Raw genomic sequence first — 57,671 nt, forward strand, 5'->3', positions numbered from 1 at the left:
GTGGTCCGGCCAACCCGCCTCGGCCGCCCCGGCCGCCGCCCCGCCCGGCGACGCGGCCGCGGCCCGCGGGGTGGCGTTCGCCGCCCGGCGCGCGGCGCAGCGCGGTATCACCTTCCGCCACTGCCCCCGCGCCGAGGCGCTGGCCGCCCCCATCACCTGCGGAAAGGTCTCCGTACCGCTCGACTACGCCCACCCCCGGGGCAAGCACATCTCCCTCACCGTCAGCCGGATCCGGGCCACCGGCCCGAAGGCGCGGCGTCAGGGCGCGCTGGTCTACAACCCCGGCGGACCGGGCGCCTCCAGCATGGCGTTCCCCGAGTACGCGGCCGAGGACACCTTCCGCCGGGTGGCCGCCGCCTATGACTTCGTCGGCTACGCCCCACGGGGTGTGGGCCGTTCCGCCCCGCTGTCCTGCCAGCGGCCGTCGGCCTACGCCAAGGCGCCGACCAGCTCCCCGCCGCACCCCACGGCCGCCTTCAAACGGCGGCTGGTGGCGCGGGCGCACGCCTACGTGCGGGGCTGTGTGCGCCGCTCGGGCCGCGCGCTCGCGCACTACACCACGCTGAACAACGCCCGCGACCTGGAGGTGCTGCGCGCCGCGCTGGGCGAGCGGCGGCTCACCTTCGTGGGCGCCTCGTACGGCACGTACTACGGGGCCGTGTACGCCACGCTCTTCCCGGGGCGGGTGCGCCGGATGGTGTTCGACAGCGTGGTCAACCCCGCCCCCGGACGGATCTGGTACCGCGACAACCTCGATCAGTCGCTGGCCTTCGAGCGGCGCTGGCGGGACTGGCGCCGCTGGGTCGCCCGGCACCACGCCGTCTACCACCTGGGCGCCACCGCGGACCGGGTGCTCGCCTCGTACGACACGGCACGGCGGCGGCTGGCGCGCAAGCCGGCGGGCGGGGTCGTCGGCACCGCCCAGCTCCAGAGCGCGTTCCTGAGAACTGGCTACAACGACGCCTACTGGGACCCGGCCGCCCGTGCGCTGGCCGCGTATCTGCGCGGCGACCCCGAGCCGCTGATCGAGCTGGCCGCGCCCGATCCGGCGGAGGCGGCCGACGACGAGAACGGCAACGCCGTCTACACCGCCGTGGAGTGCAACGACGCGCCCTGGCCGCGCGCCTGGGCCACCTGGGACCGCGACAACAGCGCCCTCGCCCGCCGCGCGCCCTTCGAGACCTGGGACAACGTGGCGATGAACCTGCCGTGCGCCTTCTGGCCGCTGAAGCCCGGCCGCCCCCTCGACGTGGGGAACCTGGAGGCGGTGGGCCCCCGGAGGACGGGCCGGGTCGCACTGCCGCCGGTGTTGCTGCTGTCAGCGGAGCGGGACGCGGCCACGCCGTACGCGGGGGCGAAGGAGCTGTGGCACCGGCTGCCCGGCTCCTCGCTGGTGACCGAGCGGAAGGCGGGCACCCATGGTCTGTGGGGCGGTCCGAACGACTGCGTCAACCGCCATGTGGACACCTATCTGCTGACCGGGAAGACCCCGGGCCGGTCCGCCTTCTGCGCCCCGCGCCCGGAGCCCGCACCGCTGCCGGAACCGGCCCCGCTGCCCGAGTCGGGCAAGCAGCCGGCGATCCCGGGCACGCCGTAAGGGCGTCAGGCAAAGCCCGCGGCCGTCAGGCCAAGCCGGCGACCAGCTCGGAGACCGCCTTGCGCCGCCCGGTGTAGAACGGGACCTCCTCGCGGACGTGGCGGCGCGCCTCGGAGCCGCGCAGATGGCGCATCAGGTCCACGATCCGGTGCAGCTCGTCGGCTTCGAAGGCCAGGATCCACTCGTAGTCGCCGAGCGAGAAGGACGCGACCGTGTTGGCCCGCACATCGGGGTAGCCGCGGGCCATCTTGCCGTGGTCGGCGAGCATCCGGCGGCGGTCCTCGTCGGGCAGCAGGTACCAGTCGTACGAGCGGACGAAGGGGTACACGCTCACGTACTCGCGCGCGTTCTCGTCCGCGAGGAACGCCGGGATGTGGGACTTGTTGAACTCGGCCGGGCGGTGCAGGGCCATGTTGGACCACACCGGCTCGAGGTGCCGCCCCAGCCGGGTGCGGCGGAACAGGTTGTACGCCTCCTGGAGGGCGTCGGAGGTCTCCGAGTGCCACCAGATCATGACGTCGGCGTCGGCGCGCAGCCCGGACACGTCGTAGGTGCCGCGCACGGTGACGTCCTTGGCGGCGAGCTGGGAGAAGAGCTCCTCGACCTCGTCGGCGTAGCCGGTGCGGTCCTCCGGCAGCACATCGCGCAGCCGGAACACCGACCACAGGGTGTAGCGGATGACCTCGTTGAGGTCCTTGGCCTTCTTACCGGCGTTGGGAGTCTTCTCAGGTGCAGCAGTCATGGCCCTATTCTCGCTCTCCGGCTCCGGCGCCCGGCCGCAGGGTGGCCGTCAGGGCGCCGAGCAGCTCATCGGCCGCCTTACGGGCGCTGCCGACGCACGCGGGGATGCCCACTCCGTCGTAGAGCGCGCCGCACACCGCCAGCCCGGGCACCTTGGCGACCTCGGCGCGGATGCGGGCGACCCGGTCGAGATGGCCCACCGGGTACTGGGGCAGTCCGCCGTCCCAGCGGTCCACCCGGCTCGCGACGGGCTTCGCCGCCAGGCCGACGGCCTCGCCGAGGTCGGCGAGCGACACCCTTACCAGATCGGCGTCGTCCCGCTTCAGATCCGCCTCGTCGTCAAACCGCCCGATCGAGGTACGCAGCACGAAGAGATCGGGACCGGCGTCGCGCAGCCAGCCCCACTTGCGGCTGGAGAAGGTCGCCGCCTTGATCGTCCGGCCGTCGACCGGCGGCACCAGGAAGCCGCTGCCCTCGGCGAGCGAGGCCATATCGGTGCGCCGGAAGGCCATGGTGACCAGTGCCATCGAGGCGTAGTCCACGGTGGCCAGCTCGGCGGAGGCGGCCGGGACCCCGGCGGCCAGCAGCCGGGCGGCGGCGGGCGCGGGGACCGCCAGCACCACGGCGTCGGCCGCCAGCACCCGCGGGCCGTCCATACCGTCCACGCCGTCCTTACCGTCAATGCCGTCCACGCCGCCCGTACCGCCCGCGCCGTCCACCGCGACGGTCCAGCCGTCGGCGGTGCGCCGCAGCTCCCGTACGGGCGCCCCGGTGCGGATCTCGCCGCCCGCGGCCCGTACGGCATCGGCGACCGCGAGCGGCAGCCGCCCGATCCCGCCGTCGATGCCCATGAACACGGGGCCGTCCTGCCGTCGTGCGGAACGCTCGGCCAGTTCCCGGACGCCCTCGGTCAGCGGGCGGCCGGACTGGGCCACCTCGAAGAGGGTGGGGACCGAGGCGCGCATCGAGGTGCGGTACACATCGCCCGCGTACACCCCGCCCAGCAGCGGTTCGACCAGCCGGTCCACGACCTCGCGGCCGAGCCGCTCCGCCAGATACCCGCCGAGCGCCACGTCCTCGCCCACCGGTGTGGGCGGCAGCTCGCGCTCGCGGGCGATCCGGGCCAGCCCCTCCTCCGAGATCACGCCGGACGCGGCCAGCGGCTCCAGATCGCCGGGGACGCCCATCACATGGCCCTTGGGCATCGGGCGCAGCCCGCCGCGCGTCCAGAGCGAGGCGGTCGCGGTCGCGGGCGGCCCCAGCCGGTCGCCGAGGCCCACGGCGTGCGCCAGCTCGACCGCCTCCGGGCGGCGGGCGAGCATCGACTCGGCGCCCAGGTCCACCGGTACGCCCTCGATCTCGCCGGAGCGCAGCTTGCCGCCGAGCCGCCCCGACGCCTCCAGGACCGTCACCCGCGCCCCGCCGTCCAGCAGCCGGTGGGCCGCCGCGAGGCCCGCGATTCCGCCGCCGATGACCACGACATGGCCGGTGCGCCCCGCCCCCGGGGTGTTCGCCGCTCTCATGCCCCCACTCTCTCACCCGCCCCGAGGGCGTGATGCGCCGAGGCCGTTGCCAGGTCGGCCTCGATACGGGCCGCGGTGGCGCGCAGCGCCGGGAGTAGCTCGCCGCGGGCGCTCTCGGCGGTGCCGCGACCGGCGTGGGTCGCCACGTTGAGCCCGGCCACCACGCGTCCGCGCGCGTCCCGCACCGGCACGGCGAGCGACCGCAGCCCCTCCTCCAGCTCCTGGTCGACCAGGGCGTGCCCCTCCGCCGCCGCGCGCTCCACGACGCGCGCCAGCTCGGCCACGTCGGTCACGGTGTGCCGGGTCAGCGGCTCCGGCCGCACCCCGGCGAGGTGGGCGGCGCGGGCGTCGGCGTCCAGACCCGCGAGCAGCACCCGGCCCATGGAGGTCGCGTAGGCGGGGAAGCGGGTGCCGATGGTGATGTTGACGCTCATGATGCGGACGGTGGGAACGCGCGCGATATAGCGGATGTCGCCGCCGTCGAGGACGGCCAGGGACGCCGACTCATGGACGGTACGGACCAGTTCGCGCATATGCGGCTGGGCGATGTCGGTGAAGCCGCGCTCCGCGAGGGGGGCGTAGCCGAGCTCCAGCACGCGCGGCAGCGGCCGGAAGGCCCGGCCGTCGGCCTCGGCGTACCCCAGCTCGACCAGGGTGAGCAGCGAGCGCCGGGCGGTGGCCCGCGCCAGCCCGGTGGCCTCCGCGACGGCGCTGAGCGTCATCCCCCCGCCCCGGCCGCCGCCCGGCCCCGCGCCGACGAGGCCATGCGCCAGGGCCCCGGCGGCGCCGGGCGCCGCGTCCTCCACCGCGCGGGCCTCGCCCTGGCCCGAGCCCTGTGCCCCGCCCGGGGCCGCCACGCCGGGGGCCGCCCCGCCCAGGGCCCGCAGTACGGCCAGCCCGCGCGCGAGGGACTGCAGAAAGCCCGCTCCCAGCTCCCGCTTGGCCATCCGCGCGGGATCCTCACCCACGGCCCCCGCACCCGAGGCGACCGAAGCACCCGAGGCGACCGATGCGGCGGACGCGATCGAAGCGGCGGACGTGACCGATGCGGCGGACGCGATCGAAGCGGCGGAAGCGACCGAAGCGGCGGAACCAGCCAAGGCGGCGAGCCGTGGCCGCCGCGCCGTCAAAGCCGCCTCCATCGCCGGGAGTTCCGCGCCCAGCGGCCCCAGCACCGCCGCCCGCAGCGAGTCCACGTCATGGCGGCTGGTGTGGCTGACCACGTTGACCGCGCAGACGATGCGGCCCGAGGCGTCCCGTACCGGAACGGACACCGCCACCAGGCCCGGTTCGATCAGCTGGTCGTCGACGGCCCAGCCGTCCCGGGCGGCCTCCTTGACGCGGGCCTCGAAGTCCTCGCCACAGGCGGGGCGGTGGCGGGGCGGGACGGCCGGGAACGCGGTGTCCAGGGGGTCCTCGGCGCGGCGGGCGCGCCAGGCGGCCCAGTCGGCCCCGGACCACTCGGCGGCGAAGAGCGCGCCGGGCGAGCAGCGCTCGGCGGGGAGCAGATCGCCGATCCGGAAGGCGAGGGACATGGTGCGGCGGCGGGTGACCTGGACGACGAAGCGCACCCCGCCGCCGTCGGGGACGGCGACCGAGACCGACTCGTCGAGCCCGTCCGCGAGCCGCTCGGCGAACGGGCCGAGCGCGGCGGGCAGTCCGCTCGCGGCCAGATACGCGTTGCCGAGTTCCATCAGCCGGACCGCCAGGCCGATGTCCCGGCCGTCGAGCGTCACGTAACCGAGCTGCTCGAGCGTGCCCACGACGCGGTCGACCACGGACCGGGCGAGCCCCGTGCCGCGCACGAGATCGCCGGGCCGGACCGTGGTCCGTCCCTCGTGCGCGGCCAGCCGGGTCAGTTCGCGCAGCACGGCGAGGCCGCGCTCGAGAGGCCCGACGGGGCCATTGACAGGTGGTGGCACCGGGCTGAAACTCATCACCAGCCGATTATGAACGAAGTTTCACTCAGCGAACAAGTGGTGAAGACATAGAAGACACAGCGGACCGCGGGGCCGAGGAAACAGCGGGCCGCACGGACCACCACGCCGCCATGGACCACCACAGCAAGGGGACGATGTGATGCGCACGACCGTCGGCATCATCGGCGGCGGGCCCGCCGGGCTGCTGCTCGCCCGGCTGCTGCACCGCGCCGGGATCGACTGCGTGGTGCTGGAGAGCCGGGACCGGGCGTATGTCGAGCGGCGGCAGCGGGCCGGGATCCTGGAGCAGGGCACCGTGGATGTGCTGCGGGAGTGCGGCGCCGGCGGGCGGCTGGACCGCGAGGGGCTGCCCCACCAGGGCATCGAGCTGCGCTTCGAGGGCCGCGGCCACCGTGTGGACTTCCCCTCCGCCACCGGCGGCAAGTCGGTGACGGTCTACGCCCAGACCGAGATCGTCAAGGATCTGATCGCGCTCCAGCTGGAGGAGCCGGGCGGTCCCCCGCTGCTGTTCGAGGCCGAGGCGCTGGCCATCGAGAAGCCGGACTCCGCCGCGCCCGTGATCCGCTTCCGCCACGAGGGCCGCGAACAGACCCTGAGCTGCGACTACGTGGCGGGCTGCGACGGCTTCCACGGCATCGCCCGGCGTACGATCCCCGCCGACCGGGTGCGCGCCTTCGAGCACGCCTACCCCTACTCCTGGCTCGGCGTGCTGGCCGATGTGGCGCCGTCCTGCGAGGAGCTCATCTACGCCCGCCACCAGCGCGGTTTCGCCCTGCACAGCATGCGCTCACCGCATGTCTCCCGGCTCTACCTCCAGGTGCCCAACGGCACCGATCCCGACGACTGGTCCCATGAGCGGATCTGGGACGAGCTGTCGGCCCGCTTCGCGCTCGACGGGGACTGGACGCTGGAGCGCGGCCCGATCACCGCCACCTCCGTCACCCCGATGCGCAGCTTCGTCCGGGAGCCGATGCGCCACGGCCGGCTGTTCCTGGCGGGCGACGCGGCACACATCGTGCCGCCCACCGGCGCCAAGGGGCTCAATCTGGCCGTCACCGATGTGATCACGCTGGCCAGGGCGCTGATCCAGCACCAGGGGACCGGCTCGCCCGAGCTGCTGGACGGCTACTCGCGGACCTGTCTGCGCCGGGTGTGGCAGGCCGAGCGGTTCTCGTACTTCATGACGGACACGCTGCACCGGCGCCCGGACGAGAGCCCGTTCGAGGACCGGGAGCGGATCGCGCGGCTGGAGCGGATCGCCTCCTCCCCCACCGCCTCCGCCGAGCTCGCCGAGAACTACGTCGGCCTCCCGCTGTCATGACCGCGTCCGGCCCCCTCATCCCCATCAGCCCACCGGGCACCCGCGCCACCGGCGACCGGGACGGCGGCCGCTCGGTCGCCGCCCGGATGCTGGCGGTCCTCGACGCGTTCGACGCCTCGCACCGCTCGCTGTCCCTCACCGCCCTCGCCCGGCGCGCCGGGCTGCCGCTGGCCACCGCGCACCGGCTGGTCGCCGCGCTCACCCGCTGGGGCGCCCTGGAGCGGGACGCCACCGGGGCGTACCACATCGGGCTGCGGCTGTGGGAGGTGGCGACGCTCTCCCCGCGCGGGGTCGGGGTGCGCGAGGCGGCCCTGCCGTTCATGGAGGACCTGTACGAGGCCACTCACGAGAACGTCCAGCTCGCGGTGCGGGACGGTCTTGAGGTGGTCTATGTCGAGCTGATCTCGGGTCACTCGGCGGTCCAGGTGCGCACCCGGGTCGGCAGCCGCTGGCCGCTGCACGCGACCGGCGTCGGTCTGGTGCTGCTCGCGTACGGGCCGCCACGGCTGTACGAGCGGGTGTGCGCCCGCCCGCTGCGCCGCTACACCGAGCTGACGATCCAGGACCCGCACCGGCTGCGGACCGCCCTGGCCGAGGTGCGGCGCACCGGGATCGCGGTCAGCGACCGGCAGATCACCATGGACGGGCTGTCCATCGCCGCCCCGGTGCGCGGCCCCGGCGGGGAGGTGGTGGCCTCGCTGTCGGTGGTGGTGCCGGCCGCGGAGGGGCGGGCCCCGGGGCTGGTCCCGGCCGTACGGGTCGCCGCGCACGGCATCTCCCGTACCCTCGCCGCCGCTCTGGGGCAAGACCCCGTCGCGGAGACTTCCGGCCGGTGAAAGACCCGCGAACGCGCCTTGCCGCGCCCGGTGTCCGGCCACATTCTGTGTGGCACCGACCGAGCCGACACGCCCAGGCCCGAGAGGGGACATGGAGACATGCCCGAAGTGACCGCAGAGCCCACCGCGCGGGGCCGGGAGGCGCCCCGCGGCGGCTGGCAGCCGTACCACACCCTCTGGGCCATGCTGCTGGGCGGCTGGCTCTTCTCGTACGCCGACCGCACCATCACCGGCCCGGTCGTCACCTGGCTGATCGAGCACGACCACGGCATGCTCGGCTCCGCCAGCCATCCGCACGCGCTCGGCGGTCTGATCGGCAGCCTCTTCTTCGCGGGCTACATGCTCACCCAGTTCCCCGGCGGCTATCTCGGCGACCGCTTCGGGCACCGCACCATGCTCGCGGTCTCGCTGCTGTGGGCGGGGGTCGCGACGCTGGCCAGCGGGCTGATGAGCGGGCTGATCGCGTTCGTGGTGCTACGGGTGCTGACCGGGCTCGGCGAGGGCGTCTTCTACTCCAACGACCGCTCGCTGATCGCCCAGCGCACCCCGCCCGCCAAGGCAGGTCTGGGCATGGGCGTCGCCATCACCGGACTGTCCATCGGGCTGACGATCGCGACCATCAGCGCGCCGTACCTGATCGACTGGGGCGGGGAGGTGTTCGGCGAGGAGGACGCCTGGCGGATGCCGTTCCTGGTGCTGGGCGCCGCGACGCTCGCGTTCGGCTGGGCCACGGCGATCTATATGCGCCGCATCGGCGGCCCGCTCAGGGCCACCGGTTCCACGCTGCGGCTGCTGGGGATCTCGGCGGTGCTGTGCGCCGCGGTCATGGCGGTCTATCTGATCGCCGACGGGGCGGGGATGCCCAGCTGGGGCGTGGCCATCCTCGAGTGCGTGCTGGCCTTCCTGCTCATCGGGGTGATCTTCGCCCGGCGCGGCGGCCGGCTGGGCGCGGTCTCGCGGAACCGCAATGTGCTGCTGCTCAGCTTCGCCTTCATCGCGGTCATGTGGAATCTGTGGTTCTTCAGCTTCTGGTCGGTGTCGATCGTCGCGGACGCCGCCCACAGCTCGTTCCAGAACGCCGCGCTGGTGGCCACCTTCAACGCGGGCGCGGGCATCCTCGGCTTCCCGGCCGGGGGCCGGCTCTCGGACCGGGCGAAGGCCCGGGGGTGGGGGCGGCGGCCGCTGCTGATCGCGTTCACCGTGGTCCAGGGGGTGCTGGTGCTGGTGTTCGCCGCGTATCTGCAGACCCATGAGAAGCCCTCCCTCTGGGTGATGTCCGTTCTGCTCTTCGTCTCCAGCCTGTTCTTCAACGCGCTCCAGCCGATGGCGCACGCGCTGCTGAACGATGTGGTCGACGCGGCCGAACGCGGCGCGGCCTTCGGGCTGTTCAACCTGGTCGGGGAGATCGGCGCGGTGGTCAGCCCGGCGCTCAGCGGCACCCTCTTCGACCACTACGGCAGCTGGACGAACGCGGTCTACATCGACGGCGGGCTGATGCTCGTCAGCGCGCTGCTCTACGTGCTGATCCGGGAGCAGACCTCGCGCGCTTAACTTGGTGCCCTAAAGCCGGACATCAATGGCGGAGGGGCATACATGACGGCGGCACGGCGCATGGTGGTCATCGGAGGCGACGCGGCGGGCATGTCCGCCGCGTCGCGGGCGCGCAGGCTCAAGAGCCGGAGCGAGCTGGACATCCTCGCCTTCGAGCGCGGCCAGTTCACCTCGTACTCGGCCTGCGGCATCCCGTACTGGGTCGGCGGGGTGGTGAACGGCCCCGACGAGCTGGTCGCCCGGACGCCGGAGACCCACCGGGGCCGTGGGATCGACGTACGGACCCACACCGAGGTCGTCGAGATCGACCTCGCCGGGCAGCGGGTCCTGGCGCGGGACCTCGATCCGCGCGGCGAGGGCGACCAGTGGTACGGCTTCGACGACCTGGTCATCGCGACCGGCGCCCGGCCGCGCCGCCCCGGGATGCCCGGGATCGACGCCCCCGGCGTCCACGGGGTGCAGACCCTGGAGGACGGGCGGGCGCTGCTGGAGTCCCTGGAGGCCACCCCGGTCGAGCGGGCGGTGGTGATCGGCGCCGGGTACATCGGGGTGGAGATGGCCGAGGCGCTCATGCGGCGCGGCTCCCGGGTGACCGTCCTGGAGCGCGGCGAGCAGCCGATGTCCACGCTCGACCCCGACATGGGACGGCTGGTGCGCGACGCGATGTCGGGGCTCGGGATCGACACCGTGACCGGCGCGGAGGTCACCGAGGTGGTCACGGGCGAGGACGGCCGGGTGCGGGCGGTGGCCACCAAGATGAGCGAATACCCCGCCGACCTGGTGATCCTGGGCCTCGGGGTGGCCCCGGAGACCGGGCTCGCGCAGGAGGCGGGGCTACCGGTGGGCGAGTACGGCGGGCTGCTGACCGATCAGGCGATGCGGGTGCGCGGTTACGACAACATCTGGGCGGGCGGTGACTGTGTCGAGGTCCTCGACCTGGTGTCCGGCCGCACCCGGCACATTCCGCTGGGCACCCACGCCAACAAGCACGGGCAGGTCATCGGCTCCAATGTGGGCGGCGACTACGCGACCTTCCCCGGTGTCGTCGGCACGGCGGTCAGCAAGGTCTGCGATCTGGAGATCGCCCGCACCGGGCTGCTGGAGGCCGAAGCGGCGGCCGTGGGGCTGCAGTTCGAGGCGGTCACGATCGAGGCGACCAGCCGGGCCGGGTACTACCCGGAGACCCGGCCGATGACGGTGAAGATGCTCGCCGAGCGGCGTACGGGACGGCTGCTCGGCACGCAGATCGTCGGCCGTGAGGGCGCGGGCAAGCGGGTCGACGTCGCGGCCGTCGCGCTCACCGCCGGAATGACGGTGGAGCAGATGACGGCGCTGGACCTGGGCTACGCCCCGCCGTTCTCACCGGTATGGGACCCGGTCCTGGTAGCGGCGCGCAGGGCGGCGGCGACCGTAAGGGCGACGGAGCGCCGCTGAGCGCGCCATGCGCTCTTTCCGGGGTGTCCGGCGGACCACGCTGGAGCCGCGAATGGCTGCCTTCCCCGCCCCGGGGGTGTCCGGCCGATCGTGACGCCTGCGGCGGGCTTTCCCCTACCCGCCCCTTCCCGAACCATGGGGCTCCGTCCCCTGGACCCCGGACGCCCTTCGGGCGTGTCCTCAAACGCCGGACGGGCTGATTTCAGCCCCTCCGGCGCTTGAGGAGCGGGGTCCGGGGCGGAGCCCCGGTTGAGGGAAGGGGCGGGGTAGGGGAGAAGCCCGCCGCAGGCGGCAAGCCCCCCGCCGCCGGTCAGTGCGCGCCGTCGATGATCCGCAGGGCGAGCGCGACCCGCTCTGCCACATGGCGGGGGCAGCTCCACGCCTCGAGGGCGAAGGGCGGCTCGGGCGTGGCGTACTCCTCCGGCGCGTACAGATGGTTGAGATGGGCGCCGTAAGGGTCCTCGTGGAAGCCGAAGTGCCGGCGGCCCGCCAGCTCGGCCAGCACCTCCCAGGGGTGTCCCTCCCCGTGCGGGCAGGCCCCGGCCGCCGGATCGGTCCGCACCGCGCCGAGGATCGCCCGCAGATCCCGGTGGACGGCCTCCGGCGGGGCCTCCTCGCCCGAGGCCACCGACCAGCAGGCCACCAGCAGCAGCACCAGCCGCTCACGCGGATCGGCCGGGCCCGCCGCGAACCGGCGCGCGGCCCACAGCCCGGCGTCCTCCGCGGCCTGCCCGTCCCGGCAGCGGAACCGCACGGCGTGGGTGAGCCGCTCGACGTCGAGCCGGCCGTCGGGGCGCAGCAGCGCCTCGTCCAGGTGGGCGGTGTCCCGGAGGCCGAAGAGCCGCTCACGGCCGGTGCGCAGATGGTCCAGCGCCTCGCGGGCGATCGCGGCGAGGAAGGCGGGGCACAGCCATGCCTCCAGCGGCGCCGTCTCCAGCTCCTCGCGGTGCCAGTGGCGGTAGACGCCCCGGCCGCCGGGGCTGAGCAGATGGATGCCCACGGTGGCCTGCTCCGCGGTGTCCCGGCCGACCTCGGGGTGCTCGCCCTCGCCGTGCGCGCAGGAGGCGCCGCCCAGGCCGGGCAGCACCGCCTCCAGGGCGTCCACCATGGTGTCCAGGACCCGCCGGTCGCGGATCCGGCCGCTGGCCGCGTACCAGCAGGCGGCGTGCAGTACGACCACGAGCCCGGCGCGGTGGTAGCCCAGGGGGTTGGCGACCAGGTTCCTGGCGTAGGCGGACAGCTCCTGGGCGGGGTCCACGGCCGCGCTCGGGTAGTCCCAGACGATCGAGCGCAGATCCTCGGCGCGGCGCGCGTCGCGGACCGGCAGCCGGGGCGGGATGCCGCCCACGCTGCCGGGGGCGATGATGTCGATGGCGACCCGCGCGTACCCGGCGATGTCGCGCGGGCACAGCCACTGCTCCTTGGTGGCGTCGTCCTCCCAGTCCGGGTCCCGCTCCTCGGTCAACCCGTTGGTGAGCAGCGGCAGATCGTCCACGAAGTGGTCGATCCGGTCGTCCAGGTCGCCCTCGTACGGATGCGTCCGGTGGGCGCAGGGGGCCTCGCGCAGCCGCCGGTCGGTGGCGTGGAGCGCCTCCAGGGCCGCCGCCGCGACGTCCTTACGGGAGAACCGGCCGATGTGCGCGGCCATCATGACCAGCCCGAGCGTCCAGCCGTACGCCTCCTCGCCCGCGGGATCGGCCAGCAGCCGCCCGGCACAGTCCAGCACGACCCGGTCCGAGTCGCCGCCGTAGGTCTCGTGGAGGATGCCGTGCCAGTCGTCGACGAAGTGGACACACTCCGGCGACTCCTGCGGGTCTGACAGCGCGGTGGCGGGCATGTCGGTCATGCCCCTCACGACGCCACGGGAGGCACGCGGGTTCCCGCTTGGTTCAGACCTTCACAGAAGGTGCGCGCGATGCGCTCTGCGTGTGCACATACTCGACGAGTCGGGTGAGCGCGTCCGGATCGGTGCTGGGCAGCACCCCGTGGCCGAGGTTGAAGATATGCCCCTCAAGACCCCGGGCCGCCTCCAGCACCTCGTCCGCCTTGGCCTCGACGGCGGTACGCGGGGCGAAGAGCACCGCGGGGTCGAGATTGCCCTGGAGCGCCTTGCCGGGGCCGACCCGCCGGGCGGCCTCGTCCAGCGGCACCCGCCAGTCGACGCCGACGACGTCCGCGCCCGCCTCGCCGAGCAGCCCGAGCAACTCGCCGGTGCCCACGCCGAAGTGGATGCGCGGCACACCGTATCCGGCGACGGCGGCGAAGACCTTCGAGGACGCGGGCAGCACGCTGCGGCGGTAGTCGACGGGGGCCAGGGCGCCCACCCAGGAGTCGAAGAGCTGGACGGCCGAGGCGCCCGCCTCGATCTGCACCTTCAGGAAGGCGGCGGTGATGTCGGCGAGCCGGTCCAGCAGCGCGGCCCAGAGCGCCGGGTCGCCGTACATGAGCGCCTTGGTGTGCTCGTGGTTGCGCGAGGGGCCGCCCTCCACCAGATAGCTGGCGAGCGTGAAGGGGGCGCCCGCGAAGCCGATGAGCGGGGTCGCGCCGAGCTCGCCGACGAGCGCCCCGATGGCCTCGGTGACGTACTTCACATCGTCCGGATCGAGCGGACGCAGCCGCTCCAGATCGGCGCGGGTGCGGATCGGCCGCTCGATGACCGGCCCGACACCGGGCTTGATGTCGAGGTCGATGCCGATGGCCATGAGCGGTACGACGATGTCGCTGTAGTAGACGGCGGCGTCCACCCGGTGGCGGCGCACCGGCTGCAGCGTGATCTCGGTGACCAGATCGGGCCGCATGCAGGACTCCAGCATCGCGGTGCCCTCGCGCAACTTGCGGTACTCCGGAAGCGAGCGCCCCGCCTGCCGCATGAACCACACGGGCGTATGCGGCACCGGCTCCCGGCGGCAGGCCCGCAGAAAGGCCGAATCGGCTGTGGCACTGGCTGCGGCACGGTCGGTCTGCTGCTGGCCCGAGGGCCGCTCGTTGGTGCTCATGCCCCAGATTTTCGCACGGGCCGAACGAGTGACCCGCCAACCCGGGTGTTCCTCCCCGGTTAGGGCCCTCAGTGCGCCTAGTCTTCCGGGCATGGCAGCGGTTCAAGGACACCTCTCGAACGGTGCTGACGGCCCTGACGGCACGGACGCGGGCGGTGAGGACACCCCTCCCGCGTTCCGGCATGCCGTCGCCGCGCTGCGCGGTGTGCGGGTGCGGCCCGAGGTGGAGCTCGACCCGACCCCACCCCCACGTCGGCTCGCACCCTACTCGTACGCGCTGGAGGCGGTGGTCACCGGCGCGGCGGGCGATGACGAGGAACTGGCCGAGGGGCGGCTGATCCTGCTGCACGACCCGGCCGGGCACGACTCCTGGCGCGGCACCTTCCGCCTGGTCACGCTGGTCCACGCGGACCTGGAGCCGGAGATCGCGGCGGATCCGCTGCTGCCCGAGGTGTGCTGGTCCTGGCTCACCGGCGCGCTGGAGGCACGCGGTCTGCCCTACGGGGAGCCCAGCGGCACGGTCACCCGGGCGAGCTCGCACTACTTCGGCGCGATGGGCGACCGGGAGCCGTCCACCCGGATCGAGATCCGCGCGTCCTGGACCCCGTCCGACCACCCACCCCCGGAATCGGCCCACCCCGGCCCACGCCGCCCGGAGCCGGCGGAAGAGGGGGCCGCGGAACGGCTGGGCGTGCCGGACACCGCGGGACACCTGGCCGCGTGGTGCGACCTCCTGTGCCAGATCGCGGGCCTGCCTCCGGCGGGCACCGCGGAAGCCGGGGTCGTCTCGCTGCCGCAGCGGAGGGGCCCCCAGGCGCGCTGAGCTCCGGATGTTTCGGGATGTTCGGGAGGTCGGGAGGTATGGAAAAGATACCGAGCTTCCGGATGTCCCGAAAAAGATCGACCCCGATCGATCAGTCGTCCTAATTGCCCGAATTGTTACTCACCAAATCGTGATCATTCTCTAAAGCCCGGCCGTATCGGTGCCGAAGGACGTGGTGACCCGTCCCACCACTTCCCCAGGAGGACCTGGTGTCTGTTCTCCTCGAGCAACCGTCCAGCCTGGTCGCCTACCGCCCCAACAAGCCGACGGCCATGGTGGTCGTCGCCGACCCCCGCGTTCGTTCCACCGTCACCCGCCATCTCTGGGCCCTCGGGGTGCGCGACGTCATCGAGGCGTCGTCCATCGCCGAGGCCCGTCCCCGCATCGGGAATCCACGCGACATCTGCGTGGCCGATGTCCATCTCCCCGACGGCTCCGGCCTCACGCTGCTGTCCGAGACCCGCGCCGCGGGCTGGCCCAACGGGCTGGCCCTGTCCGCCGCCGATGACATCGGCGCCGTACGGAACGCACTGGCCGGCGGCGTCAAGGGCTATGTCGTCACCGGCACCCGCACCAACCTCGGCATCCCGGGCCGCCCCGGCGCCGCCCCGCTCGGCGCCGCCGCCCGGATGCACCGCCGCCCGCCGGGCGCCCCCGGCCACCCGGGCGGTTACCGGGAGCTGTCGGGCCGCGAGGTCGAGGTGCTGAGGCTGGTTGCGGAGGGCCAGTCCAACAAGGCCATCGGCGTCTCGATGGGCCTGTCCGCGCTCACCGTCAAGAGTCACCTCGCCCGGATCGCCCGCAAGCTGGGCACCGGGGACCGGGCGGGAATGGTCGCGGTCGCACTGCGGACCGGAATCATCCACTGAGCCGTACCGCCCACCCGGCCACCACGCCGCCGCCCACCACCCCCCGCGCCCGTCGACGGAACGTTCCGTCGACGGGCGCCCTGCTTACTCCCCGCACACAGCTACCCTTGACAGGTGACCGACGCCCAAGAGACCGCAGCAGAGACGACACTGCGAACCACCGGGGGCGCTCCTCCGGACGACCTCCCCCCGGCGCCGGTCCCCTTGCTGGAACCGCGCGAGGGCATTCCGCCCGTCACCGCCGACGCGGAGACGCTGGCCGAGGTCATCGCGACCTTCGCCGCGGGCCACGGCCCGGTGGCCGTCGATGCCGAGCGCGCCTCCGGCTACCGCTACGGGCAGCGGGCCTATCTGGTCCAGCTGCGCCGGGCCGGAGCGGGGACCGCACTGATCGACCCCGTCGGCTGCCCCGACCTCTCGGGTCTGGGCGCCGCGATCGCCGACGCCGAATGGGTCCTGCACGCCGCGACCCAGGATTTGCCCTGTCTGCGGGACATAGGCATGGTCCCGGCCCGGATCTTCGACACCGAACTCGCGGGCCGGCTGGCCGGATTCGCCCGGGTGGGGCTCGGCGCCATGGTCGAGAACATCCTCGGCTACGCCCTGGAGAAGGGCCACTCCGCGGTGGACTGGTCCACCCGCCCGCTGCCCGAGCCCTGGCTGCACTACGCCGCGCTCGACGTCGAGCTGCTGGTGGACCTGCGCAACGCGCTGGAGGACGAGCTGGAGCGGCAGGAAAAGCTGGAGTGGGCGCACCAGGAGTTCGCGGCCATCGCCGCGGCCCCGCCCGCCCCGCCGCGCAAGGACCCCTGGCGGCGGACGTCGGGGATGCACAAGGTCCGGCGGCGCCGGCAGATGGCCGTGGTGCGCGAGCTGTGGACGGCCCGGGACCGGATCGCCCAGCGCCGCGATGTCTCACCGGGCAAGGTGCTGGGCGACGCGGCCATCGTCGAGGCCGCGCTGGCCCTGCCGGGAGACGTCCGGGCGCTGTCCGCGCTGAACGGTTTCGGCCACCGGATGAACCGGCGCCAGCTGGAGCAGTGGCAGGCCGCGGTGGACCGGGCGCGGGCGCTGCCGGAGGCGGATCTGCCCCAGCCGGGCCAGCCGGTGGCCGGTCCGCCCCCGCCGCGGGCGTGGGCCGACAAGGACCCGGCGGCCGCGGCGCGGCTCTCCGCGGCGCGTGCGGCCGTCACCCAACTGGCCGAACAGCTGAATCTTCCGCAGGAGAACCTGATCGCCCCGGACACCGTCCGGCGGCTGTGCTGGGAGCCGCCCGCCGAGCCGACCACGGATGCGATCGCGTCCGTTCTCGCAGGTCATGGCGCCCGCCCCTGGCAGATCGACCAGGTGACCCCGGTGCTGACGGCCGCCTTGCTGACGCCCCCGGCGTGATGTGACGCGCGTGGACCGGCGGCCCCGCCGCCGGCCCGCGGCTGTGACCTTCAACCCTCCGGTGGTGGGGACTGGGCAGCTTGGTTACTCATAAGTAGCATGAGGGTGTGACGGCGCGCCCCCGGCGTGCCCGCAGCAGTGCCATCCCGCACCTGGAGGAGAGCCAACGTGCCTCGTACCGCTAGGGACGTCGTCTTCGTCGACGGCGTCCGGACCCCATTCGGCAAGGCGGGCCCGAAGGGCATCTACCACGAGACCCGCGCCGACGACCTGGTCGTCAAGTGCATCCGGGAGCTGCTGCGCCGCAACCCGGATCTGCCGCCGGAGCGCATCGACGAGGTGGCCATCGCCGCGACGACGCAGATCGGCGACCAGGGCCTGACCATCGGCCGCACCGCGGGCATCCTGGCCGGGCTGCCCCAGTCGGTCCCCGGCTACGCCATCGACCGGATGTGTGCCGGCGCGATGACGGCCGTGACCACCACCGCGGGTTCCATCTCCTTCGGCGCCTACGACGCCGTGGTCGCGGGCGGTGTCGAGCACATGGGCCGCCACCCCATGGGCGAATCCGTCGACCCCAACCCGCGCTTCGTCTCGGAGAAGCTGGTCGACGAGTCGGCCCTGTTCATGGGCATGACGGCGGAGAACCTGCACGACCGGCTGCCGCACATCTCCAAGCAGCGCGCCGACGAGTTCGCGGTGCGCAGCCAGGAGAAGGCCGCCAAGGCGTACGCCAACGGCAAGATCCAGCAGGACCTGGTGCCGATCTCGGTGCGCCGCACCTCCCCGGAGGGCGGGGAGCTGGGCTGGGGCCTGGCCACCGCCGACGAGCCGATGCGCCCGGGCACCACGCTGGAGGGCCTGGCCACGCTGAAGACCCCGTTCCGCCCGCACGGCCGGATCACGGCCGGTAACTCCGCGGGGCTCAACGACGGCGCCACCGCCTCGCTGATCGCCGCCGAGGACTTCGCCCGGGAGCTGGGCCTGCCGGTCAAGATGCGCCTGGTCTCGTTCGCCTTCGCGGGCGTCGAGCCCGAGGTGATGGGCTACGGCCCGGTCCCGGCCACCGAGAAGGCCCTGGCGAAGGCCGGTCTGTCCATCGAGGACATCGGCCTGTTCGAGATCAACGAGGCGTTCGCCGTCCAGGTCCTGTCGTTCCTGGACCACTACGGCATCGCGGACGACGACGAGCGCGTCAACCAGTACGGCGGCGCGATCGCCTTCGGCCATCCGCTGGCCTCCTCCGGTGTCCGGCTGATGACGCAGCTGGCACGGCAGTTCGAGGAGCGCCCCGAGGTCCGCTACGGCATCACGACGATGTGCGTCGGCTTCGGCATGGGTGGCACCGTGATCTGGGAGAACCCGCACTTCGAGGGGAACAAGTGACCAACACCGCAGAGCTTCTCAAGGGAGCGGCAGAGCTCTTCCCGGGCGAGGTCGTGACGCAGGCGCACGTCCGCCACCTCGACCTCCCCCAGGACGCGGGCCGCTTCGCGCTCATCACGCTGGACAACGGCCTGGACCACACCAAGCCCACCACCTTCGGCCCGGCCTCGCTCGCCAACCTCAACGCGGCGCTCGACCAGGTCGAGAAGGAGGCCGCGGACGGCGAGATCACCGGTGTCGGCATCACCGGCAAGCCCTTCATCTTCGCCGTCGGCGCCGACCTCAAGGGCGTGGAGCTGCTCAAGCGCCACGAGGACGCGCTGGCCATCGGCAAGGGCGGCCATGACGTCTTCAAGCGGCTGTCCTCGCTCGCCGTCCCCACCTTCGCGTACTACAACGGCGCGGCGATGGGCGGCGGGGTCGAGGTCGGGCTGCACTGCGCCTACCGCACCGTCTCCGCGGCGCTGCCCGCCTTCTCGCTGCCCGAGGTGTTCCTCGGCCTGGTGCCCGGCTGGGGCGGCTGCACCCTGCTGCCGAACCTGATCGGCGCCGACCGCGCGGTCTCGGTCATCATCGAGAACTCGCTCAACCAGAACAAGCAGCTCAAGGGCGAGCAGGTCTACGAGCTCGGGATCGCGGACGCGATCTTCGAGGGCGCGGACTTCCTGGAGCAGTCGCTGATCTGGACCGCCGCCGTCCTCAAGGGCGAGATCGAGGTCGTACGGCCCGAGATCGACCGCGGCGACGCCTGGCACGAGGCCGTGGTGCGCGGCCGCGCCATCGCCGACGGCAAGGTGCACGGGGCGGCCCCGGCCGCCTACCGCGCGCTGGAGATCATCGACGCCGCGCGCAACGGCGACCTCGCCCGGGGCTACGAGGCCGAGGAGAAGGCGCTCGCCGACCTCATCATGGGCAGCGAGCTGCGCAGCGGCATCTACGCCTTCAACCTGGTGCAGAAGCGCGGCAAGCGCCCGGCCGGCGCCCCGGACAAGTCGCTGGCGCGCCCGGTCTCCAAAGTGGGGGTCGTGGGCGCGGGCCTGATGGCCTCCCAGCTGGCGCTGCTGTTCGCGCGGCGTCTCGAGGTGCCGGTCGTACTGACCGACATCGACCAGGAGCGGATCGACAAGGGCGTGGGCTATGTCCACGGCGAGATCGACAAGCTGCTGCTCAAGGGCCGGATCAACCAGGACAAGGCCAACCGCCTCAAGGCCGCGGTGACCGGTTCGCTGGACAAGGCCGCCGCGTTCTCCGACGCCGACTTCGTCATCGAGGCCGTCTTCGAGGAGATGGGCGTCAAGCAGCAGGTGTTCGCCGAGGTCGAGGCGGTCGTGCCGGAGCACGCCATCCTCGCCACCAACACCTCCTCGCTGTCGGTCTCCGAGATGGCCGCCCAGCTCAAGCACCCCGAACGGGTCGTGGGCTTCCACTTCTTCAACCCGGTCGCGATCCTGCCGCTGCTGGAGATCGTCCGCGGTGCGAAGACCGATGACGCGTCGCTGGCCACGGCCTTCGGCGTGGCCAAGAAGCTGAAGAAGACCGCCGTCCTGGTCAAGGACGCCCCGGCGTTCGTGGTCAACCGGATCCTGACCCGCTTCATGGGCGAGATCCAGAACGTGATCGACGAGGGCACCCCGGTGGACGTCGCCGAGCGCGCCATCGAGCCGCTGGGCCTGCCGATGTCCCCGCTGGTGCTGCTGGAACTGGTCGGCCCGGCGATCGGTCTGCACGTCTCCGAGACGCTGCACGGCGCGTTCCCGGACCGCTTCACGGTCTCCGAGAACCTCAAGCGCGTGGTCGAGGCGGGCAAGCGGGGCTTCTACGTCTATGCCGACGGCGATTCAGCCAAGCCGGAGCTGGACCCGGAGGTCGCCGCGCTGCTCCAGCAGGGCGACACCGTCCTCACCGAGGAGCAGGTGCGCGCCCGGGTGCTGGACGCGGTCGCGCAGGAGATCGGGCTGATGCTCGAGGAGGGCGTCGTCGCCGAGGCGCAGGACATCGACCTGTGCCTGATCACCGGCGCGGGCTGGCCCTTCCACCTGGGCGGCATCACGCCGTACCTGGACCGCGAGGGCGTCTCGGAGCGGGTGAACGGGAAGACGTTCCTGGCGCAGGGCGTGGCGAGCGTTCCCGCGTAGCGTCGGCGGCGCGTGGCATACCCGGGTGCCGGGCGGGCGAAGGCCCGTCCGGCACTTGGGCGTTCCTTGGGCGTTCCGGGGCTCGCCCACCGGCGCCGCCGCCCCCGCGCCCCGGCGAAGGGCGGTCCGCCCGCGCCACCCGCCACGGCCGGACCCCCGCCCGGCGGCGAGCACCCGCCACGCGTATCCGGGTCGGGTCACGCCCGGGGGTCTGGTCACGCCCGGGGCGGGAAACGGACCGGCGGCACCTTCCCGGACGCCGGGCCACCGCGCCGAACCGGCTCTCAGCCGCGCTACGGCGCCACTCAACCATCCGGGCCACCGCGCCAAACGGGCTCTCAGCGGGGCTGGGGCGCCGCTCAGCCACCCGGGCCACCGCGCCCAACGGCCTCTCAGCCGCGCTACGACGCCACTCAGCCACCCCGGCCACCGCGCCAAACGGGCTCTCAGCGAGGCTACAGCGCCACTCAACCACCCGGGCCACCACACCCGAACCGGCTCTCAGCCACCCAAGCCACCGCGCCAAACGGGCTCTCGGCGGGGCTACAGCGCCGCTCAGCCGCCTCCCACGCGGGTCCAGGCCCGGAGTGCCAGCCCGCGCTCGTCCGTCTTCTGACGGGCCACCAGGAGCTTTCCGTCCAGCGCCAGCGCGGCCAGCACCACCCGGCCCTGACCGTCCAGCGCCAGCGCCGGGGTGTGGGCGCCCTGTTCGCCCGAGGGCGTCCACCACACCCCCGCCGCCTCGTCCTCGCAGGGGTGGGCGGCGACGGCCAGCCCGCCGGCCGCGCTGTCCTGGTGGGCCAGGACGGTGCAGTCGTGACCGTCCACCATGGCGCGCACCGCGGCGACCGGGCCGGTGCCCGTGGCCCCGCCCAGCGGCGCGGGGGCCGGGGCGTCCGGCCGCCAGGCCATGACCTCACCGCTGCCGGCGTCGCGCCAGTAGTGGGTGAGGGTGCCGGGGCTGCTCTCCACCATGGACGCCGAATCCGGTCGGGCGTCGGCGGGGACGTCCTCGCCCCGCTTGGGGGCGGCGCCGGGCTTGGGCTGGTACCAGCGCAGCGCGGCGCCCTTCCCGGCCGGTGCGAGCAGTTCGAGACGGCCGTCGGCGGTCGCGGCCGCCGACATGCCGCCCAGGACGTGCGCGCCCTTCCAGTCGGTCCACCGCTCCCAGGTGCCCTTGGGGTCCTGCCGCCGCGCGCTCACTCCGCCCCCGGCGTTGCGCACGAAGACGCGGAGGGCTCCGGAGGAGTCCACGGCCGCGGCCGGCGGGCCGGTCCGCTCGGCCTTGCGGGCATCCTTCGGATGCGGGGTGCCCAGCGAATGCCAGGCCGTCAGCGGGCGGCCGGACTGGAACTGGGTGGCGTGGACGATATCCACGCGCGCCGGTTCCCCGGCGCCGCCCGGCCGGTGCCGAAGCCCCACCAGATGGGCATAGCCCTCGGGACTCTGAACGACGGTCAGCCCGGCCAGTCGGCCGGACACCTCGATCAACCACGGCCCCGACCACTCCGCCCCTCCGGGGCGGTCCTCGGTCCAGCGGGCGACACCGCCCGTCACCGGTGCGTAGGCCGTGAGCCTGCCGTCCTTGCCGCGGAGCAACCGCAACGCCATGGCCCGCCGCCAACCCTTCCCCGAGCCCTGCCACCTGATCGAACGATGTCCATAGTAATTTGCGTGGACTATGGATGGGGTTGTGGTCGTGGACGCCGCCAATGTGGTCGGGTCGGTTCCGGATGGCTGGTGGCGTGACCGGCGCGGCGCCGCCGAGCGGCTCCGCGACCGGCTGGCCCTCCTCGCCGGGGCCGGGCTCCCCGACCGTCCGGGCGTGCCCGGCTGGGCCACCGGCCCTCCGGTGGACATCGTGATGGTGGTCGAGGGCGCGGCGCGGGGCGTCGAGCCGGTGGCGGGCGTACGGGTGGAGAGCGCGCCGGGCAGTGGCGACGACCACATCGTGGCCGTGGTGGCGGCCCGTGAGGAGGGCCGCCCCTGCCTGGTGGTGACGGCGGACCAGGGGCTACGGGCGCGGGTCACGGCGCTGGGCGCGGAGACGACGGGCCCCCGGTCGGTCCGCCCGAGCGGCTCGTCCTAGGGCCTGTCTGGGGTTGTGATCTGGGCTCGCCAGATCACAACCCCAGACAGGCCCTGGGCCCCGCCAGGGCCCAGGAGGTGTCCGACGGACCGTGCCGCCCGCGGCGGGCCGTTCCCCTCCCCGCCCCTTCCCACAACCGGGGCTCCGCCCCAGCCCCCGGCCGGTGAGCTGATCGCGACGACGGTCGGCTCCTCGCCCCCGGGATCCGGGGACGAAGCAACACCGGCCCTCCGCCCCGGACCCCCGCCGGCCGACCCGGATATACGCGGTCATCCGCCCGATCGTCCACCGCGCCCGCGCGCGGAGGCCCGTGCGGTCGGAACACCGGAGCGGCGAGGGGCCGCTCCTCGCGCCCGGGGTCCAGGGGCGGAGCCCCTGGTAGCGGGAAGGGGCGGGGAGGGGAAAGCAACGACATGCGGCTCCGCCGCGTGATCCGCCGCACGCCCCGCGGGCCGCTACCCCGTACGCGTCCCCGCCTCGCTCACCCGGCTGTGGCGGCGCCCGTAGAAGAAGTACACGAGGAGGCCGATGACCATCCACGCCCCGAACCGCACCCAGGTCTCCGCGGGCAGATTGAGCATCAGCCACAGCGACGCGGCCACCGACAGGATCGGCAGCACCGGCACCCAGGGGGTGCGGAAGGCGCGGGGCAGGTCGGGACGGGTGCGGCGGAGGATGATGACGCCCAGCGCGACCACGACGAAGGCGAAGAGCGTGCCGATGTTCACCAGGGCCGCCAGCTCGGAGATGGAGGTGAACCCGGCGACCACCGCGATGACCACGCCCAGCACGATCGTCGAGCGGTAGGGCGTGCCGAAGCGCGGATGCACCCGGGAGAAGACCCTGGGCAGCAGCCCGTCCCGGCTCATCGCGAAGAACACCCGGCTCTGGCCGAGGAGCAGGATCATGGACACGGTGGTGAGCCCGACGGCGGCGCCGAAGCTGATGAGGCCCGCGTAGAACGGATGGCCGGTCGCCTTGAAGGCGTCGGCGAGCGGGGCGTCCACCGACAGCTTGGTGTACTTCTGCATGCCGGTGACCACGATGGACACCGCGACGTACAGCACCGTGCAGATGAGCAGCGAGCCCAGGATGCCGCGGGGCATGTCCCGCTGTGGATTCCGGGTCTCCTCGGCCGCGGTCGCCACGATGTCGAAGCCGATGAAGGCGAAGAAGACCACGGCGGCGCCGGTGAAGATGCCCTCGACGCCGAAGGTCGTCGGTTGGTAACCGAACATCAGCTGGATCAGCGGCGCCTTCAGCCCCGAGCCGGAGACCGAGCCCCGGGCCTCGGGGATGAAGGGGTGGTAGTTCTCCGCGTGGATGAAGAAGGCGCCCGCGATGATGACGAGCAGCACCACGGCCACCTTGATCGCGACCACCACGGAGGTGACCCGCGCGGACAGCTTCATGCCGAAGACCAGGATCGCGGTGATCATCAGGACGAGCAGGAAGGCCAGCAGGTCGAAGGAGAAGCCGTGTCCGACATCGGGCCCGGCCAGGGCGTCGGGCAGCCGCCATCCGGCGTTGTCCAGCAGCGCGCGGATGTACCCCGACCAGCCCACCGAGACCACGGCACAGGCCAGCGCGAACTCCAGCACCAGGTCCCAGCCGATGATCCAGGCGGGCAGCTCGCCGAGCGAGGCGTAGGAGAAGGTGTACGCGGACCCCGCGACCGGAACCGTCGAGGCGAACTCGGCGTAGCACAGCGCGGCGAGGGCGCAGGCGATACCGGCGGCCACGAAGGAGAGCGCGGTGGCGGGCCCCGCCTGCTGCTTGGCGACCGCGCCGGTGAGCACGAAGATGCCGGTGCCGATGATGACGCCGACGCCGAAGACCGTGAGGTCCAGGGCGGACAGGGACCTGGTGAGGGTGTGGTCGGGCTCCTCGGTGTCCCGGATGGACTGCTCGATGCTCTTCGTCCGCAGGTAGCGCGGCCGGACTCTGCCTCCGATGCCTCCGCCTGGTTCCGATCCGCTCACCGGTGCCACCTCCACGCCCGCCGTGCGGCTCATGCTTCTGGTTACCGATCGGCGGCGGGGTATGCACGCTCAGGACCGCCCCCGATTCACCCGATGGGGGCGGGCGGCGCCACGCACACTGGGCCGGTCGGAGCAGGAGGCGCTCCGGCCGGCCCGGGTGGAAGGGGACGGTGGGTCAGTCGCGCACCGGCTCGGCCGTCGGCCGGGTCACATCGGCGCCCTGGGAGCCCGCGTCCGCGGACTCGTGTCCGTAACGGCCGCCGATCCTGGAGACCAGCCCGGTGACCTGCCGTGCGATGTCCGGCGCGGTCAGCCCGATCTCCGCCATGACCTCCTTACGGGAGGCATGGTCGAGGAAGCGGGGCGGGATGCCGAAGTCGCGCACCGGCATGTCGACGCCCGAGTCGCGCAGCGCCTGGGCGATGGCGGAGCCCACACCGCCGACCCGGCTGTTGTCCTCGACGGTGACGACGACGCGGTGCCGCTCGGCGAGGGCCGGCAGCTCCTCGTCGACCGGCTTGACCCAGCGGGGGTCGACCACCGTGGCGGAAATGCCCTGTTTGTCGAGAAGGTCGGCGACCTCCAGGCACATCGGGGCCAGCGCGCCCACCGAGACCAGCAGCACATCGGGCCGCTCACGGTCGGCCGCCGCGGGCTCCCGCAGTACGTCCATGCCGCCGATCCGGCCGACGGCCGCGACCGCCGGGCCCACCGCGCCCTTGGAGTAGCGCACCACGGTCGGCGCGTCCTCCACCGCCACGGCCTCGCGCAGTTGGGCGCGGACCTGGTCGGCGTCGCGCGGGGCGGCGATCCGCAGACCGGGGACGACCTGGAGAAGCGACATGTCCCACATGCCGTTGTGGGAGGCCCCGTCGGTGCCGGTGATACCCGCGCGGTCCAGGACGAAGGTGACGCCGCACTTGTGCAGCGCCACATCCATCAGGACCTGGTCGAAGGCGCGGTTGAGGAAGGTGGCGTAGACCGCGAAGACCGGGTGGACGCCGCCGGTGGCCAGGCCGGCCGCCGAGACGGCCGCGTGCTGCTCGGCGATGCCCACGTCGTAGACCCGGTCCGGGAAGCGCTTGGCGAACTCGGTGAGCCCCACCGGGTGCAGCATGGCCGCGGTGATCGCGACGATGTCCTCACGCTCCTCGCCGAGCTTGACCATCTCCTCGCCGAAGACCGAGGTCCAGTCGGCGCCGGAGGCCGAGATCGGCAGCCCGGTGTCCGGGTGGATCTTGCCGACGGCGTGGAAGCGGTCCGCCTCGTCCTGGAGGGCGGGCTGGTAGCCGCGGCCCTTCTCGGTGAGGCAGTGCACGATGACCGGGCCGCCGAAACGCTTCGCCCGCTGCAGCGCCGACTCCAGCGCCTCGAGGTCATGGCCGTCGATCGGACCGACGTACTTCAGCCCCAGGTCCTCGAACATGCCCTGCGGGGTGATGAAGTCCTTCAGCCCCTTCTTGGCCCCGTGCAGCGTCTCGTACAGCGGCCTGCCGACGACCGGGGTGCGCTCCAGCAGGTCCTTGCCGCGGGCCAGGAAGCGCTCGTAGCCGTCGGTGGTGCGCAGAGTGGCGAGGTGGTTGGCCAGGCCGCCGATGGTCGGGCCGTAGGAGCGCTCGTTGTCGTTGACGACGATGACCAGCGGGCGGTTCTTGGCGGCGGCGATGTTGTTGAGCGCCTCCCAGGCCATACCGCCGGTGAGCGCCCCGTCGCCGATCACGGCGACCACGTGGTCCTGCTTGCCGAGCAGCTCATTGGCCTTGGCGAGGCCCTCGGCCCAGCCGAGGACGGTCGAGGCGTGGCTGTTCTCGATGACGTCGTGCTCGGACTCGGCGCGCGAGGGATAACCGGACAAACCGCCCTTGCTCTTGAGCTTGGAGAAGTCCTGGCGGCCGGTGAGCAGCTTGTGGACGTAGGACTGGTGGCCGGTGTCCAGCAGCACCTTGTCCCGGGGCGAGTCGAAGACCCGGTGCAGGGCGATGGTCAGCTCCACCACGCCGAGATTGGGGCCGAGATGGCCACCGGTCTTGGAGACGGCGTCGACGAGGAAGGAGCGGATCTCCGCAGCCAGCTGGTCCAGCTCCTCCGGAGTGAGCCGGTCCAGATCGCGCGGTCCCGTGATGCGGGTCAGCAGCACCCGTGCCTCCTTGCTTCGAGCGTCTCCATGGAGCTTGCCGTCCGCCTGAGTCTAATGTTCCGCCCTCCGGCGCAGACCTCCCCCCATGCGATCTCCGTCACGCGTGTTCTTTTCAGACAGTTGCCCGGTGCCTTCCACGAAGGCACCGGGCAGCCGGGTTGAGCGGGTACGGCGTCGGGGGTCAGCCGCGGCCCGCGGACCGCTGTGTCCTGCGCGACACCGAGTCGATGACGACGGCGGCCAGCAGCACCCCACCGGTGATCATGTACTGGACGGAGTTCGCGACGCCCAGCAGGTTCATCCCGGACGAGATCGAGCCGATGACCAGCATGCCGAGCAGCGCCGACCAGACCGAGCCCCGGCCACCGAACAGGCTGGTGCCGCCGATGACCGCGGCCGCGATGGCCTCCATCAGCAGGTTGCCGGTACCGGCCTGCTGGCTGGCGGAGCCGATCCGGGAGGCGATCATGATGCCGCCGAAGGCGGCCATCAGCCCGGCCAGCGAGTAGACCGAGATCCGGATGGCGACGACGTTGATGCCCGCGCGGCGGGCGGCCTCGACGCTGCCGCCCAGGGCGATCACCTTGCGCCCGTAGGAGGTGCGGCGGACCACGAAGTCCAGGATCACCAGGACCGCCACGAAGATCACCAGGGCGAGCGGCAGACCCTTGTACTCGTTGAGCCGCCAGGCCGCGGCGTAGACGATCACCGCGAGCACGCCCGTACGGACCAGGATCTCGCTCAGCGGCCGCGAGGGTATGCCGACCGCCTTACGGCGCCTGCTGTCCAGGAACTGGGCGAGGAAGAAGCCCGCCGTCGCCACCGTGGCCGCCCCGTACGCGGCGATGAGCTGGCTGAAGTAGTGCGCGGTGAGATCGCGCACGAAGCTGTCGTCCGCGATGCTGATGGTGCCGGTGGTGCCGAGCACCTGGAGCATCAGACCGTTCCAGGCCAGCAGACCGGCCAGGGTCACCACGAACGCCGGGACGCCGATCTTGGCGAAGAAGAACCCGTGCACCGCGCCCAGGGCCGCGCCGCTGGCGAGCGCCGCGATCACCGCGATCCCCTCGGGCACCCCGTGGTTGACGTTGAGCACCGCCAGGGTCGCCGCGGCCAGACCGCTGACCGAGCCGACGGACAGGTCGATCTCACCGAGCAGCAGCACGAAGACGATCCCGACCGAGATCATGCCGGTGCCGCCGAGCAGGATCGAGAGGTCGGAGAGGTTCTTGGGCGAGAGGAAGGCGCTGTCCTTCGCCTGGAAGACCGCCCAGATGATGGCGATGCCGACGATGACCGGGACCACGCCCAGATCACCGCTGCGCATCTTGCGGCCGAACTCCGTCAGATAGCCCTTGAAGCCCTCCTGACGGACCAGCAGCCGGGGGTCGACGACGGTGACCGCGTCCTTGGCGACGGGGTTGGCGTCGGCCGGGCCGCTCGCCTTGTTGGCGCCGTTGGACGGGCCGCCGTTGGTCTTGTCGACGTTCGTGGTCACTTCGCGACCTCCCCGCTACGCGCCTTGCGGCGGGTCACGGCGTTGTCCGTGGCGCCGGTGATGGCGGAAATGATCTCTTCCTGAGAGGTGGTCTTCACATCGAAGATGCCGTTGTTGCGGCCCAGCCGCAGCACCGCGACCCGGTCCGCGACGGCCTTCACATCGGCCATGTTGTGGCTGATGAGGATGACGGCGAGGCCGCGGTCGCGCAGCCGCTCGACCAGGTCCAGGACCTGCGCGGTCTGCTCGACGCCGAGGGCGGCGGTCGGCTCGTCCAGGATCACCAGCTTGGGCTCGCCGAGCATCGAACGGGCGATGGCGACGGTCTGCCGCTGGCCACCCGAGAGCGAGGCGATCGGGATCCGCACACTGGGGATGCGGATCGACAGGGTCTGCAGCAACTCACGGGAGCGCCGCTCCATTTCGACCTCGTCGAGCACCCCGGCGCGCAGGATCTCGCGGCCGAGGAAGAGGTTGCCGACGACGTCGATGTTGTCGCAGAGTGCGAGGTCCTGGTAGACGGTCGCGATGCCCAGCTCCTGGGCGTCGTGCGGCCGGGTGACCTGGACGGGCTTGCCCTGCCACTCGATGACGCCTTCGTCGGCGGGGCCGACTCCGGCAATGCTTTTGACGAGGGTCGACTTGCCTGCGCCGTTGTCGCCCACCAGGGCGACGACTTCACCGGCGTGGACCTCCAGATGGATGTCGGTGAGCGCCTGGACGGCGCCGAACCGCTTGGAGATCCCGCGCAACGCCAACACGGGTCCGTTCGGCACGATGGCCATCTCCGTTCCGGGCAGGGTGGTCCCTGCTGTGTGACGGAGGGGAGAGTGTGCTCTCCCCTCGGTTGGGGGGTGAGTCAGGGATGCGGGCCGTCCGTGGTACGGACGGCCCTGCTCCGCGATGTGCCGGAGACCGGCCGTTACTTCAGACCGGCCGCCGCGCACGCCGCCTTGACCTTGCCGGCGCAGATCTGGTCGATCTTGTAGATGCCGTCCTTGATGACGGTGTCCTTGATGTTCTCCTTGGTCAGCGAGACCGGGGTGATCAGCGTCGCCGGGATGTCCTTGGTGGTCGGGCTGTCGACCGTGTTGGACTCGTTGACCTTCTCACCGCGGCCGAGCGCGACGGCCATGTCCGCGGCGGCGGTGGCCTCGTCCAGGTAGGACTTGTAGACGCTCATGTACTGCTCACCGGTGACGACCCGGCGGACACCCTCGAGTTCGGCGTCCTGCCCGGTGACCGGGGGCAGCGGGTTGAAGCCGCCGCTCTTGAGCGCGGTGATCGCGCCGCCGGCCATGCTGTCGTTGGCCGAGTAGACGCCGACGATGTTGCTCTTGCCGAGCGAGGAGATGGCACCCGTCATGGCCTCGTTGGCCTTGTCCGCCAGCCAGCGGTCGATGTCGTAGGACTTGCCGATGTCCACCTTGCCCTTGAGGACGGACATCGCGCCCTTCTTGAACATGGCGGCGTTGGGGTCGGCCTCCCAGCCGTTGAGCATGACGACCTTGCCGCTCTTGGCCTTGTTGCCCAGCGCCTTGAGCAGGGCTTGGCCCTGGACCTTGCCGACCGTCTCGTTGTCGAACGAGGTGTACGCGGAGACCGGGCCCTCGGCGAGCCGGTCGTAGGCGATGACCGGGATACCGTCCTCGTCGGCCTTCTTGACCGAGCTGGCGATGGACTTGGAGTCCACCGAGTCAAGGATGATCGCGTCGACCTTCTTGGTGATCATCGAGTCGACCTGCTGCTGCTGGACCGAGGGGTCCGACTTGGCGTTGACGTAGAGGACCTTGCAATCGGCACAGAGCGCCTTGATCTTCTTGGTGACGAAGGGCCGGTCGAAGTTCTCGTATCTGGCCGTCTGGTCCTCGGGCAGCAGTAGGCCGATCGTGAGCGGACCAGTCTTCTTCTTGTCGTCCTTCTTGTTGCTGTCGGCTTCCTTCGCCGAGCCACAGGCGGCGAGGGCTACCGTCATCGACACGACAGAAGCGGCAAGAGCGACGCGACGCATCGTTGCGTTCATTTGGGGGTGACCTCCCTGACGAGGCCGCGTCATTGCGGCCGAGGTGGCTGGAAGTCAACTCGGCTGCCCGCATGGCGTCAAGAAGTAAATCCTTAACGAGATGGCAACGGTGCCATTCGTTATCTGAGTGAACGCAGCCGGACAGGCCGGATAGACGGAGCGTGACCGGACAAAGCCGCTCAGGCACGCCCATGACCCAACTGCCGCCGCCCGGTGGTCAGGTGAGGGCCGGGGTCCCCGCCGAGAGCGCGCCGTCCAGCAGTGTCGAATCGCCCATCTCGCTGAGCACCAGCGCGAGCGCGCCCAGCACCTCGGCCCGGCCGCCGAGGGCCCCCGGCATCACCGACAGCTGCTGGGCCGCGCTCGGGATCGCGTACCGCGCGACCGACTCCCGGATCGGGCCCAGCACCAGCTCCCCCGCCTCGGCGAGCTGGCCGCCCAGCACCATCCGGCTCGGGTTGATCAGATTGCAGAGGTTGGCCACCCCGCTGCCGATGTGCCGGCCGACGTCCCCGATCACCCGCCGGCAGCCCGGGTCGCCCTCGCGGGCGAGCTGCACCATGCGCTCCACGGTGAGGTCCGCCCCATGGCTGGAATGCAGCAGTGGCAGCACATAGCGGGCCGCGGTGAAGGTCTCCAGACAGCCGCGATTGCCGCAGCGGCACACCGGGCCCGACTCGTCCAGGGTGATGTGGCCGATCTCGCCCGCCGTACCGCCGGGGCCGCGGTAGATCTTCCCGCTGATCACCAGCCCGGCCCCGACACCGTCGGCCACCTTGATGTACGCGAGGTCACCGACCCCGCGGCCGGAGCCCCAGACCAGCTCGCCGAGGGCGCCGAGGTTGGCGTCGTTGTCCACGTGCACCGGCACCCCGAGCCGCTGGGCCAGGTCGTCGCGCGGATTGGTGCCCGCCCAGCCCGGCAGGATCGCGGTCGAGCCCAGCGTGCCGGTCTCCACGTCGATCGGCGCGGGCACGCCGAGGCCGACGCCGACCACCTTGTCCTGGCTCAGCCCGCTGGCCGTGATCAGCCTGCTGACCAGCTGCTCGGCCCGGTCCAGCCCCTGGGAGGAGGAGGCGTCCACATCCAGCGGCTCGGCCTCCTCGGCCAGCACCTGATGGGCGAGGTTGCCGATGGCGACGCGTAGATGCGTATGGCCGAAATCCACCCCTACGACGATGCCCGCGTCACCGCTGAGCGAGACGCTGCGCGCCCGGCGGCCGCCCGCCGAGGTGGGCGTGACCTCGACCGTTCCGCCGTCCTTGAGCTCGCGCACGATGTTGGAGACGGTGGCGGCGGACAGCCCGGTGGACCGGGCGATCTCCGCCTGGGTCAGCGAGCCCGCCATGCGCACCGCACGGACCACCCGCTCGAGATTGGCCCGGTGCAGCGACGACTGCGATCCCGGAGTCTCCACGCCCATCCACTCCCGCCTTCGCGGGCGGCACGACGGCCGCTCCGCCGACCGGACCGCAGCAATGAGGCCCGGCTGTGTCTCCAACATGTGAACTCTAAGCTGAGCCGCCACGGTTGTCCCACGTCAAGTCCCCGACCGCCCCGGGACCGCTCGCGGTACCCTTCGCCGCCCACAGCGGAGCGGCCCCGTCCTTTCCGCGGAACGGAAAGGACGGGGCCGCGAAAAGCGCTCCGGCGGGATCCCCTATTTGAGCGCGCCCGCGGTCAGGCCCGTCTGGACCTGCCGCTGGAAGACGATATAGGCGGCGAGCACGGGAAGCATCGCCAGCACCAGCCCGGCGAAAAGCGCCGACCAGTCGCCCTTGTACTGCTGGCTGGCCGCGAGCTGCACAAGACCCTGGGTGAGCACCCGCTTGTCCTCATCGGTGTTGAGCACCGTGGGCAGCATGTACTGATTCCACTGCCCGAGGAAGTTGAAGATCCCCACGCTGATCAGTCCCGGCTTCGCCATCGGCAGCATGACCTGGAAGAACGTCCGAGTATGGGATGCCCCGTCGATCAGGGCCGCCTCCGCGACCGAGGACGGCAGCGTCTTGAAGAACGAGGTGAGGAAGAAGACCGTGAACGGCAGCGAATAGGCGATATAGACCAGAATGAGCCCATGAAAGGTGTTGAGCAGGCTCATGTTCTTCATCACGAAGAACAGCGGCACCAGCGCCAGGATGATCGGAAAACTCATCCCGCCGACGAACATGAAATAGATGAGCCGCTTTCCCGGGAATTCAAAGCGGGCCAGGATGTACGCCGCCATCGAGCCCAGCAGCATCGTCCCGATCAGCGAGCAGCCCACCACCAGGATCGTATTCAGGAAGAAGTCGCCGATGTTCGACTTGCTCCAGGCCCTGGTCCAGTTGTCGAAGTGGAGCGCCGAGGGCAGCCCCCAGGGCGAGGTGAAGATCTGCTTGTCGGTCTTGAGGGAGCTCATCACCGCCCACAGCAGCGGCAGCGTGACCAGGAGTCCCCAGACCACCAGGATGCCGTGCGAGAAGACGTTGAGGACCTTGCCCTCGCTGCCGATCCGGCCCTCCGGGGTGAGGCCCGGCGGCGGCTGCTTGGCGACGGGCCCGGTGGCCGGTGCCTCGTCCTCCTTGGTGACGCCCGGGAGCTCCGAGGGCTCTGCGTGCGAGGTCACTGTGGTACCCCCAGATCGGCGGTCGGGCGGCGGTGGCCGGGCGCGGTCGGTGTGATCGGCATCAGTACTCCAGCCGTTCGCGCCGGCCGAGCCTGGTCACGATGACCGCGAAGATCAGGGTGACGATGAGCATCGCGACGCCGATCGTGGTGGCCCGTCCGGCCTGCCCGTCGTGGAAGGTCTTGGTGTAGACGTAGTAGCCCATGACCTGGGTGGAGTCGGCGGGACCGCCCGGCCCCACGGTCATGATCTGCACCACGGCGAACGCGTCGAGCGCGATGATGCCCATATAGATCCAGCCGGTCTGGACCGTGTCCCACAGCAGCGGCAGGGTGATCTTGAAGAAGGTCTTGACCCGGTTGGCCCCGTCGAGCAGCGCCGCCTCGTAGAAGTCCCTCGGGATGGAGCTCATCCCGGCGGAGAAGAGAACGACGTAGAACCCGACGTTGCTCCAGACCATCACCGCCATCAGGCACCACAGCGCCAGCTTCGGATCGGCCAGCCACTCCTGCTGGAGCGAGTCCAGGCCGACTCCGTCGAGGAAGGAGTTGATCGCGCCGTTGCGCGGGTTGTAGGTGAACTGGAACAGCAGGGCGACGATCGCGATCGACAGCACCTGCGGGAAGAAATAGATCACCTTGTACAGGCTCGATCCGCGCACCCCGGAGACCGCCGCGTTCTTACGGCCCCGGCCGCCCACATTGAGCATGAAGGCGAAGAACAGCCCGAGGCCGAGCGTCACCAGCGGCACCACCAGCAGCAGCAGGACATTGTGCCCGACCGCTTTCCAGAAGAGGTCATCGTGCAGCAGCCAGTTGTAGTTCTTGAACCCGACCATCTGGAAGTCGGAGCTCAGACCCGTCCAGTCCGTGAAGGAGTAGTAGATGGCCTGGACGAACGGCGAGATCACGAAGACCGCGTAAAGGATCACCGGCAGGGCCAGGAACCCCGCGATGAACCGGTACTTCCCATGCTGCATTTCTACCGACCTCGGTCTTCCCCTACGGATAATGCCGCCGGCGACGCGTGGACCCGCATCAGACGTGCTTGTACTTCTTGACGGCGTCGTCCTTGGCCGTGTCATCGGCGAACTTCTGGCACTTCTTGATCGTCTCGGCGGGGGTCATCCGGCCGGCCATCATCTCGCCGAGCGCGCCGACGCCGATCTGCTGCTTCTGCAGCGTCACGTACCAGTCCTGGAGCCGCGGGTTGACCACGTTCTTGCCCGCCTTGGTCAGCGCCTCCTGCGCGGACGCCAGGCCGGGCGGCAGGGTGAGACCGTCGGTGCCGCCGTTGAGGGAGGAGAGCGAGGAGACCTGCTTGACGAAGTTCTTGGTGGACTTCTCACCGAGCATGATCCGCAGCAGTTCCATGCCGCCCTCGGGGTTCTTCGCCGACTTCGGGACGATGAAGGGCTCACCGCCGGAGGCCCACAGGGTGCCGAACGGCATCTTGTCGCTCTTGTCCAGGCTGGACGGCGCGGCCACCGCCATCTGGAAGTCGTCCGGGGTGGTCTTCTTCGCCTCGTTCTCCACCCAGGAGCCGTTCGGGATGAACAGCGCCTTGCCCTGGTTCCACGCGGTCTGGGACTCGATGTGGGTCAGGCCCGGGGTGCCCTTGAGGATGTAGCCCTTCTTGTAGAGCTCGTAGTACGCCTCGAAGGCGGCCTTGACGGCCGGGTGCTTCCAGGCGTTCGGCTCCAGGTTGTCGATCGAGTCCAGGACCTCCCGGCCGCCGATCTTGGCGATGAAGGGGTAGAGGCTGAACGGCAGGTAGTAGGGGAACTTGCCGGGGTAGGTCCAGCCCGCGATGCCCTTCTTCTTGGCCTTCTCGCAGACCTTGAGCATGTCGTCCCAGGTCTCGGGGTACTCCGCGTCGAGCTTGGCGAGGTTGGACTTGGAATACCAGACGCCGTAGACGGTGTAGGCGTAGTAGAGGATCCACACCGGCTTGCCGTCGAACTGGCCCATCTCCACGACACCCGGGCGCAGCGTCTCGCGCACCGTCTTGTTCGGGTCGTCGAGGGAGGGCGCGTCCAGCAGCGGGGTGAGGTCGGTCAGCTGGTTCTTGGCGACCAGGGTGCCCATGTCCATCTGCTCGGCGCCGGAGTTGTCGACGAGGTCCGGCGGGGTGCCGCCGTTGAACCGCGGCTGGAGCACGGTCTGGATCTTCTGGGTGGCGGCGTGCTTGACCTTGCCCTTGGTCTTCGGGAAGGCCGCGGCGTACTCCGCCTCGGCGTCCTTGGCGTACTGCTGGCCGAAGCCGCCGTCGAAGATGACGACGTCGAGCGCGGCGCTCTCGTTGACCGCGAGCGGGTTCTTGGCGCTCTTCTTGCCCTTGTCGACCTTCTTGGAGTCGTCGTCACCGCCACTGGCACAGGCGGACAGCGCGCTCATCGCCGGCACGGTGATCAATCCGAGCGCCGCCGAGCGCTTGATCAGATCGCGACGGCCGACATCTGAGGTGGATCCCATGCTCAAGTCCTCGCCTTCGTCAGGACTCAGGCGGTGTAACGGTCTCCCGTACATACTCGCCTCCGGCGAGGGGCCCGACACCGCGGGTCAGTTGAAGCGTCAAGCGGAGTATTGCTGGGTGTACGCCGGGGAGAGCGGATGACCCGCCGAGGTCCTCCGATATGGGCCGTGGTGCGGCCTTCCCCCTGGGGCGACAGGTATAGTCCACTGGGCCTCATATGGGCAAGATCGAGAGGTCATCGGGCACCAGTCTTTCCCGAGTTGAGACCTGCCCGACATACCGTAAGGGGAGACATGCCGCGCGGCACGCCGCCGTGCGCGCTCCCCGAAAGGCGGTTCCCGTGTCCCGGAAGCAGCTCACCCTCGCCACCAGCATTGTCGTGACCGCGACACTCGCGGCCACCGCTGGGTGCGGCTCCGGCAGAGGGGGCTCGTCCGCCGGGGACAGCAAGGGCGGCGCGGCGATCGGCAAGGGCATGGCCCAACTGCCGGTGGAGCCCACTCAGGCGCCGGCCGAGGAGCCCACCGACGACCCGTATGACGAGCCGTCGGACTCCCCCACCGGCGGCTCGGGACTGGTCACCCCGGACGCCAAGATGGGCACCTGCGGATGGGGTTCGGACGGCAAGCCGTACGCCAATGTGAAGATCAGCAACTCCGGCTCCAACACGGCCTACTACTCGCTGCTGGTCGGCTTCGTGGACAGCTCCGAGGAGGTCGTGACCACCGGGGTGGAGTCCGACGCGTCCGTGGCGGGCGGCTCCGAGAAGACCATCAAGGTCACCGGGATCAAGGCGGACAGCTCCCACACCGCGAAGAAGTGCCGGCTGTCGCTGGCCACCAAGTCCGACAACGCGGGCAAGTCCGACAACGCGGGCTGACGACACGCCAGGAACAACCCCGGGGGACGCGCGGAATCACCCCCATGGACGTGGGCCGTACCACCGACCGGGGTACGGCCCACGGTGTACCACCCGCCGCACGGGCGCCCATTGAGCGCTGTCCGCATCCTTGACACCACCCTCCCCCTGCCTCCCTACTTATCTCTGCCCGAATCAGTGGACAACGTTGTCAGACTCGTTGAGAGGCTGAGTATGCGACAGAGACGACCCCAGAGACGATGGCGTGGGATCGGACGGTCGGCCGCCCTGGTGGCGGCCGTCCTGCTGGCGGTGACGGCCCAGGGCGGTGCGGTCGCCGCCCCCGCCGGCCCGGACTCCGCGCACCAAGCCGACCGCACCTTCGCCTCGTCCTTCGAGTCGGGCGATCCCCAGCCCGACTGGCGGAACACGGTCGAGACCGGCCCGGACGGCAAGAAGAAGGCGTCGGGCATCGACGGAGGCTACTCCTCCGGGATACCCGGCAATGTCACCGACAAGGTCACCGAGGTCCGCGCCAGCGACGAGAACACCGACGGCGGGGAGGTCAAGGAGAACCTCGTCGACGGCGAGGTCACCAGCAAGTGGCTGGCCTTCGACACCACCGCCTGGCTCGAGTTCGACCTGAGCGAGCCGGTGGAGGCCGTCCGCTACGCCCTCACCTCCGCCAACGACGCCCCCGGCCGGGACCCGAAGGACTGGACCCTCAAGGGCTCGGCCAACGGCTCCGACTGGACCACGCTGGACACCCGCAAGGACGAGAAGTTCTCCTCGCGCCAGCAGACGCGGGAGTTCTCGTTCGACAATTCGACGGCCTTCAAGCACTTCCGGCTGGAGATCACCCGCAACGCCGGGGACGACATCGTCCAGCTCGCGGAGGTGCAGTTCGCGAACGGCGACACCACCCCGCCCGCGGCCTCCGACATGCAGGCCCAGACCGACCGCGGCCCGACCGGCTCCCCCACCGCCAAGGCCAACGCGGGCTTCACCGGCACCCACGCGCTGCGCTACGCGGGCACCCACAAGCCGGACGGCCGGGCGTACTCGTACAACAAGGTCTTCGACGTCGACACGGCCGTCACCCGGGACACCCGGCTGTCCTACCGGATCTTCCCGTCGATGACCGAGACGGACCTGAACTACCCGGCCACCCATGTCTCCATCGACCTCGCCTTCACCGACGGCACCTACCTCAGTGAGCTGCCCGGCGCGGTCGACCAGCACGGCGCCCGGATGAGCCCGCGGGGCCAGGCCGACTCCAAGACGCTCTACGTCAACCAGTGGAACAACAAGGAGTCCCGGATCGGCGCGGTCGCCGCGGGCAAGACGGTCGACCGGATCCTCGTGGCCTACGACTCCCCCAAGGGCCCCGCGCAGTTCCGCGGCTGGGTGGACGACATCTCCATCGCCCCCAAGGCGCCCGAGAAGCCGCTGGCGCACCTGTCGGACTACGCCCTGACCACCCGCGGCACCAACTCCAGCGGCAGCTTCTCGCGCGGCAACAACTTCCCGGCGACCGCCGTCCCCAATGGCTTCAACTTCTGGACGCCGGTGACCAACGCGGGCTCCACCGACTGGCTCTACCAGTACGCCCGCGCCAACAACGCCGACAACCTGCCCACCATCCAGGCGTTCAGCGCCAGCCATGAGCCCAGCCCCTGGATGGGCGACCGGCAGACCTTCCAGGTGATGCCGTCCGGCGCGGCCGGCACCCCGGACGCCGGACGCGGCGCCCGCGCGCTCCCCTTCCGCCATGAGAAGGAGACCGCCCGTCCCTACTACTACGGGGTGACCTTCGAGAACGGCCTCACGGCGGAGATGGCGCCCACCGACCACGCCGCGGCCATGCGCTTCACCTATCCGGGCGAGGACGCGAGCGTCATCTTCGACAACGTCAACAACAACGGCGGGCTGACCCTCGACGCCGAGCACGGCGTCGTCAGCGGCTACTCCGACGTCAAGAGCGGACTGTCCACGGGCGCCGGCCGGCTGTTCGTCTACGGCGTCTTCGACACTCCGGTGAGCGCGAGCGGCAAGCTGGGCGGAGGCGGTGGCAAGGACGTCACGGGCTACTTCCGCTTCAAGCCGGGGAAGGACCGTACGGTCACCCTCCGGCTCGCCACCTCGCTGATCGGCGTCGACCAGGCGAAGGCCAACCTCGACCGGGAGCTGCCCGCGTCGCGGTCGTTCGGGCAGGTCAAGCAGGCCGCCCAGGCGGAGTGGGACGACATCCTGGGCCGGGTCGAGGTCGAGGGCGCGGACCACGGCCAGCTCACCTCGCTCTACTCCAGCCTCTACCGGCTGTACCTCTATCCCAATTCCGCTTCCGAGAACACGGGCACGGCGGCGAAGCCCCGTTACCAGTACGCGAGCGCCTTCTCGCCGGCCGCCGGGGAGAACACCCCGACCCATACCGGCGCGAAGATCGTCGATGGCAAGGTGTACGTCAACAACGGGTTCTGGGACACCTACCGCACCACCTGGCCCGCCTACTCCCTGCTCACCCCCAAGCGGGCGGGCACGATGGTCGACGGCTTCGTACAGCAGTACAAGGACGGTGGCTGGATATCCCGCTGGTCCTCACCGGGCTACGCCGATCTGATGACCGGCACCAGCTCGGACGTGGCCTTCGCGGACGCGTATCTGAAGGGCGTGCGGTTCGACGCCGAGGCGGCGTACGAGGCGGCGCTGAAGAACGCCACCGCCGTGCCGCCCACGTCGGGCGTCGGCCGTAAGGGCATGTCCTCCTCGCCCTTCCTGGGCTACACCAGCACCGAGACCCATGAGGGTCTTTCCTGGGCGCTGGAGGGCTATCTCAACGACTTCGGCCTCGCCAACATGGGCAAGGCGCTCTACGCGAAGACGAAGAAGCCCCGCTACAAGGAGGAGTCCGAGTACTTCCTGCACCGTGCGCAGGGCTATGTCTCGCTCTTCGACGACAAGGCCGGCTTCTTCCAGGGCAAGGACGCCAACGGCAAGTGGCGCCTGCCGTCCGACAAGTACGACCCCCGGATCTGGGGCTACGACTACACCGAGACCAACGGCTGGGGCTACGCCTTCACCGCGCCCCAGGACAGCCGGGGCCTGGCCAACCTCTACGGCGGCCGGGCGGGTCTGGCGAAGAAGCTGGACACCTACTTCTCCACCCCGGAGACCGCCTCACCGGAGGTCGCCGGTTCCTACGGCGGCGTCATCCACGAGATGACCGAGGCGCGGGACGTCCGCATGGGCATGTACGGCCACAGCAACCAGGTCGCCCACCATGTGGCGTACATGTACGACGCGGCGGGGCAGCCGTGGAAGGCCCAGGAGAAGGTGCGCGAGGTGCTCTCCCGCCTCTACACCGGCAGCGAGATCGGCCAGGGCTACCACGGCGACGAGGACAACGGCGAGCAGTCCGCCTGGTACCTCTTCAGCTCGCTGGGCTTCTATCCGCTGGTGATGGGCGGCTCGGAGTACGCGGTCGGATCGCCGCAGTTCACCAAGGTCACGGTGCATCTGGAGAACGGCCGCGACCTCGTCGTCAAGGCCCCGCGCAACAGCGCGCGGAACGTGTACGTCCAGGGTCTGAAGGTCAACGGCAAGGCGTGGAACTCCACCGCGCTGCCGCACTCGGTGATCGCCAAGGGCGGCACCCTGGAGTTCGCGATGGGCCCGAAGCCGTCGGCCTGGGGCACGGGGAAGAACGCCGCGCCGTCCTCCATCACCAAGGACGACAAGGTGCCCACCCCGCGCCACGATCTGACGGTGCCGAGCGGCGGTACGGCGCTGCTGGACAACACCTCGGGCACCGAGGCGGCCTTCGAGTCGGCGGACCTGCCGGTCACGGAGCCGGGCCGCGCGGTGCAGTACACCCTGACCTCGTCGGACCGCGGCAAGGCGCCGACGGGCTGGGTGCTCCAGGGCTCCGCGGACGGCGAGCGGTGGCGGGACCTGGACCGCAGGTCGGGCGAGTCCTTCAGCTGGGACAAGCAGACCCGCGTCTTCTCGGTGCGCACGCCCGGTAGTTACGCGCACTACCGGCTGGTGCCGGACGCCAAGGCGACCCTGGCGGAGGTGGAGCTGCTGGGCTGACCCGAGCGATGAGGTGAGGGACGCGGGCCGTGGCCGGGAGTTCGCCGGTCACGGCCCGCGTGCGTGACACGGTGCGGCGGCGTGGCCGTCGACCACGCGCCGCCGGGCACAACGCGGCCCGGCCACCTACCCCGCCGTCTCGCGCCTTCGGCGCATTTGAGCATGGGCGGCGGGGGTGGGGGGCGCGGGCCTCGCCGCCGGGCGCCGGGCCGGTTGGGGTGGGCGCCGGTGGCGGCAACGGTGCTCTGAGGCTGGGCCCGGTGCCGGAGCGGAGGCATGATCCCGTGTGGTGCGACGCCGGACCGTGGATGGGGGCCTTGGGGCCGTCCCGCGTCTGCGGCCGTCTGACCCTGCGTATCCGGGTACCCCCTCCGAAAACGCTTGATCTGAAGCAACTAATTTGTCAAACGTTTTCGGGAGGGGCACCCCGACCCCTCCCGATGTCCGACGCCGCCCCCGGCCCTCGGCCAGGGAAGTCGCCACCGGCGGTCAGACCCACCGGCCCGGCGTCCGGCCGCGGCGCCGCGCCCCCACCCCCGCCGCCGCTGCTCAAACGCGCCGAAGGCGCGAGACGATACCCGCGCCCGACAACCGGTCCCAGGCCGCCTCGGCCCGCTCGAAGGCGGGCGTCGTGGACGCGCGGCGAACCACACGATCCGCGCGGTGATTCCCTTCTCTCGTCACGGTATCGAACTGCTCGGCGCGGAGGCCCAAATGATCAACGACCGAAGCGTGCTGGACCGTATGCAGGGTTACGCCCACAAGCCCGCAGCATCCAGAGACCTCATCCACCGCATCGCGCAAAGCAGCTAAGGGGAACCACCTGTCCATATATGACTGGCAGAAGTCCTCGTACGCCGACGTCGGACTGCCGGTCGTGGACCCCGCGGATATCGCGGAGGTCGCGGAGGTCGCGGCCGCGGCCCTGCGGGAGCCGGGCCACGCGGGCCGCACGTACGACCTCACCGGCCCCGCCCCGGTCACCCCACGCGGACAGGCGGACGCGATCGCCGACGCGCTGGGCGAGCCCGTACGGTTCACCGAGCTGAGTCGGGAGCGGGCACGGGCGGAGATGCTGCGCTTCATGCCGGAGCCCGTCGCCGACGGAACCCTCGACATCCTGGGCACCCCCACGCCCACCGAACAGCGCGTGAGCCCGCACGTCGAGCACATCCTGAACCGCCCGCCACGCCCCTTCGCCGAGTGGGCCAACCGTCATATCGCGGCCTTCAGCTGAGCGGGAACCGTCCCCGCTCGCCGGGCTGCCGCTGGGCCGGGAGTGGTTCATCGACACCTCCCCCTCCCGGCCCGCGCGACGCTAGCTGTCGGCGAAGAGTTCCTCCGTACGTGAGACGGTCACCGCGCGGTCGAGCCACGTGTCGAGGAGGTCCAGGTCCTTGCACGCCCCCACGCGTTCGCGGGTCTCGGCAGTGACCTCGAGCCCCCGAGCGTTGAGGACCCGCAAGACGCTCTCGGCCCGCACCTCGACCTGAGTCTCGGCCCGGGTCTCGGCCCGCACCTCCGCAAAGGCTCGCTGGGCGTGCTCGGAACGGAAGAAGTTCAGCAACGCGGACATCAGGTCGCTCCAGATCTTTCGTGCCGGGGTGTTTCCGAGGCCCGCCTCGACGAGCTCGGCGTAGATGGTTGCCTGTTCGGGGTCGAGAGTGTCGAGCGTGGTTGCCAGCGCCTTCAGTATGGCATCGACGTTTTCGCTCTTACTATGCGTAATCGCGGAGAAGACGGCCATCGGAACATCTCGGACCACGTCCTTCGCGTCGGTGACAACTGACCATGCGTCGAACGCTAGAGACACGAGGGCAAGTGCCACCGGCACTTGCCCTCGCTTCACTCGATCGGGTGCGCCGGGTTCAGCCGCGGGCGATTGCGAAGACGTGGAGATCGGCGTTGTCGGGCAGGGTGACGGTCTTGATTGTTTTGCCTTCCGGCGCCCGGAACGCCTTCGTGGCGAAGATGTAGGCGTCCACCACATCCTTGTCGCCGCCGCTGATGTTGCGGTACGGGGTCCTGGCGACGGTCACGTTGCCGTACTGGACCGTTCCGCCGCCGCCTCCCACCGTCCAGTCGGTGAAGGACAGGTCCGCCTCGTCCGAGCTGCCGTCCGTGTAGGTGACCTTGGCGGTGGCCTTCTGGTTGCCGTTGACGGCGCTGCCGATGAAGGACAGGGCGGTGGAGGCCGGAAGGGAGATGGTCTGGGCGGTGGCGGAGGCGTTGTCGGGGCGGGCGGACGGGGAGGCGGGCCAGGTGTAGTCCAGGCCCTGGGTGGTCCCCTTGGCGCCCGGCTCGAGGCCGGCCGCGGCGAGGGCCTGGCGGGAGTAGCTCCAGCCGCCGCCGTCGTAGTCGCCCTCGTCGTGCTCGCCGGCGTCCTCGGTCGCGCCGACGTTGTTGTACGCGGCGAGCAGCGAACCGGGGGCCGCCACGGTCAGCGTGATCGGCTGGACGACCTCGGTGCCCTCGCTGGTCACCGTCACCTTCGCGTCGTAGAACCCCTCGGCCGTGTCCTTCCCCGCGCGCAGCGAGATCTCCGCCGTGCCGTCCGGGCCCACCGTCCCGGAGGCGGGCGCGGCGGTGATCCCGTCGGGGGCGTCGGTGGTGAAGCGGACCTCGGGGCGGTCGCCCTCGCTGACCGGGACGGCGGCCACCCGCACGGTCAGGCTGTCGCCCGGGGCGAGCGTGCCCGTGGTGGGACCGACCCCGATCTGGTACGGCTGCTCGCCCTCGCGGAAGGAGGGCGGGGCGTCGGACGGGGCCGAGCCCCAGGCGCGGTCGGGGGCGTCGGAGAGGGTGTAGTCGAGCGTTCCGCCGTGCCGTACGAAGGACTCCGGCAGCCAGGGGCGGTCGCTCGCCCGCCCGTTCACCTTCAGCGCCTGGACGTACGGCGCGCCGGGCGCGGCCTGCGGGGCGCGGATGGAGATGTCCCGGCCGCCGCGGTCGATCTCGATCCGCGGGAAGAGGGGCGAGGCCAGGACCAGTTCGGCGCGGGAGGGCACCTGCGGATACATGCCGAGGGCGGAGAAGACGTACCACGACGACATCTCGCCGAGGTCGTCGTTGCCGGGGATGCCGTCGGACTTCGTGGTCCACAACTGCCGCATCGCGGCGCGCACGGTCTCCTGTGTCTTGTACGGCTGCCCGGCGTAGGCGTAGAGGTAGGGGACGTTGATCGACGGCTCGTTGTCCAGCTCGGACTTCTCGCCGCCCTTGCCGGTGAGCGCCCAGCCCCCGTCGGCGTCGTGGAAGAAGGCGTCCAGACGCTTCACCGCGGCGTCCTTACCGCCCATGGCGGCGAAGAGACCCGCGGGGTTGTGCGGGACCATCCAGGTGTACTGGGCGCTGGTGCCCTCGACGAAGCCGTTGCCGGTGCCCGGGGTGAAGCCGGTGACCCAGCTGCCGTCGGCCTTACGGTTGGCGGCATAGCCGCCGGTCTCCGGGTCGGCGGCGGCGTTGAAGTTGTTCTGCCACCACTGGGCGCGGCGCGCGAAGGTCTCGGCGGTGTACTTACGGCCGGCGGCCCGTGCCAGCTGGGAGAGGGCGAAGTCCGCGCCGGACATCTCGAGCGTCTCGGCCGCGCCGCCCCAGGCGTTGGAGACGGACGGCATGTAGTGCAGCTTCAGGTACTTGTCCAGGGACGGCCGCTGACCGGCCGACATGATGGGCTTGCCCGCCGGGCTGAGGTCCTTCTCGGTCGGCTCGGTGGCCGCCTTGACGAGCGAGTCGAGCGCGGCGTCGAGGTCGAAGTCCGTGCCGCCGAAGGCCCGGATCCCGGCGAGGGCGGCGGCCGACGGGTCGCCGTTCATCACATGCGTCCCCGAGGCGCCCTGGAGCCAGCGGTCCCAGACGCCGCCGTTCTGCTGAGCGAGGTTCAGTAGCGACTGGGCGATGTCGGAGCCCTTGTCCGGCTCCAGCAGGGTGAGCAGTTGGAGCTGGGAGCGGTAGACGTCCCAGCCGGAGAAGGTGCCGTACTGGGCCCGGTGGCCCCGGCTCACCCGGTGCACCTCACCATCGCTGCCCCGGTAGCGGCCGTCGGTGTCGCTGATGACGTTGGGATGCAGCAGCGAGTGGTAGAGCGCGGAGTAGAAGGTGGTGCGGTCCGCGTCCGCGCCGCCGCCGACCCGGATGGCGGACAACTGCCGCCGCCAGGCGTCGTACGCGGCACTCCGCACCTGGTCGAAGCCGCGCCGCGGCGGGTTCTCGGCGGCGAGGTTGGCCCGCGCGCCCTGGTCGCTGACGTAGCTGATGCCGACCTTGACGCCCACCCGCCGGGTGCCCGGCGCGAATTGGAGATAGCCGCCGGAGCCCTTCCCGGCCGCCGGACGGCCGTCACCGCCGTAGCCGCCGGAGCCGCCCTCGGCGCTGGTGGTGCCGGGCCGCAGGGTGCCGTCCCGCCAGGTGCCCTGGGCGGAGAACGCGGTGTCGAACGTGGCGGTGAAGTGCAGCGTGTAGTAGCTGCGGCGTCCCTCGGGGTCGAGATAGCCGCAGAAGTTGCCGCTGGTGACCGAGCCGGAGACGGTGCGGTGCGCCGGGTCGATGGTGAGATCGGCGTCCGAGCTGCCGACCTCGGATGAGGAGGTGCGGATCAGCAGGGAGGCGGTCTTGTCCGCGGGGTAGGTGAAGCGGGCCGAGCCGGTGCGGGCGGTGGCGGTCAGCTCGGCACCGGCGCCGGAGGCGAGGGAGACCTTGTAGCGGCCGGGTTCTGCGGTCTCGTCGGAGTGGCTGAAGTCGGAGGCGTAGACCTGGTCCTTGGTGTCGGCGGCGGGTGAGGAGGTGACCTCGCCGACGTGGGGGAAGAAGGGGATGTCGCCCGCGCCGCCCGCACAGCCGGTGCCGGACATATGGGTGAGGCTGAAGCCGCGGACGCGGGTGGCGTCGTAGTGGTAGCCGCCGGGCGCGGCGGTCCGGGTGGCGTCGCCGCGGGTGTTCTCCGGGCTCCACGACAGCATGCCGAAGGGCGCGACGGCACCGGGGAAGGTGTTGCCGCCGGCCGAGCTGCCGATGAGCGGATCGACGTACGCCGCCGGGTCCTTGACCAGCGTCGGCGGCGGGGCGGCCGACGCGGGCGCGGTGGCCGCGGTGGCGAGGAGCCCCGCGGTAAGGGCCGCGGCCGCCAGGGCGGCCAGGGGTCTTGAGGGCATTGCGGTCCCACCTTGTCGGGAAGGGCCGCGATCGCCGGGTCGAGCAAGCCGTGGGGACCGTACCGCACGGGGGCCGTCGGCCGTAAGGGTGCGGAGACGCTCTTGACAGGGACACCCGGTTGGCGGCGTACTGATCGTTACAGTCAGCCTGACAACGTTGTCGCGTTCGCCGGTCGAGCAAGCCGCTGCCGCGTACCGGCAATCGCTCATCGGACGCGCCATCATGGGCGCATGATCCTCCGCCAGCTACGTGACACCGACGAGGACGCCGAGGCGGCATGGGAGGTGGTGGCCGCCGCGTTCGGGGACTCCGCCGCCCTCGCGGGCAAGGACGGATGGCCGCCGGGGTACGTGGCCGAGGTCCATGAGCGGCACCGCCACCTCGCCCGCACCGACCCGGGCGGCTGCTGGCTCGCCCTGGACGAGGCCGGGATGCCGCTCGGCGTGACGGTGTCGGCCCGGCGCGAGGGCACCTGGGGTCTTTCGATGTTCGCGGTGCTGCCGCGGGCCCAGCGGCAGGGCGTGGGCCGGGAGTTGCTGGCCGCGGCGCTGCTGTACGGACGGGGGTGTCTGCGCGGCATCATCTGCGGATCGGAGGACACGCGCGCGGCGAGCACCTACCGGCGCGCGGGGTTCGCGCTGCACCCGGCGATGCGGCTGCGCGGCACGGTCGGCCCGGAGACCAAGGAGCGGCTGTCCCCGCCGGACGGCGCGGTGCACGAGGGCGTGGCCCGCCACCGGGACCTGCTGGACTCGGTGGACCGCCGCATCAGGGGCGGCGCGCATGGCGCCGACCACGAACTGCTGCTCGCTCAGCGGCGGTTGCTGGTGGTGGACGACCTCGCGGGCAGCGGCTACTGCTACGTCGGCGAGGACGGCAAGGTCGAGATGCTGGCCGCGACCTCGCGGCGGCTGGCGAAGCGGCTGCTGACCGCCGCGCTGCTGTGCCTTCCGGAGGGCGCGGACGCGCGGGTCGCGGGGCTGACGGCCGAGCAGCAGTGGGCGGTGGACGTGGGGATCGAGGCCGGGCTCGAGCTGTCCACGAGCGGCTATGTGTGTCTGCGGGGGATGCCGCCGCCGATGCCGTACATCCCTTCGGGGACGTTTCTCTGACCGCGGGGCGCACCTGGTACGCGGACGGGCGGCCCACCTGGTACGCGGACGGGCCGCACCCCCGCCGGGGGCGCGGCCCGTCGCCGCTGCCGTAAGGCGCTGTCGTAAGGCGCTGTCGTACATAGAGCGCCGTAAGCCGTGCTTACGTGCGGATCAGCGAGCGCAGCACGTACTGCCAGGTGCGGCCGTCGCGGGCCAGGTGGCGCACTGCGGCGGCCCAGCCGGGCGGGGTGTGCGATAAGCATCCGGTTCCGGTGCGTTCGATGAGCTTGCGCACGGCTGGGGTGGGGCCGGCCAGCAGCGGTTCCCCGCCTGCCGAGCGCAGGCGCATGGCCTTGCGGACCAGGATCGCCAGGGTGTCGATGTTCAGCCGCTCCACCGCCGCGCTGTCGAGGTTCACGGTGGGGACGGTGGCGTGGCGGCAGATCATGGCGGCCAGGCATTCGACCGTCTCCCAGGCCCCGTCGGGCAGCAGGATCAGGTGGTATTGCGCAGGTCGGGGCACGGATATCGGGCCCTTTCGCGAATGGGCCTGGGCGCCCCGGGGCGGACGGCTCCGGTGGCGTGACGCGCTGACCGTGTCCGGCAGATACCCGCTGGCAGCGCCCCCGACCCTGCCGTCCGTGCGGAGTTCGTCCGCGCCGCCCGGTTGAGGGCGGTCCGCGCCCCGGGCGCAGCCGCTCCGGCCGGTTGCATCATGCCAGGCGGCGAAGGCGAACCAGCGCGGAGCGCCTGGTCGCCGCCCGGCACAGGACCAGCCTTTCAGGCTGACGACGGACCGGTCCCCGGTTGAGGGGGCGGGGACCGGCGTGACCGGCGGCAGATGGAACAGGATCGCCCCGGCGACGAGGGAGGCGATCGCGTTGCCGGCGACCATCAGTTGATAGGCGGTGAGCGTGCTGAGCTGCACCACCCAGCCCGCCAGCACGGCACCGAGGGAGATGCCGAGGTTGGTCACCGCACGCAGATAGGCCCGGAACTCCTGCGGCCGGTCCCCTCCGTAGTGCCGGATGAGCGGGGAGCGGGCGGCTGTCCCGGCCGTCCGGCCGCCCGGCCGCCCCGGCCGCCCCGGCCGCCCCGGCTGATCAGCCGATGGGCTCGGCCACGATGAGCTGGAACCGCTCGAAGGACAGCTTCGCGGTGTTGTGCTGAGCAGTGGCAGTTCCGAGTGACTTGCCGGTGAACGGATCGGTCAGGCGGTACCGCGTGCGGCCCAGACCGCGCAGCTCGACCGTCCCGTCCCACTGGTCGGCGTAGAAGGCGTAGTGGAGGGTCCGCTTCTTGGCCACGACATGCGCCTCGGGCTTGTCGAAGCCGATGTCGTACAGCTCACCGCGGTACTCGCCGGTGGACAGCATGTTCTTCTCGTACAGGGACACCCACTTGCGCCAGAGGACTTCCTTCTCCGGGGTGAGGTCGGTCGCCTTGTCCGGGGCTCCGGTTCCGGGGAGGGTGAACTTGGTCGACAGGACGGCTCCGACCCCGTAAGAGGACGCGAAGTCGTTCCCGCCGTCGCTCAGTTCGACGTGGTCGCCGGCGTAGCTGCTGCCCGCGCCCATCAGCGCCTTCATCGACTTGCCCTTGCTCCGGACCTGGTAGGAGGACTCCGGGTCCGAGCTGGGGTACTGGTCGACGTAGGGCAGGTTGTGGAAGGCGAAGGCGGTGCCGCAGGGGCAGAGCTCGACGAGGGCGTCGGGGTTCGCCTCGTGCGCGGCTTCGTGGATCGCCTTCCAGAACAGGGCCACGCCCTCGGTGGATTCCTCGGGGCGGGCGTGCCGGTGCTTCGGGTTGTAGCAGGGCGCGACGCTGTTGAGGTGCTGGCCGTCGATCTTGAGCCCCTCGTAACCCCAGTCGCCGATGAACCTCTTCGCCTGCTCGACGAAGTAGTCCACCGTCGGCTGGTAGGCCGGACAGAGGGTGTAGGCGTCCCACCAGGTGACGTCCTGCTTGTTGCCGTCGCGGTCCAGCAGCAGCATGTCGGGCCGGTCCCGGAACAGGTTGCTGTCGGGGTCCGCCGCCAGCGGGGCCCACCACAGGCGCGGCCGCAGACCGGCGTCCCGTATCTCCTTGGTGAAGGCCCGCATGTCCGCTTCGCCGCGCGGGAACTTCGCCGTGTTGATGTCCCAGTCGCCCTCGTTGGTCTGCCAGCCGTCGTCGAGCACGGCCCAGCGCAGACCGACCTCGTGCGCCTTCGGCAGCGCTCCGGTGATCTGCTCGATGGCGAAGTCGCGCTCGTAGCCCCAGGCACACCAGATGGGCTCGAAGGCCGAGGCGGGGACCTTGGGGGCGCGCTGGCCGATGTCGCTCATGTAGTCGCGGTACCGCTGGAGCGGCACGAAGTGGTCGCCCGGGAGGGCGGTCAGGAACGTGGTGTCGGTGCTGAGCCGACGGCCCGGCTTCAGGGTGCGGGCGGTGTCGTCCTGGATGGCGATGCTCGCTCCGGCGTCCGTCTTGCGGACCGGCATGCGCAGGACCGTCGCCACGGGCTCGACATGTCCGACGGAGAGGCCCGCGCCCCGGCGCCAGACGGTCGCCAGCGGGGTGCCGCCGCCGTAGTCGGAGGAGTCCATCCCCAACGAGTTCTCCTGGACATAGCCGTCCTTCACCGGCATCACCCAGTCGCGGCGGTCCGTGTACGTGGTACCGGAGAAGGTGTAGAAGCCGCCGGGAGTCTCCAGGAGTTCGTGGGCTCCGTTGCGCCACCCGGTCACCTTCAGCGCGGTGGAGGACCTGTTGGTGTAGGTCACCTTCATCACGATCATGCCGGTAAGACGCTCGAAGGAGGTCAGCACGACCGTCTTCTGTACGCCTTCCTTGGACGTGCCCTCGATCGTCACCCGGACGCCCGCGCCGTGGCGGGGGTGCCGGGTGTCGCGGGTCCAGTGCCCGCGGTAGGCGAACGCCTCGATGGCCTTACCGCCCACCAGCAGGGCTTCGCCGGCGTCGAAGCGGGTGAGGTCGACGCCCTTAAGCGCCACCCGGCTGCGCAGTTGGTCGTCGAACTCCAGGGTGATGGAGGTGTCGCCGACTCCGACGAGGTCAGGATCCGAGTTCGGTGCGGCAGCCGCGGGTGAGGCGCCCATGGCCACGGCGGGGAAGGCGGCCAGGCCGGCACCCCCCAGCGCCACCTTCAGTACGCTTCGCCGGTTCATGTCCGTCATGTCGAACCCTCTTTCGGTCGTGCGTGCCCGACTGGGGCAGCCGCCTTTTGTCCGTCGTTGTGGATCGTCAAAGTCGAGCCGCACGCTCGCGACGAAGCGACCGTCCGTAAGGCTGGTCGATGCCTGGTCTACTACCGGTTTTCGCAGTGGGTCGGCTGGGGTCGGGGGGCGGCGTATCGTCCGAACGGGTACCCCAGTGCGAGGTCGCCTCCGGCGGTAGCGGGCGGGCATCCTCGGTGAGCTGCGACAACGCTGCCTCGATCACCGGCGGGTGCCCGGGGCACGGCGAAACAGAAGGTCGCTCACGGGCGACTTCTTGATCATCGGGTGGCCTGCTTCGAGAACGTAAGCGGTATTCGAGTGGCATGTCAACGGGTGGGCCTCCTGGACGAGGGTTGGCGCCGTCGATCGGATTGGTATGCTTCTGGTATGACAGATGCGAGAACGTCGATGCCCAGAGGCCTGTTCGGTGACGACGTCCTCCCGTTGTACGAGCGCACAGCCACGCAGTTGCTCGACGACCTGCGCGCCGCCGCCGCCCGCCCCGGTGACCGGCTGCCCTCCGAGCGGGCTCTGGTCGACCGGTACGCCGTGTCGCGCGTGACGCTGCGAGCGGCCCTCGCGCAATTGGAGTCGCGGGGCATCGTGCGGCCGTCGTCGTCGCGCGGGTGGTTCGTCGCCGAGCTCGGTCTGCCCCCCGAGGCGAAGATGACGTCCGCCTCGGCGACCCCGCAGGTCCAGGGGTTCGCCGACTATGCGCAGGTCAACGGTTTGACGGCGGTCGGCAAGGTGCTCTCCGCCACCGTTCGCCCGGCCACGGTGCCCGAGGCCGAGCAGCTCCGGATCGCTCCGGGCGCCGACCTCTTCGACCTCCACCGACTGCGCTTCCTCGACGGTCTGCTCGTCGTGCTCGAGCACAACCGGCTTCCGTTGGCGGCCTGCCCTGCCCTGGCCGAGACCGACTTCAATACGGCCTCGCTCTACGCCACCCTGCGCGCCGCCGACCCGCCGCAGCTGCCCCGCATCGCCGACTATTCGGTCGAGGCCCGCCACCCGACGCCACGGGAGATCGAGCTGTTCGAGATCGAGGAGACCATGCCGATGCTCGTCGCGACCCAGCTGACGTCGAACCAGGAATCACGCCCGATCGAACTGACCGTCCAGGTCTATCGGGGGGACCGCTACCGGTTCCGGGCCTCCATCACCAACCAGACTTAAACGATCAGCAGCCGGACTTGGCCGATCACCAGCCGGACTTGGCCGATCGCCGCGGATCTGCCGGTCCGGCTGCGCAATACCAGATGCATACCAGAATAAGACTATTGACGACCCCAAATAAGACCAGTACTGTCCGAAATGAGCCGCAGGCCATGACGGCACATTGGCTTGAGATACACGTTGAGTAAGGGGTTGGCAATGCAGAGCCCATTGAGCGAGGTGGTCCGGCGTCAGAAGGCCGGACAGCCGCAGGGCATCACCTCGGTGTGTTCGGCTCATCCGCTGGTCATCGAGGCAGCCGTGGTGCAAGCACGGGAGACCGGCGGTCATGTACTGGTGGAGGCGACCTCGAACCAGGTCGACCAGTACGGCGGATACACGGGCATGCGGCCCGCGGACTTCCGCGACCTCGTGTACGGCATCGCCGCCGAAAGTGGTCTGCCACTGGACCGCCTGATTCTCGGCGGCGACCACCTCGGACCGAACCGGTGGCAGTCCCTGACGCCCGACGAGGCGATGGAGCGGGCCGACGCCCTGGTCGCCGCCTACGTGGCGGCGGACTTCACCAAGATCCACCTGGACTGTAGCTTCGCCTGCGCCGGTGACCCCGTACCGCTGACCGACGACGTGGTCGCCGGACGCGCCGCGCGGCTGATCCGGGTGGCCGAGGAGACGGCCGGCCCCGAACGGGCCGAGCGGATCCGGTACGTGATCGGTACCGAGGTGCCCACACCCGGCGGCGCGCACGAGACGCTCGACGCGCTCGTCCCGACCACTCCCGAGGCGGCGCGCACCACTCTGGAGCAGCACCGCAAGGCGTTCGCCCAGCACGGCCTCGACGAGGTCTGGCCGCGCGTCATGGCCCTCGTGGTCCAGCCGGCCGTCGAGTTCGACCATGTGCAGGTCGTCGGCTACCGGCGCGAGTTGACCGAGGAGCTGCGCAAGGTCCTCGACGACGAACCCACCATGGTCTACGAGGCCCACTCGACCGACTACCAGACCGCCGAGGCGCTCACCGCGCTGGTCGAGGACCACTGGGCGGTCCTCAAGGTGGGCCCCGGGCTGACCTTCGCCCTGCGCGAGGCGCTGTTCGCCCTCGCCGCGATCGAGGACGAGCTGGTCCCGGCCGCCGAGCGGTCACGCTTTCCCGAGGTCGTCGAGGAGCGGATGCTCGCCGAGCCCGCCAAGTGGGAGGGCTACTACCCGGGCAGCGCTGCCGAGCAGCGCCTCGCACGCCGCTACAGCTACAGCGACCGGATGCGTTACTACTGGCCCGACCCTGAGATCGAAAAGGCCCAGGCCCGGCTGATGGACAACCTCTCGGCCGTGGAGATCCCCCTGCCGCTGCTCAGCGCCCACCTCCCACTCCAGTACGCCCGCGTCCGCCACGGCGAGCTCGCCGCCCGGCCGCGCGACCTGGCCGTGGACCACGTCCGCGACGTTCTGCGCGACTACGACCGCGCCTCCCACCCCCACCTGATGGAGCACGTGTGACCACGCCCTCCGGCACCCTGTCCCTGGACGACGGCGGCGCCGCCCACACCGCCCGCGAGATCGCCCAGCAGCCCGCCCTGTGGCGGGAGGTCGACCGGATCGTCGCGGCCTCCCGGGAGTCGCTGGACGCCTTCGTGCGTCCGCTCGTCGCCCGCGGTGACCTGCGCGTCGTACTCACCGGTGCCGGCACCTCCGCGTTCGCCGGCCAGGTGCTCCAGCCCGCCCTGGCCCGGCGCCTGGGACGCCGCGTCGACGCGGTCCCCACCACGGACCTCGTCGCCGACCCCCGCGGCTGTCTCGCCGAGGACGTTCCCACGCTGCTGGTCTCCTTCGCGCGCTCGGGTGACAGCCCGGAGTCCGTGGCCGCCACCGCCCTGGCCGACCAGGTCCTCTCCGAGGTGCACCACCTCGTGATCACCTGCAACGAGCAGGGCCGCCTGGCCCGCGAGCACGCGGAGCTGCCGAAGTCCCACGTGCTGCTGATGCCGGCCGCGTCCAACGACCGCGGTTTCGCCATGACGTCGAGCTTCACGTGCATGACGCTCGCGGCACTGCTCGCTCTCGGCGGCAGCGCCTACGACGGGGTCGCCGAACGCCTGGCCGAGGCGGTCGAGTCGATCTGCGAGAGCGACGCCGTGGACCGCACCGTCGGCGCCCTCGTGGCCCGCGCGCCCGAGCGCATCGTCTTCCTGGGCAGCGGCCCGCTGAAGGGCCTCGCCGAGGAGTCGGCGCTGAAGGTGCTCGAACTCACCGGTGGGAGGCTCATGGCCGTCTCGGAGACCTCGCTGGGATTCCGGCACGGTCCCAAGGCGGTGCTCAACGACCGTTCGGTCGCCGTGGTGTACCTGTCGAACGACCCCTACACCCGCAAGTACGACCAGGACATCTCCGCGGAGCTGCGCGGAAATCTTCCCGCCGGCAGCGTCGTCACAGTCTCCGCGGGCCCCGACGCGGAAGCGGACGGCAACGACGCCTGGCCGCTGCCGGGCCTCGATGGCGTCGAGGACGTCGCCCTGGCGCTGTCCGCTGTGGTGTACGCCCAGCTCATCGCCCTGCGCGCCTCCCAGGCCCGGGGCCTGCGGGCCGACAACCCGTTCCCCTCGGGTGAGATCAACCGCGTCGTGCAGGGCGTGACCCTGCACTCCTTGCACAACTGATCAAAGGCATCAACGGCGCGGATCCAGGGCGCCGGACGGAGGTACAACGATGTTCCTAGGTGTCGACGGTGGCGGTACGAAAACCGCATTCTGCCTGGTCGACCGGGGCGGACAAGTCGTGGCGCGAGCGCAGGCCGCAAGTTCGTACTACTTCTCCCACGGCATCGAGCTCGTCGAGCGTGTGCTGAGGGAAGGCGTCGACGCCGTCTGTGCGGCGGCCGAGCTGACCCCCGCCGACATCGAGTACGCCTTTTTCGGCTTGCCCGGTTACGGGGAGGCGGCCCGCGATCTGCCCGTCCTGAACGCGACCCCGCGAGCCGTGCTCGGACACGACCGCTACGCCTGCGACAACGACATGATCTGCGGCTGGGCCGGTTCACTGGGCGCGGTCGACGGCATCAACGTCATCAGCGGCACCGGCTCCATGACCTACGGCGAGCGGCTGGGCCGGGGCGTGCGCGTCGGTGGCTGGAGCGAGATGTTCGGCGATGAGGGATCGGCGCACTGGATCGCGGTCCGCGGCCTCAACGCCTTCTCGCGGATGGGCGACGGACGGCTCCCCGAGGGCCCCCTGGCCGAGGTGTTCCGGCGCCACCTGGATCTCGCGTCCGACCTCGACGTGATCGACGTCGTCCACAACCAGTGGCAGGGCGACCGCGGCCGGATCGCCGCGCTCAGCCGCTCGGTGGCCGAGGCGGCCGGTCTGGGCGACGAGGCCGCCTCGGCGATCCTCGCCGAGGCCGGCCGGGAACTCGCCCTGCTCGTCGAAGTCACCCGCGAGCGGCTGGAGTTCGGCCCGGACGAGACCGTACCGGTCTCCTGCTCGGGCGGCACCTTCGGCGCGGACGCGGTTCTGGAGGCGTTCGCCACCGGACTGAAGAGTCGTTTCACCCACTACGAACTGCGACACCCTCTGTACGAGCCCGTCGTAGGTGCCGCCCTGTACGCGGCGAAAATCGCCGGAACCCCGCTCGACCAGCCCGCGCTCGACGCGCTGTGCATGGCCTCCGGGATCTCTGCCTCATCAGGAGGGGAAGACCGATGAACAGAGGCACGAAGAGCTGGATCCTGTACGCGTCGCTGCTGGTCCTGTTCTGGGGTGTGTGGGGCGCCTTCTCCAGCGAGCCGAACAGCAGGTACGGCTACCCCAACGAGATGATCTACATCATCTGGGCCTTCACGATGCTCATACCCGCGTACTTCGCGATGCGCGGCAACACGTTCGACCGCCGGCCGATCGCCGCCGTGTACGGACTGATCGCGGGACTGACCGGTGCCGGCGGCCAACTCCTGCTGTTCCACGCGCTCGCCAACGGCCCGGCGTACCTGATCTTCCCCCTGGTGTCGCTCTCCCCGGTGGTCACCGTCCTCATGGCGATGGCGCTGCTGCGGGAGCGGATCAACCGGCTCGCCCTAGTGGGTGTCGTCGCGGCACTGGCGGCGATCGTGCTGCTCAGCATTCCCAGCGGCAAGGACGACTCGAACTCGCACGGCCCGTGGCTGCTGATGGCCATCCTGATCTGTGTTGCCTGGGGCGTGCAGGCGTTCTGCATGCGCAAGGCCGCGGTGGTCGGGGTCAACGACGCGACGACCTTCGGCTGGATGACCATCAGCGGACTGCTGCTGGTTCCGGTGGCGTTCGTGATGATGGGCGAATTCCCGTCCGACGCTCCGTGGCAGGCGCCGGCACTCACCGCGGTGACGCAGGTCCTCAACGCGGTCGGCGCGTTGTTCCTGGTCATGGCGTTCAGCCGGGGCAAGGCCACGGTCGTCGCCCCGATCACCAACGCGCTGGCCCCGGTGCTGACCATCGTGCTGTCCCTGGCGGTCTACCGGACGCTCCCGAACGTGTGGGGCGCCCTCGGTATCGTGCTGGCCCTCGCGGGCTCGACCCTGATGGTCTACAGCGACGAGAAGAGCGGCGAGAACTCCGTGGCCCCGGGCGCGGCGGACGACGGCGCGGACGTGAGTCCGGTCCCGCAGAAGTCCTGATCGCCCGCATATCCGTACCGGCCGAACCACGTAGCAGTACGGGCCGACACCGGCCCGTACTCACCGAACCGACATGAAAGCGAGGGGACACCTTTATGCCCCTGGTTCCCACGCGCGAACTCGTCTCGAAGGCCGCCGCCGCAGGCCGGGCCGTCGCGGCGTTCAACGTGATCACGCTGGAGCACGCCGAGGCGATCACCGCCGGCGCGGCCGCCGCGGGCGCCCCGGGGGTGATCCTGCAGATCAGCGAGAACGCCGTACGGTTCCACGGCGGCCGGGTCGAGCCGATCGCGCGGGCCGCGGCCGAGGTCGGCAAGGCCTGTGACGTCGACGTCGCACTGCACATGGACCACGTGACGGACATGCGGCTGCTGCGCACGGCGGCCGACGCGGGGTTCTCCTCCGCGATGTTCGACGCCGGGGCGCAGCCGTACGCCGAGAACCTCGCCGCCACCCGCGCCGCGGCCCAGTGGGCCCACGGCGCGGGCCTGTGGCTGGAGGCCGAACTCGGCTATGTGGGCGGCAAGCCCGACGCTCCCGCGAGCGCCCACGCGGCCGGGGTGCGCACCGACCCGCGGGAGGCGGCGCGCTATGTCGCGGACACCGGCGTGGACGCCCTGGCCGTCGCCGTCGGCAGCAGCCACGCGATGACCGAACGCTCCGCGACCCTGGACCACGCGCTCATCGAACGCCTGCGGGAGGCCGTGCCCGTACCTCTGGTGCTGCACGGTTCGTCGGGCGTCGGCGACGACGATCTGCGACAAGCCGTTCAGGCGGGCATCGTGAAGATCAACATCGGTACCGCTCTCAACGTCGCGTTCACCGGCGCGGTCCGCGAGACGCTGGCGGAGCGCCCCGACCTGACCGACCCCCGCCCCTACGTCGCCCAGGGCCGGGACACGATGGCGGAGACGGTCCGGGTCCTGCTCGGTGTGGTGAGTGGCTGAGCGGCTGAGCGGGGCCGAAGCTTTCCCCGCACCTGATGCCGCCTAGGGCCGTACTTCGCACATGGGGTTTTAGGTATCCAGCCAGCGGGGGCGGGTTTCGTCGATGCCGAGGAGTTCGAGCAGAGAGCCGGTTGGCGACCAGCACCCCGATGACCTGCCCGTGCGTCAAGTGCGCCACGTCCCGGATCGGGCACAGCATGGGACGCTGGACCCTTGAGCGACGTGTACGAGACATCGGCACGTCTCACTCAACGAGCCACACCCAGCCGGGTAGCGGGCACATCCTCAGATCATCCGAACCGGTCATGTGCGGAGGATGGGCCTAGCGGCGCTCGTTCGCCACACGCTCGCAAGGACAGAAGAACCCCGCACCTGGTACCAGGTGCGGGGTTCTTCGTCGTCGTAGGATGCGCAGCTCCGCTCCGGGAACAGATCGCGTGCGATCATGCTCGCAGGCGCGTCTTCCGCCCCGTCGCGCGCGAGCGCCCTGCCCCCGCGCGCGAGATGCAGGGGCAGGGCGCTCGTTCACGTCAGGTCAAGAACCGACAAGTTGGCGCAGCACGTACTGCATGATGCCGCCGTTGCGGTAGTAGTCCGCCTCGCCAGGGGTGTCGATGCGCACCTTGGCGTCGAACTCCACCTCACCGCCCTTCACCTTCATGGTCTCCGGGATGCCGCCCTCGTTGAGCGCGGTGACGCCGGTGATCTCGAAGGTCTCCTCGCCGGTCAGGCCCAGCGACTGCGCCGAGGCGCCCTCGGGGAACTGGAGCGGCAGGACGCCCATGCCGATGAGGTTCGAGCGGTGGATGCGCTCGTACGACTCGGCGATGACGGCCTTGACACCGAGCAGCGCGGTGCCCTTGGCGGCCCAGTCGCGGGACGAGCCGGAGCCGTACTCCTTGCCCGCCAGGATGACCAGCGGGGTGCCGGCCGCCTGGTAGTTCTGCGAGGCGTCGTAGATGAACGAGACCGGCCCGTCCGCCTGGGTGAAGTCGCGGGTGAAGCCGCCCTCGGTGCCCGGCGCGATCTGGTTGCGCAGCCGGATGTTGGCGAAGGTGCCGCGGATCATGACCTCGTGGTTGCCCCGGCGGGAGCCGTAGGAGTTGAAGTCACGCCGCTCGACACCGTGCTC

40 protein-coding genes and 1 pseudogene (1 of these 41 running past the window's edge) are annotated in these 57,671 nt (G+C 71.2%); 21 read left to right on the forward strand and 20 right to left on the reverse strand.

What is annotated here, in order from left to right:
- A partial coding sequence (locus tag NP777_RS34305; RefSeq protein ID WP_256654087.1) for an alpha/beta hydrolase occupies positions 1-1,597 on the forward strand: 1,597 nt, incomplete at its 5' end.
- A gap of 25 nt (positions 1,598-1,622) precedes the next feature.
- On the opposite strand, the gene hemQ is transcribed toward NP777_RS34305, so the two are convergent.
- The 3 genes from hemQ to NP777_RS34320 are packed head-to-tail and all read right to left on the reverse strand — an operon-like array spanning position 1,623 to position 5,783.
- Entirely contained in the window at positions 1,623-2,339 is a 717-nt protein-coding gene (hemQ, locus tag NP777_RS34310; protein WP_198281541.1) for a hydrogen peroxide-dependent heme synthase, read from the reverse strand.
- Positions 2,340-2,343: 4 nt separating this feature from the next.
- Positions 2,344-3,861 (reverse strand): protoporphyrinogen oxidase, encoded by a 1,518-nt coding sequence (hemG, locus tag NP777_RS34315; protein WP_256654088.1) that lies wholly within the window; start codon positions 3,859-3,861, stop codon positions 2,344-2,346.
- Complete coding sequence (locus NP777_RS34320; RefSeq protein WP_449343557.1) at positions 3,858-5,783, reverse strand: IclR family transcriptional regulator domain-containing protein; 1,926 nt, start codon at positions 5,781-5,783, stop codon at positions 3,858-3,860. The genes hemG and NP777_RS34320 overlap by 4 nt, the downstream gene beginning before the upstream one ends.
- A gap of 157 nt (positions 5,784-5,940) precedes the next feature.
- Between NP777_RS34320 and NP777_RS34325 the strand changes: the two genes are divergently transcribed.
- From NP777_RS34325 to NP777_RS34340, 4 genes are all read left to right on the forward strand, one after another.
- Positions 5,941-7,122 (forward strand): 4-hydroxybenzoate 3-monooxygenase, encoded by a 1,182-nt coding sequence (locus NP777_RS34325; protein ID WP_256654089.1) that lies wholly within the window; start codon positions 5,941-5,943, stop codon positions 7,120-7,122.
- On the forward strand, positions 7,119-7,958 hold the full coding sequence (locus tag NP777_RS34330; RefSeq protein WP_256654090.1) for an IclR family transcriptional regulator: 840 nt from the start codon (positions 7,119-7,121) through the stop codon (positions 7,956-7,958). Before NP777_RS34325 ends, NP777_RS34330 begins: the two co-directional genes overlap by 4 nt.
- A 99-nt stretch (positions 7,959-8,057) precedes the next feature.
- Positions 8,058-9,509: an MFS transporter gene (locus NP777_RS34335; RefSeq protein ID WP_256654091.1), complete on the forward strand. Its 1,452-nt coding sequence runs from the start codon at positions 8,058-8,060 to the stop codon at positions 9,507-9,509.
- Between the two features lie 42 nt (positions 9,510-9,551).
- Complete coding sequence (locus NP777_RS34340; RefSeq protein WP_256654092.1) at positions 9,552-10,943, forward strand: FAD-dependent oxidoreductase; 1,392 nt, start codon at positions 9,552-9,554, stop codon at positions 10,941-10,943.
- 310 nt (positions 10,944-11,253) lie between these two features.
- On the opposite strand, the gene NP777_RS34345 is transcribed toward NP777_RS34340, so the two are convergent.
- Both NP777_RS34345 and hemE read right to left on the reverse strand, forming a co-directional pair.
- Positions 11,254-12,789, reverse strand: a complete 1,536-nt coding sequence (locus NP777_RS34345; protein ID WP_256654093.1) for a hypothetical protein — start codon at positions 12,787-12,789, stop codon at positions 11,254-11,256.
- A gap of 43 nt (positions 12,790-12,832) precedes the next feature.
- Positions 12,833-13,939, reverse strand: coding sequence for a uroporphyrinogen decarboxylase (gene hemE / locus NP777_RS34350; RefSeq protein ID WP_256654094.1), 1,107 nt, complete (start codon positions 13,937-13,939; stop codon positions 12,833-12,835).
- A 91-nt stretch (positions 13,940-14,030) separates the two neighbouring features.
- Here hemE and NP777_RS34355 point away from each other — a divergent pair, with 91 nt between their 5' ends.
- The 5 genes from NP777_RS34355 (at position 14,031) to NP777_RS34375 (ending at position 20,544) form a co-directional block, all read left to right on the forward strand.
- Entirely contained in the window at positions 14,031-14,762 is a 732-nt protein-coding gene (locus NP777_RS34355) for a DUF3000 domain-containing protein (protein ID WP_256654095.1), read from the forward strand.
- A gap of 209 nt (positions 14,763-14,971) precedes the next feature.
- Entirely contained in the window at positions 14,972-15,631 is a 660-nt protein-coding gene (locus NP777_RS34360) for a response regulator transcription factor (RefSeq protein WP_014175686.1), read from the forward strand.
- Positions 15,632-15,745: 114 nt separating this feature from the next.
- Positions 15,746-17,023 carry a ribonuclease D gene (locus tag NP777_RS34365; protein WP_256654096.1) on the forward strand — a complete coding sequence of 426 codons (1,278 nt, stop codon included), beginning with the start codon at positions 15,746-15,748 and terminating at the stop codon, positions 17,021-17,023.
- A 168-nt stretch (positions 17,024-17,191) separates the two neighbouring features.
- The gene (locus NP777_RS34370) at positions 17,192-18,409 is read left to right on the forward strand and encodes a thiolase family protein (RefSeq protein WP_256654097.1); all 1,218 of its coding nucleotides are present in this window, start codon (positions 17,192-17,194) and stop codon (positions 18,407-18,409) included.
- Complete coding sequence (locus tag NP777_RS34375; RefSeq protein WP_256654098.1) at positions 18,406-20,544, forward strand: 3-hydroxyacyl-CoA dehydrogenase NAD-binding domain-containing protein; 2,139 nt, start codon at positions 18,406-18,408, stop codon at positions 20,542-20,544. Before NP777_RS34370 ends, NP777_RS34375 begins: the two co-directional genes overlap by 4 nt.
- Positions 20,545-21,099: 555 nt before the next feature.
- On the opposite strand, the gene NP777_RS34380 is transcribed toward NP777_RS34375, so the two are convergent.
- A complete protein-coding gene (locus NP777_RS34380) occupies positions 21,100-22,155 on the reverse strand; it encodes a hypothetical protein (protein ID WP_256654099.1) in 1,056 nt (351 codons plus the stop codon).
- Positions 22,156-22,225: 70 nt separating this feature from the next.
- Here NP777_RS34380 and NP777_RS34385 point away from each other — a divergent pair, with 70 nt between their 5' ends.
- Positions 22,226-22,633: an NTP pyrophosphohydrolase gene (locus tag NP777_RS34385; RefSeq protein WP_256654100.1), complete on the forward strand. Its 408-nt coding sequence runs from the start codon at positions 22,226-22,228 to the stop codon at positions 22,631-22,633.
- Positions 22,634-23,088: 455 nt separating this feature from the next.
- Here NP777_RS34385 and NP777_RS34390 read toward each other — a convergent pair whose 3' ends face one another.
- The 9 genes from NP777_RS34390 to ngcE form a co-directional block, all read right to left on the reverse strand.
- A complete protein-coding gene (locus NP777_RS34390) occupies positions 23,089-24,615 on the reverse strand; it encodes an amino acid permease (RefSeq protein ID WP_391858635.1) in 1,527 nt (508 codons plus the stop codon).
- A 175-nt stretch (positions 24,616-24,790) separates the two neighbouring features.
- Complete coding sequence (gene dxs, locus NP777_RS34395) at positions 24,791-26,752, reverse strand: 1-deoxy-D-xylulose-5-phosphate synthase (protein WP_256654102.1); 1,962 nt, start codon at positions 26,750-26,752, stop codon at positions 24,791-24,793.
- A gap of 181 nt (positions 26,753-26,933) precedes the next feature.
- Positions 26,934-28,250: a sugar ABC transporter permease gene (locus tag NP777_RS34400; RefSeq protein ID WP_256654103.1), complete on the reverse strand. Its 1,317-nt coding sequence runs from the start codon at positions 28,248-28,250 to the stop codon at positions 26,934-26,936.
- Positions 28,247-29,035, reverse strand: a complete 789-nt coding sequence (locus NP777_RS34405) for an ATP-binding cassette domain-containing protein (RefSeq protein WP_256654104.1) — start codon at positions 29,033-29,035, stop codon at positions 28,247-28,249. The genes NP777_RS34400 and NP777_RS34405 overlap by 4 nt, the downstream gene beginning before the upstream one ends.
- Before the next feature lie 137 nt (positions 29,036-29,172).
- The gene (locus tag NP777_RS34410) at positions 29,173-30,273 is read right to left on the reverse strand and encodes a substrate-binding domain-containing protein (RefSeq protein ID WP_256654105.1); all 1,101 of its coding nucleotides are present in this window, start codon (positions 30,271-30,273) and stop codon (positions 29,173-29,175) included.
- A gap of 217 nt (positions 30,274-30,490) precedes the next feature.
- Complete coding sequence (locus NP777_RS34415; RefSeq protein ID WP_256654106.1) at positions 30,491-31,690, reverse strand: ROK family transcriptional regulator; 1,200 nt, start codon at positions 31,688-31,690, stop codon at positions 30,491-30,493.
- 243 nt (positions 31,691-31,933) lie between these two features.
- The gene (locus tag NP777_RS34420) at positions 31,934-32,767 is read right to left on the reverse strand and encodes a carbohydrate ABC transporter permease (RefSeq protein ID WP_256654166.1); all 834 of its coding nucleotides are present in this window, start codon (positions 32,765-32,767) and stop codon (positions 31,934-31,936) included.
- Positions 32,768-32,942: 175 nt separating this feature from the next.
- The gene (locus NP777_RS34425) at positions 32,943-33,860 is read right to left on the reverse strand and encodes a carbohydrate ABC transporter permease (protein ID WP_256654107.1); all 918 of its coding nucleotides are present in this window, start codon (positions 33,858-33,860) and stop codon (positions 32,943-32,945) included.
- A 58-nt stretch (positions 33,861-33,918) separates the two neighbouring features.
- Entirely contained in the window at positions 33,919-35,355 is a 1,437-nt protein-coding gene (gene ngcE / locus NP777_RS34430; RefSeq protein ID WP_256654108.1) for an N-acetylglucosamine/diacetylchitobiose ABC transporter substrate-binding protein, read from the reverse strand.
- A 341-nt stretch (positions 35,356-35,696) separates the two neighbouring features.
- Between ngcE and NP777_RS34435 the strand changes: the two genes are divergently transcribed.
- From NP777_RS34435 to NP777_RS34445, 3 genes and pseudogenes are all read left to right on the forward strand, one after another.
- A complete protein-coding gene (locus NP777_RS34435; protein ID WP_256654109.1) occupies positions 35,697-36,236 on the forward strand; it encodes a PT domain-containing protein in 540 nt (179 codons plus the stop codon).
- A gap of 213 nt (positions 36,237-36,449) precedes the next feature.
- Positions 36,450-40,307: a GH92 family glycosyl hydrolase gene (locus NP777_RS34440; RefSeq protein ID WP_256654110.1), complete on the forward strand. Its 3,858-nt coding sequence runs from the start codon at positions 36,450-36,452 to the stop codon at positions 40,305-40,307.
- Between the two features lie 853 nt (positions 40,308-41,160).
- A pseudogene (locus NP777_RS34445) lies at positions 41,161-41,544 on the forward strand (NmrA family transcriptional regulator); the annotation flags it as partial.
- An 81-nt stretch (positions 41,545-41,625) separates the two neighbouring features.
- Here NP777_RS34445 and NP777_RS34450 read toward each other — a convergent pair.
- Both NP777_RS34450 and NP777_RS34455 read right to left on the reverse strand, forming a co-directional pair.
- Complete coding sequence (locus NP777_RS34450) at positions 41,626-42,135, reverse strand: hypothetical protein (protein ID WP_256654111.1); 510 nt, start codon at positions 42,133-42,135, stop codon at positions 41,626-41,628.
- Between the two features lie 40 nt (positions 42,136-42,175).
- Positions 42,176-45,457 carry a GH92 family glycosyl hydrolase gene (locus tag NP777_RS34455; protein WP_256654112.1) on the reverse strand — a complete coding sequence of 1,094 codons (3,282 nt, stop codon included), beginning with the start codon at positions 45,455-45,457 and terminating at the stop codon, positions 42,176-42,178.
- A gap of 231 nt (positions 45,458-45,688) precedes the next feature.
- On the opposite strand from NP777_RS34455, the gene NP777_RS34460 reads away from it, so the two are divergent.
- On the forward strand, positions 45,689-46,570 hold the full coding sequence (locus NP777_RS34460; RefSeq protein WP_256654113.1) for a GNAT family N-acetyltransferase: 882 nt from the start codon (positions 45,689-45,691) through the stop codon (positions 46,568-46,570).
- A gap of 142 nt (positions 46,571-46,712) precedes the next feature.
- Here the strand turns inward: NP777_RS34460 and NP777_RS34465 are convergent, their stop codons facing one another.
- Positions 46,713-47,528 (reverse strand): hypothetical protein, encoded by an 816-nt coding sequence (locus NP777_RS34465; protein ID WP_256654114.1) that lies wholly within the window; start codon positions 47,526-47,528, stop codon positions 46,713-46,715.
- Positions 47,529-47,655: 127 nt separating this feature from the next.
- Positions 47,656-49,731 (reverse strand): glycoside hydrolase family 36 protein, encoded by a 2,076-nt coding sequence (locus NP777_RS34470; protein WP_256654115.1) that lies wholly within the window; start codon positions 49,729-49,731, stop codon positions 47,656-47,658.
- A 429-nt stretch (positions 49,732-50,160) separates the two neighbouring features.
- Here NP777_RS34470 and NP777_RS34475 point away from each other — a divergent pair, with 429 nt between their 5' ends.
- The 6 genes from NP777_RS34475 to NP777_RS34500 all read left to right on the forward strand — a co-directional run bounded on the left by NP777_RS34475 (position 50,161) and on the right by NP777_RS34500 (position 56,539).
- Entirely contained in the window at positions 50,161-50,949 is a 789-nt protein-coding gene (locus NP777_RS34475) for a GntR family transcriptional regulator (RefSeq protein WP_256654116.1), read from the forward strand.
- A 198-nt stretch (positions 50,950-51,147) separates the two neighbouring features.
- Positions 51,148-52,443 carry a D-tagatose-bisphosphate aldolase, class II, non-catalytic subunit gene (locus NP777_RS34480; RefSeq protein ID WP_256654117.1) on the forward strand — a complete coding sequence of 432 codons (1,296 nt, stop codon included), beginning with the start codon at positions 51,148-51,150 and terminating at the stop codon, positions 52,441-52,443.
- Positions 52,440-53,600 (forward strand): SIS domain-containing protein, encoded by a 1,161-nt coding sequence (locus tag NP777_RS34485; RefSeq protein WP_256654118.1) that lies wholly within the window; start codon positions 52,440-52,442, stop codon positions 53,598-53,600. Before NP777_RS34480 ends, NP777_RS34485 begins: the two co-directional genes overlap by 4 nt.
- A gap of 49 nt (positions 53,601-53,649) precedes the next feature.
- Positions 53,650-54,645, forward strand: a complete 996-nt coding sequence (locus tag NP777_RS34490; RefSeq protein WP_256654119.1) for a BadF/BadG/BcrA/BcrD ATPase family protein — start codon at positions 53,650-53,652, stop codon at positions 54,643-54,645.
- On the forward strand, positions 54,642-55,592 hold the full coding sequence (locus NP777_RS34495; protein WP_256654120.1) for a DMT family transporter: 951 nt from the start codon (positions 54,642-54,644) through the stop codon (positions 55,590-55,592). The genes NP777_RS34490 and NP777_RS34495 overlap by 4 nt, the downstream gene beginning before the upstream one ends.
- 95 nt (positions 55,593-55,687) lie before the next feature.
- Positions 55,688-56,539: a class II fructose-bisphosphate aldolase gene (locus tag NP777_RS34500; RefSeq protein ID WP_256654121.1), complete on the forward strand. Its 852-nt coding sequence runs from the start codon at positions 55,688-55,690 to the stop codon at positions 56,537-56,539.
- A 535-nt stretch (positions 56,540-57,074) separates the two neighbouring features.
- Here NP777_RS34500 and acnA read toward each other — a convergent pair.
- Positions 57,075-57,671 carry the 3' portion of an aconitate hydratase AcnA gene (gene acnA / locus NP777_RS34505; RefSeq protein WP_308405304.1) on the reverse strand. 2,121 nt of this gene lie beyond the right edge of the window, so the window shows 597 of its 2,718 coding nt (coding positions 2,122-2,718); its start codon lies off the right edge, out of view; its stop codon occupies positions 57,075-57,077.

It is taken from the genome of Streptomyces rugosispiralis, from assembly GCF_024505145.1.
GTDB lineage: Bacteria > Actinomycetota > Actinomycetes > Streptomycetales > Streptomycetaceae > Streptomyces > Streptomyces rugosispiralis.

What these genes read in the sequence shown, in the direction of transcription:
- NP777_RS34345 (WP_256654093.1), bottom strand. Translation starts at nt 12,789, where the DNA reads ATGACCGACATGCCCGCCACCGCGCTGTCAGACCCGCAGGAGTCGCCG.
- hemE (WP_256654094.1), bottom strand. Translation starts at nt 13,939, where the DNA reads ATGAGCACCAACGAGCGGCCCTCGGGCCAGCAGCAGACCGACCGTGCC.
- NP777_RS34440 (WP_256654110.1), top strand. Translation starts at nt 36,450, where the DNA reads ATGCGACAGAGACGACCCCAGAGACGATGGCGTGGGATCGGACGGTCG.
- NP777_RS34425 (WP_256654107.1), bottom strand. Translation starts at nt 33,860, where the DNA reads ATGCAGCATGGGAAGTACCGGTTCATCGCGGGGTTCCTGGCCCTGCCG.
- NP777_RS34460 (WP_256654113.1), top strand. Translation starts at nt 45,689, where the DNA reads ATGATCCTCCGCCAGCTACGTGACACCGACGAGGACGCCGAGGCGGCA.
- hemG (WP_256654088.1), bottom strand. Translation starts at nt 3,861, where the DNA reads ATGAGAGCGGCGAACACCCCGGGGGCGGGGCGCACCGGCCATGTCGTG.
- NP777_RS34385 (WP_256654100.1), top strand. Translation starts at nt 22,226, where the DNA reads ATGGATGGGGTTGTGGTCGTGGACGCCGCCAATGTGGTCGGGTCGGTT.
- NP777_RS34455 (WP_256654112.1), bottom strand. Translation starts at nt 45,457, where the DNA reads ATGCCCTCAAGACCCCTGGCCGCCCTGGCGGCCGCGGCCCTTACCGCG.
- NP777_RS34405 (WP_256654104.1), bottom strand. Translation starts at nt 29,035, where the DNA reads ATGGCCATCGTGCCGAACGGACCCGTGTTGGCGTTGCGCGGGATCTCC.
- NP777_RS34490 (WP_256654119.1), top strand. Translation starts at nt 53,650, where the DNA reads ATGTTCCTAGGTGTCGACGGTGGCGGTACGAAAACCGCATTCTGCCTG.
- NP777_RS34470 (WP_256654115.1), bottom strand. Translation starts at nt 49,731, where the DNA reads ATGACGGACATGAACCGGCGAAGCGTACTGAAGGTGGCGCTGGGGGGT.
- hemQ (WP_198281541.1), bottom strand. Translation starts at nt 2,339, where the DNA reads ATGACTGCTGCACCTGAGAAGACTCCCAACGCCGGTAAGAAGGCCAAG.
- NP777_RS34340 (WP_256654092.1), top strand. Translation starts at nt 9,552, where the DNA reads ATGACGGCGGCACGGCGCATGGTGGTCATCGGAGGCGACGCGGCGGGC.
- NP777_RS34335 (WP_256654091.1), top strand. Translation starts at nt 8,058, where the DNA reads ATGCCCGAAGTGACCGCAGAGCCCACCGCGCGGGGCCGGGAGGCGCCC.
- NP777_RS34325 (WP_256654089.1), top strand. Translation starts at nt 5,941, where the DNA reads ATGCGCACGACCGTCGGCATCATCGGCGGCGGGCCCGCCGGGCTGCTG.
- NP777_RS34495 (WP_256654120.1), top strand. Translation starts at nt 54,642, where the DNA reads ATGAACAGAGGCACGAAGAGCTGGATCCTGTACGCGTCGCTGCTGGTC.
- NP777_RS34355 (WP_256654095.1), top strand. Translation starts at nt 14,031, where the DNA reads ATGGCAGCGGTTCAAGGACACCTCTCGAACGGTGCTGACGGCCCTGAC.
- NP777_RS34380 (WP_256654099.1), bottom strand. Translation starts at nt 22,155, where the DNA reads ATGGCGTTGCGGTTGCTCCGCGGCAAGGACGGCAGGCTCACGGCCTAC.
- NP777_RS34330 (WP_256654090.1), top strand. Translation starts at nt 7,119, where the DNA reads ATGACCGCGTCCGGCCCCCTCATCCCCATCAGCCCACCGGGCACCCGC.
- NP777_RS34500 (WP_256654121.1), top strand. Translation starts at nt 55,688, where the DNA reads ATGCCCCTGGTTCCCACGCGCGAACTCGTCTCGAAGGCCGCCGCCGCA.
- NP777_RS34480 (WP_256654117.1), top strand. Translation starts at nt 51,148, where the DNA reads ATGCAGAGCCCATTGAGCGAGGTGGTCCGGCGTCAGAAGGCCGGACAG.
- ngcE (WP_256654108.1), bottom strand. Translation starts at nt 35,355, where the DNA reads ATGGGATCCACCTCAGATGTCGGCCGTCGCGATCTGATCAAGCGCTCG.
- NP777_RS34475 (WP_256654116.1), top strand. Translation starts at nt 50,161, where the DNA reads ATGACAGATGCGAGAACGTCGATGCCCAGAGGCCTGTTCGGTGACGAC.
- NP777_RS34410 (WP_256654105.1), bottom strand. Translation starts at nt 30,273, where the DNA reads ATGAACGCAACGATGCGTCGCGTCGCTCTTGCCGCTTCTGTCGTGTCG.